41 protein-coding genes and 1 riboswitch (2 of these 42 cut by a window edge) are annotated in these 57671 nt (G+C 70.3%); of the genes, 26 read left to right on the top strand and 15 right to left on the bottom strand.

Annotated elements, in window-relative coordinates; genetic code table 11:
• The 4 genes from ACQEVY_RS17580 to ACQEVY_RS17565 form a co-directional block, all read left to right on the top strand.
• A protein-coding gene (locus ACQEVY_RS17580; RefSeq protein WP_003948568.1) for a response regulator transcription factor crosses the window boundary here: on the top strand, positions 1 to 211 show its 3' portion. The gene continues 401 nt to the left of window position 1, outside the view; the window shows 211 of its 612 coding nt (coding positions 402–612); its start codon lies beyond the left edge, outside the window; its stop codon occupies positions 209 to 211.
• A 256-nt stretch (positions 212 to 467) separates the two neighbouring features.
• Positions 468 to 1055 (top strand): sigma-70 family RNA polymerase sigma factor, encoded by a 588-nt coding sequence (locus ACQEVY_RS17575; protein ID WP_432949512.1) that lies wholly within the window; start codon positions 468 to 470, stop codon positions 1053 to 1055.
• Between the two features lie 175 nt (positions 1056 to 1230).
• A complete protein-coding gene (gene guaB, locus ACQEVY_RS17570) occupies positions 1231 to 2736 on the top strand; it encodes an IMP dehydrogenase (RefSeq protein WP_432949510.1) in 1506 nt (501 codons plus the stop codon).
• A 250-nt stretch (positions 2737 to 2986) separates the two neighbouring features.
• Positions 2987 to 4111, top strand: coding sequence for a GuaB3 family IMP dehydrogenase-related protein (locus ACQEVY_RS17565; protein ID WP_432949508.1), 1125 nt, complete (start codon positions 2987 to 2989; stop codon positions 4109 to 4111).
• 726 nt (positions 4112 to 4837) lie between these two features.
• Here the strand turns inward: ACQEVY_RS17565 and ACQEVY_RS17560 are convergent.
• Positions 4838 to 6043 carry a nucleotide sugar dehydrogenase gene (locus ACQEVY_RS17560; protein WP_432949506.1) on the bottom strand — a complete coding sequence of 402 codons (1206 nt, stop codon included), beginning with the start codon at positions 6041 to 6043 and terminating at the stop codon, positions 4838 to 4840.
• 272 nt (positions 6044 to 6315) lie between these two features.
• Here ACQEVY_RS17560 and ACQEVY_RS17555 point away from each other — a divergent pair, with 272 nt between their 5' ends.
• The 9 genes from ACQEVY_RS17555 (at position 6316) to ACQEVY_RS17515 (ending at position 23742) form a co-directional block, all read left to right on the top strand.
• Entirely contained in the window at positions 6316 to 8022 is a 1707-nt protein-coding gene (locus ACQEVY_RS17555; protein WP_432949504.1) for a glycerol-3-phosphate dehydrogenase/oxidase, read from the top strand.
• A 120-nt stretch (positions 8023 to 8142) separates the two neighbouring features.
• Entirely contained in the window at positions 8143 to 10461 is a 2319-nt protein-coding gene (locus ACQEVY_RS17550) for a protein kinase domain-containing protein (RefSeq protein WP_432949502.1), read from the top strand.
• A 165-nt stretch (positions 10462 to 10626) separates the two neighbouring features.
• Positions 10627 to 13410 (top strand): protein kinase, encoded by a 2784-nt coding sequence (locus ACQEVY_RS17545; RefSeq protein WP_432949500.1) that lies wholly within the window; start codon positions 10627 to 10629, stop codon positions 13408 to 13410.
• Positions 13411 to 13623: 213 nt separating this feature from the next.
• Positions 13624 to 15321 carry a serine/threonine-protein kinase gene (locus ACQEVY_RS17540; protein WP_432955271.1) on the top strand — a complete coding sequence of 566 codons (1698 nt, stop codon included), beginning with the start codon at positions 13624 to 13626 and terminating at the stop codon, positions 15319 to 15321.
• Positions 15322 to 15458: 137 nt separating this feature from the next.
• Positions 15459 to 16667 (top strand): serine/threonine-protein kinase, encoded by a 1209-nt coding sequence (locus ACQEVY_RS17535; protein ID WP_432949498.1) that lies wholly within the window; start codon positions 15459 to 15461, stop codon positions 16665 to 16667.
• 92 nt (positions 16668 to 16759) lie between these two features.
• Positions 16760 to 18451 (top strand): serine/threonine-protein kinase, encoded by a 1692-nt coding sequence (locus ACQEVY_RS17530; RefSeq protein ID WP_432949496.1) that lies wholly within the window; start codon positions 16760 to 16762, stop codon positions 18449 to 18451.
• Positions 18452 to 18473: 22 nt separating this feature from the next.
• The gene (locus tag ACQEVY_RS17525) at positions 18474 to 20117 is read left to right on the top strand and encodes a serine/threonine-protein kinase (protein ID WP_432949494.1); all 1644 of its coding nucleotides are present in this window, start codon (positions 18474 to 18476) and stop codon (positions 20115 to 20117) included.
• 111 nt (positions 20118 to 20228) lie between these two features.
• The gene (locus tag ACQEVY_RS17520; RefSeq protein WP_432949492.1) at positions 20229 to 21842 is read left to right on the top strand and encodes a succinic semialdehyde dehydrogenase; all 1614 of its coding nucleotides are present in this window, start codon (positions 20229 to 20231) and stop codon (positions 21840 to 21842) included.
• Between the two features lie 121 nt (positions 21843 to 21963).
• Complete coding sequence (locus ACQEVY_RS17515; RefSeq protein WP_432949490.1) at positions 21964 to 23742, top strand: GMC family oxidoreductase N-terminal domain-containing protein; 1779 nt, start codon at positions 21964 to 21966, stop codon at positions 23740 to 23742.
• A gap of 160 nt (positions 23743 to 23902) precedes the next feature.
• Here the strand turns inward: ACQEVY_RS17515 and ACQEVY_RS17510 are convergent, their stop codons facing one another.
• Positions 23903 to 24916 (bottom strand): LAETG motif-containing sortase-dependent surface protein, encoded by a 1014-nt coding sequence (locus ACQEVY_RS17510; protein ID WP_432949488.1) that lies wholly within the window; start codon positions 24914 to 24916, stop codon positions 23903 to 23905.
• A 270-nt stretch (positions 24917 to 25186) separates the two neighbouring features.
• Between ACQEVY_RS17510 and ACQEVY_RS17505 the strand changes: the two genes are divergently transcribed.
• Positions 25187 to 26353, top strand: coding sequence for a hypothetical protein (locus tag ACQEVY_RS17505; protein ID WP_432949486.1), 1167 nt, complete (start codon positions 25187 to 25189; stop codon positions 26351 to 26353).
• Between the two features lie 629 nt (positions 26354 to 26982).
• Here ACQEVY_RS17505 and ACQEVY_RS17500 read toward each other — a convergent pair.
• Entirely contained in the window at positions 26983 to 27267 is a 285-nt protein-coding gene (locus ACQEVY_RS17500; RefSeq protein WP_432949484.1) for a chorismate mutase, read from the bottom strand.
• Positions 27268 to 27561: 294 nt separating this feature from the next.
• Here ACQEVY_RS17500 and guaA point away from each other — a divergent pair, with 294 nt between their 5' ends.
• A complete protein-coding gene (gene guaA / locus ACQEVY_RS17495; protein WP_432949482.1) occupies positions 27562 to 29136 on the top strand; it encodes a glutamine-hydrolyzing GMP synthase in 1575 nt (524 codons plus the stop codon).
• Between the two features lie 34 nt (positions 29137 to 29170).
• On the opposite strand, the gene ACQEVY_RS17490 is transcribed toward guaA, so the two are convergent.
• Together ACQEVY_RS17490 and ACQEVY_RS17485 are read right to left on the bottom strand one after the other, a co-directional pair.
• Positions 29171 to 29674: a pyridoxamine 5'-phosphate oxidase family protein gene (locus ACQEVY_RS17490; RefSeq protein WP_432949480.1), complete on the bottom strand. Its 504-nt coding sequence runs from the start codon at positions 29672 to 29674 to the stop codon at positions 29171 to 29173.
• Positions 29675 to 29798: 124 nt separating this feature from the next.
• On the bottom strand, positions 29799 to 30347 hold the full coding sequence (locus tag ACQEVY_RS17485) for a hypothetical protein (RefSeq protein WP_432949478.1): 549 nt from the start codon (positions 30345 to 30347) through the stop codon (positions 29799 to 29801).
• 219 nt (positions 30348 to 30566) lie between these two features.
• Between ACQEVY_RS17485 and ACQEVY_RS17480 the strand changes: the two genes are divergently transcribed.
• Positions 30567 to 31361, top strand: coding sequence for a class II aldolase/adducin family protein (locus ACQEVY_RS17480; RefSeq protein ID WP_432949476.1), 795 nt, complete (start codon positions 30567 to 30569; stop codon positions 31359 to 31361).
• Between the two features lie 18 nt (positions 31362 to 31379).
• Here ACQEVY_RS17480 and ACQEVY_RS17475 read toward each other — a convergent pair whose 3' ends face one another.
• On the bottom strand, positions 31380 to 32285 hold the full coding sequence (locus tag ACQEVY_RS17475) for a DUF4429 domain-containing protein (RefSeq protein WP_432949474.1): 906 nt from the start codon (positions 32283 to 32285) through the stop codon (positions 31380 to 31382).
• A gap of 220 nt (positions 32286 to 32505) precedes the next feature.
• On the opposite strand from ACQEVY_RS17475, the gene ACQEVY_RS17470 reads away from it, so the two are divergent.
• Both ACQEVY_RS17470 and ACQEVY_RS17465 read left to right on the top strand, forming a co-directional pair.
• A complete protein-coding gene (locus tag ACQEVY_RS17470) occupies positions 32506 to 33771 on the top strand; it encodes a hypothetical protein (protein WP_432955270.1) in 1266 nt (421 codons plus the stop codon).
• 474 nt (positions 33772 to 34245) lie between these two features.
• The gene (locus ACQEVY_RS17465; RefSeq protein ID WP_432949472.1) at positions 34246 to 34776 is read left to right on the top strand and encodes a DoxX family protein; all 531 of its coding nucleotides are present in this window, start codon (positions 34246 to 34248) and stop codon (positions 34774 to 34776) included.
• Positions 34777 to 34833: 57 nt separating this feature from the next.
• Here ACQEVY_RS17465 and ACQEVY_RS17460 read toward each other — a convergent pair whose 3' ends face one another.
• Positions 34834 to 35073, bottom strand: coding sequence for a hypothetical protein (locus tag ACQEVY_RS17460; RefSeq protein WP_432949470.1), 240 nt, complete (start codon positions 35071 to 35073; stop codon positions 34834 to 34836).
• Positions 35060 to 36493 (bottom strand): PspC domain-containing protein, encoded by a 1434-nt coding sequence (locus tag ACQEVY_RS17455; protein ID WP_432949468.1) that lies wholly within the window; start codon positions 36491 to 36493, stop codon positions 35060 to 35062. Before ACQEVY_RS17455 ends, ACQEVY_RS17460 begins: the two co-directional genes overlap by 14 nt.
• Positions 36494 to 36673: 180 nt before the next feature.
• Between ACQEVY_RS17455 and ACQEVY_RS17450 the strand changes: the two genes are divergently transcribed.
• Positions 36674 to 37957 carry an ATP-binding protein gene (locus ACQEVY_RS17450; protein ID WP_432949466.1) on the top strand — a complete coding sequence of 428 codons (1284 nt, stop codon included), beginning with the start codon at positions 36674 to 36676 and terminating at the stop codon, positions 37955 to 37957.
• Positions 37954 to 38790, top strand: a complete 837-nt coding sequence (locus tag ACQEVY_RS17445; RefSeq protein ID WP_432949464.1) for a LuxR C-terminal-related transcriptional regulator — start codon at positions 37954 to 37956, stop codon at positions 38788 to 38790. Before ACQEVY_RS17450 ends, ACQEVY_RS17445 begins: the two co-directional genes overlap by 4 nt.
• 254 nt (positions 38791 to 39044) lie before the next feature.
• Here the strand turns inward: ACQEVY_RS17445 and ACQEVY_RS17440 are convergent, their stop codons facing one another.
• Positions 39045 to 40097, bottom strand: a complete 1053-nt coding sequence (locus ACQEVY_RS17440; protein ID WP_432949462.1) for an NlpC/P60 family protein — start codon at positions 40095 to 40097, stop codon at positions 39045 to 39047.
• 434 nt (positions 40098 to 40531) lie between these two features.
• Here ACQEVY_RS17440 and ACQEVY_RS17435 point away from each other — a divergent pair, with 434 nt between their 5' ends.
• Positions 40532 to 40885 carry a hypothetical protein gene (locus tag ACQEVY_RS17435; protein WP_432949460.1) on the top strand — a complete coding sequence of 118 codons (354 nt, stop codon included), beginning with the start codon at positions 40532 to 40534 and terminating at the stop codon, positions 40883 to 40885.
• A gap of 126 nt (positions 40886 to 41011) precedes the next feature.
• Here the strand turns inward: ACQEVY_RS17435 and ACQEVY_RS17430 are convergent, their stop codons facing one another.
• On the bottom strand, positions 41012 to 42163 hold the full coding sequence (locus ACQEVY_RS17430; protein ID WP_432949459.1) for an NlpC/P60 family protein: 1152 nt from the start codon (positions 42161 to 42163) through the stop codon (positions 41012 to 41014).
• Positions 42164 to 42170: 7 nt separating this feature from the next.
• A riboswitch (cyclic di-AMP (ydaO/yuaA leader) is annotated at positions 42171 to 42342 on the bottom strand.
• Between the two features lie 284 nt (positions 42343 to 42626).
• On the opposite strand from ACQEVY_RS17430, the gene pcrA reads away from it, so the two are divergent.
• Complete coding sequence (gene pcrA, locus ACQEVY_RS17425; protein ID WP_432949457.1) at positions 42627 to 45113, top strand: DNA helicase PcrA; 2487 nt, start codon at positions 42627 to 42629, stop codon at positions 45111 to 45113.
• A 51-nt stretch (positions 45114 to 45164) separates the two neighbouring features.
• Here pcrA and ACQEVY_RS17420 read toward each other — a convergent pair whose 3' ends face one another.
• From ACQEVY_RS17420 to ACQEVY_RS17410, 3 genes are all read right to left on the bottom strand, one after another.
• A complete protein-coding gene (locus ACQEVY_RS17420; RefSeq protein WP_432949455.1) occupies positions 45165 to 46745 on the bottom strand; it encodes a M23 family metallopeptidase in 1581 nt (526 codons plus the stop codon).
• A gap of 230 nt (positions 46746 to 46975) precedes the next feature.
• Positions 46976 to 47941 carry an alpha/beta fold hydrolase gene (locus ACQEVY_RS17415; RefSeq protein ID WP_432949453.1) on the bottom strand — a complete coding sequence of 322 codons (966 nt, stop codon included), beginning with the start codon at positions 47939 to 47941 and terminating at the stop codon, positions 46976 to 46978.
• Between the two features lie 100 nt (positions 47942 to 48041).
• A complete protein-coding gene (locus ACQEVY_RS17410) occupies positions 48042 to 48179 on the bottom strand; it encodes a hypothetical protein (RefSeq protein WP_432949451.1) in 138 nt (45 codons plus the stop codon).
• A 360-nt stretch (positions 48180 to 48539) separates the two neighbouring features.
• On the opposite strand from ACQEVY_RS17410, the gene ACQEVY_RS17405 reads away from it, so the two are divergent.
• Positions 48540 to 48962, top strand: coding sequence for a cobalamin B12-binding domain-containing protein (locus ACQEVY_RS17405; protein WP_432949449.1), 423 nt, complete (start codon positions 48540 to 48542; stop codon positions 48960 to 48962).
• 479 nt (positions 48963 to 49441) lie between these two features.
• On the opposite strand, the gene ACQEVY_RS17400 is transcribed toward ACQEVY_RS17405, so the two are convergent.
• Together ACQEVY_RS17400 and ACQEVY_RS17395 are read right to left on the bottom strand one after the other, a co-directional pair.
• On the bottom strand, positions 49442 to 51061 hold the full coding sequence (locus ACQEVY_RS17400; RefSeq protein ID WP_432949447.1) for a DUF5691 domain-containing protein: 1620 nt from the start codon (positions 51059 to 51061) through the stop codon (positions 49442 to 49444).
• Positions 51062 to 51170: 109 nt separating this feature from the next.
• Positions 51171 to 52532 (bottom strand): SWIM zinc finger family protein, encoded by a 1362-nt coding sequence (locus ACQEVY_RS17395; protein ID WP_432949445.1) that lies wholly within the window; start codon positions 52530 to 52532, stop codon positions 51171 to 51173.
• A 143-nt stretch (positions 52533 to 52675) separates the two neighbouring features.
• On the opposite strand from ACQEVY_RS17395, the gene ACQEVY_RS17390 reads away from it, so the two are divergent.
• The 3 genes in view from ACQEVY_RS17390 to ACQEVY_RS17380 are tightly spaced (each overlapping or abutting the next) and all read left to right on the top strand, a layout consistent with a single transcriptional unit that may run on beyond the window.
• Entirely contained in the window at positions 52676 to 53866 is a 1191-nt protein-coding gene (locus tag ACQEVY_RS17390) for an ATP-binding protein (protein WP_432955268.1), read from the top strand.
• Positions 53863 to 56679, top strand: a complete 2817-nt coding sequence (locus tag ACQEVY_RS17385) for a DUF5682 family protein (RefSeq protein WP_432949443.1) — start codon at positions 53863 to 53865, stop codon at positions 56677 to 56679. Before ACQEVY_RS17390 ends, ACQEVY_RS17385 begins: the two co-directional genes overlap by 4 nt.
• Positions 56676 to 57671: the 5' portion of a VWA domain-containing protein gene (locus ACQEVY_RS17380; protein WP_432949441.1), read on the top strand. It continues 213 nt past the right edge of the window; the window shows 996 of its 1209 coding nt (coding positions 1–996); the start codon lies at positions 56676 to 56678; the stop codon falls past the right edge of the window. The genes ACQEVY_RS17385 and ACQEVY_RS17380 overlap by 4 nt, the downstream gene beginning before the upstream one ends.

The following is a 57671-nucleotide window of genomic DNA, read 5'->3' as shown; positions in this document are numbered from 1 at the left end:
CGAGATGGGTGCCGCGCCGACGCTCACCGCACGTGAGATCCAGGTGCTCGAGGGCATGAGCCACGGCCGGTCGAACGCGGAGATCGGCCGTGAGTTGTTTCTCTCGGAGGACACCGTCAAGACCCACGCGCGGCGTCTGTTCAAGAAGCTCGGCGCCTCGGACCGCGCCCATGCGGTGGCGCTCGGATTCCGGTGGGGCCTGGTTCGTTAGGTGAAGTGCAGCGGGGGTAGGAAAACCCCCGCCTGCCGTGTGGTGGGCGGGGGTGGAGAGAGGGCCCGACAGGTGCCCGCTGCTCGTTTCGGCGAGGATGCCGCATCCTTGAGGTGTGGAGTTCCTCGGGGACGAGTCGATCGAGCGGGAGGGGAGGGCGCAGGAGATGAGTTCCGGCGCACCTGCTCATAACGCTTCGGTGCACAACAACGGACGCGGTGCCACGGAACAGACGACGCCAAGGCACCATGGACCGATGCGCGAAGACGAGGCGGCCACTGCCCAAGGGGCAATCGGTTCGCTCGTGCATCGTGCCGTCGACGGTGACGAGCAGGCCACGCACGATCTGCTCGCCCATGTCCATCCCCTCGCGCTGCGCTACTGCCGCACCCGGCTGTCCCGGCTGCCGGGTGACGCACGGCACTTCGTCGAGGATCTGGCGCAAGAGGTCTGCGTGGCGGTGCTGCTCGCACTGCCGCGCTACAAGGACACCGGACGCCCCTTCGAGGCGTTCGTCTTCGCCATCGCCGCGCACAAGGTCGCCGATCTGCAGCGCGCCGCGATGCGCCATCCCGGCTCGACGGCCGTGCCCTCGGACGAGATGCCCGAGCGGCCCGACGACTCCCTCGGCCCCGAGGAGCGCGCTCTCCTCAGCAGCGACGCCGAGTGGGCCAAGAAGCTCCTGGCGAACCTTCCGGAGAACCAGCGTGAGCTGCTGCTCCTGAGGATCGCGGTGGGCCTCACGGCCGAGGAGACGGGGCAGATGCTGGGGATGTCTCCGGGAGCGGTCCGGGTCGCCCAGCACCGGGCGCTGAGCCGCTTGAGGGCGCTGGCCGAGCAGTAGGACCGGCTTCCGGGATCCCTGGATTCACGGGAGTCGGCGCAGGTGGTGAACGACGAAGCCACCAGGCCCGTACGAACCGACGAAGCGGCGGAGCAGCCATGGTGTGGAATCAGACCCCCCAGTTCGCCGTTAGCATGGACATCCGCACCGATCAAGGCCATTTGGGGAAGGTGTCATGACTGCCAACGTCGACGGAGTGCCCGAGAAATTCGCGACACTCGGGCTGACCTACGACGATGTGCTGCTGCTGCCGGGCGCGTCGGAAGTGCTTCCGAGCGCGGTCGACACCTCGTCCCGCATCTCCCGCAACGTGCGCGTGAACATCCCGCTGCTCTCGGCGGCGATGGACAAGGTGACCGAGTCCCGTATGGCGATCGCCATGGCGCGACAGGGCGGCGTCGGCGTACTCCACCGCAATCTGTCCATCGAGGACCAGGTCAACCAGGTCGACCTGGTGAAGCGCTCCGAGTCCGGGATGGTCACCGACCCGATCACGGTGCACCCGGACGCGACGCTCGCGGAGGCGGACGCGCTGTGCGGCAAGTTCCGTATCAGCGGTGTCCCGGTGACCGACGGCGGCGGCAAGCTGCTGGGTATCGTCACCAACCGCGACATGGCCTTCGAGACCGATCGCTCCCGTCAGGTGCGCGAGGTCATGACCCCGATGCCGCTGGTCACCGGCAAGGTCGGCATCTCTGGCCCGGACGCCATGCAGCTGCTGCGCCGCCACAAGATCGAGAAGCTTCCCCTGGTCGACGACGCGGGCGTGCTCAAGGGCCTCATCACGGTCAAGGACTTCGTCAAGGCCGAGCAGTACCCCAACGCCGCGAAGGACGCCGAGGGCCGCCTGATCGTCGGTGCCGCCGTGGGCGCCAGCCCCGAGGCGCTCGAGCGGGCGCAGGCGCTGGCCGAGGCCGGCGTGGACTTCCTGGTCGTCGACACCTCGCACGGCCACAACAGCAACGCCCTGAGCTGGATGTCGAAGATCAAGTCGAGCGTCCGCGTCGATGTGATCGGCGGCAACGTCGCCACCCGTGACGGCGCCCAGGCCCTGATCGACGCCGGCGTCGACGGCATCAAGGTGGGCGTGGGCCCCGGCTCGATCTGCACGACCCGCGTGGTCGCCGGCATCGGCGTCCCCCAGGTCACCGCGATCTACGAAGCGTCCCTCGCGGCCCGTCCGGCGGGCGTCCCGCTGATCGGTGACGGCGGCCTGCAGTACTCCGGCGACATCGGCAAGGCGCTCGCCGCCGGCGCCGACACGGTGATGCTGGGCAGCCTCCTCGCCGGCTGCGAGGAGTCGCCCGGCGAGCTGCAGTTCATCAACGGCAAGCAGTTCAAGTCCTACCGCGGAATGGGATCGCTCGGTGCGATGCAGTCCCGCGGCCAGGGCCGGTCGTACTCGAAGGACCGCTACTTCCAGGCCGAGGTGGCCGCCGACGACAAGCTCGTGCCCGAGGGCATCGAGGGCCAAGTGCCCTACCGCGGCCCGCTGGCCAACGTGCTGCACCAGCTCGTCGGCGGTCTGCGCCAGACCATGGGCTACGTGGGCGCGGCCGCCATCGACGAGATGGAGACCAAGGGCCGCTTCGTACGGATCACCTCCGCGGGCCTCAAGGAGAGCCACCCGCACGACATCCAGATGACGGTCGAGGCGCCGAACTACAGCCGCAACAAGTAGTCGTACGACGTCGGAATCGGCATCCACGCGCGCGTGCAGCACGATGAGGGCGGCTCCGGAGGTTCCGGAGCCGCCCCTGCCGCCTGTCGGTTCGCCTCCGGGGCGCTCTAAGCCGGTGTCGAGAGGCCGACCGTGCTCAACCCTTCGGGCCTCCGCGCGCTCGGCCTCTCGACACCGGCCGCGCCCCTGCGGCTCACGGGCGTCGGTGATACTGGAAGACGCTGCAACGAAGAGGGAAAGGCCACAGAACGTGACTGAGATCGAGATCGGGCGCGGCAAGCGCGGCCGCCGGGCGTACGCCTTCGACGACATCGCCGTCGTCCCCAGCCGCCGTACGCGAGACCCGAAGGAGGTCTCGATCGCCTGGCAGATCGACGCCTACCGCTTCGAGCTGCCCTTCCTGGCCGCCCCCATGGACTCGGTCGTCTCCCCGGCCACCGCGATCCGCATCGGCGAGCTGGGAGGCCTCGGCGTACTGAATCTCGAAGGCCTGTGGACGCGGCACGAGGACCCGCAGCCGCTCCTCGACGAGATCGCCGAACTGGACGTCGACAACGCGACGCGTCGCCTCCAGGACATCTACGCGGCTCCCATCAAGGAGGAGCTGATCGGGCAGCGCATCAAGGAGGTGCGCGACTCGGGCGTGGTCACCGCCGCCGCGCTCTCGCCGCAGCGCACGGCCCAGTTCTCCAAGGCCGTCGTGGACGCGGGCGTCGACATCTTCGTGATCCGCGGTACGACGGTGTCGGCCGAGCATGTCTCGGGCGCCTCCGAGCCGCTGAACCTGAAGCAGTTCATCTACGAGCTGGACGTCCCCGTCATCGTCGGCGGCTGCGCCACGTACACGGCTGCGCTGCACCTGATGCGTACGGGCGCGGCCGGTGTCCTGGTCGGCTTCGGCGGCGGCGCCGCACACACCACGCGCAACGTCCTGGGCATCCAGGTGCCCATGGCCACGGCGGTCGCGGACGTGGCGGCGGCCCGTCGGGACTACATGGACGAGTCCGGGGGACGGTACGTCCACGTCATCGCCGACGGCGGCGTCGGCTGGTCCGGCGACCTCCCGAAGGCCATCGCCTGCGGCGCCGACGCCGTCATGATGGGCTCCCCGCTGGCCCGCGCCACGGACGGCCCCGGCAAGGGCCACCACTGGGGCATGGAGGCCGTCAACGAAGAGCTGCCACGCGGCAAGAAGGTCGACCTCGGCACGGTCGGCACGATCGAGGAGATCCTCGCGGGGCCGTCCCATACGCCGGACGGCTCCATGAACTTCTTCGGGGCGCTGCGGCGGGCGATGGCGACCACCGGGTACAGCGAGCTGAAGGAGTTCCAGCGGGTCGAGGTCACGGTGGCGGACTCGCAGCACAAGCGGTGACGTGACGCTGCGCTCGGCTTGAGCGGAGGGAGGGGCTCGGTTGCCTGTGTGGGCGACCGGGCCCCTTTGCTGTGCCCAAGTGGACTGGTGGGAGCGCCAGTTGTGAGAGGGGGGCGCGTGGTTGCGTTTGGGGCGAATGTGGGCTGAACGGGCGTAGTGGGGCGATAGTGTCCGTGATCGGCGCCCCAGTTCTCGGGGGCGCCCCCTTCCAAGGAGAACGTTTCCGGACCCCGGCCCTCGGGGCCCGGCCCGAGCTCCAAATGGACCGTCCACCGGGTTATTGGGCGGCGTCATGGAAGGGGGCGCACCCATGGGTCGTCACCGCAAGCCCACCCGCTGGGACCGTATCCGTCTTCGGATGGTGAAGTTCCGGAGGAGGTGCATCTTGTGGATTTACGGAAGGTGAGCGGCCACCCCCAAGAGGACTAGGGGTGGACACTCCGTTCACTTTTCAGGAGCCTGCCGCAGTGACCCCTGCGGTGGGCTCCACCCTTTTGTACGGTACCGGATCCGTCGTCGGGCGGCTTGGCTGCCGGACGTGGTGACCTTGCGGATCTTCGGTTGGAGAGCGGCCGCCCCCACGAGAACTAGGGGCGGACACTCCGTTCACCATCCAGGAGCCTGCCGCAGCAGCCACTGCGGTGGCTCCACCTGCCCTCACGCTAGCCGCGGACCCGCCCCACCCGCCACCAGCCCCAGAAGCACACCCCCCGCACGCGCCCCCCTTCACAACCGATGCGCCGCCCCCGTAGGCGTAGCCCCCCGCGTATCCAGCAGCAACTGCGCCTTCACCGAAAGCCCCTGGAGGTCGTACGTGCGGTGGTGCTGGAGGAGGATCGTCAGGTCGGCGTCGGCGGTGGCCTCGTAGAGGGAGTCCGCGCGGGGGATGGGGTGGTCCAGGACGCTCCAGGAGGGGACGTACGGGTCGTCGTAGGTGATGGCGGCGCCCAGTTCCATCAGTCGGAGTGCGATCTCGCGGGCGGGGGAGCCCTGTTGGTCGGCGTGGTCGGGTTTGTACGTCACGCCGAGGAGGAGTACGCGTGCGCCTCGGGCCGACTTGCCGTGTTCGTTGAGGAGTGTGGCCGCGCGCTGGATGACGTACTGGGGCATGTGGTCGTTGACCTGCTGGGCCAGTTCGACCATGCGCAGGGCGCGGGTTCTGGGGCCCGCGAGGTCCCGGGGGACGGCGTGGCCGCCGACTCCGGGGCCGGGGCGGAAGGACTGGAAGCCGAAGGGTTTGGTCTCGGCGCAGCGGATGACGTCCCACAGGTCGACGCCCAACTCGTGGCAGAGGACGGCCATTTCGTTGACCAAGGCGATGTTGACGTGCCGGTAGTTGGTCTCCAGGAGCTGCACTGTTTCCGCTTCGCGGGGGCCACGCGCGCGTACCACCTTGTCGGTGAGCCGGCCGTAGAAGGCGGCGGCCGACTCGGTGCAGGCGGGGGTGAGGCCGCCGATGACCTTCGGGGTGTTCGCCGGGGTGTGGTCGCGGTTGCCCGGGTCGACCCGGCTGGGTGAGTAGGCGAGGTGGAAGTCGCGGCCCGCGCGCAGTCCGGAACCCTCTTCCAGCAGAGGCCGCAGGAATTCCTCCGTGGTCCCCGGGTACACGGGGGATTCCAGGATCACCGTGGTGTGCGGACGCAGCCATGTGGCCAGGGTGCTCGCGGCGGCGGTCACCTGGGACAGGTCCAGGCCGCCGTCCGTGCCGCGGGGGGTGGGTGCGCAGATGACGGCGGTGCGTACGCGGCCGAGTTCGGCGGGGTCGGTGGCCGGGCGGAAGCCCGCCGCGAGCATCCGGCGCAGTTCGGCGGCGGACAGCGGTGCGGGGGCGCCGCTCTGGTAGCCGAGCGTGGGGATGCCGGCGGTGGCGGCGGCCTGGGCCAGGGGCAGGCCGAGCTGGCCGAGGCCGATGACGGCGAGATCTGCGGGCATGGCGGTGGGCCGTCCTTCCCAATAGCCGAGGCGGGACAACGGCGCAAGCCCTGTGGACAGAACGGGCGAGCGCAATGTCAGACTAGGAGTAAATATGACCGATTTGCGGGATTGGCTGGTGGTGATTCCCTGCGAGTCGCCGAGGGTTGTCCACAGGCTGGCGGTGGGTGGTGGCCGAAGTCGGGGAAGGCCGTCAGACTTTGAGCGTGGGCGATGTGGACCGAGCCTCGCCGAACAGATGAGGCCAGCTCGACGAACAGCGGGAGGCAGCGGTGAGGACAGCGGCACTGGGACCGGCGGAGCGCGCCGAGTCACTCGCATCGATGGCCGAGCACGAGCTGGATCTGCTGGTCGTGGGCGGTGGTGTGGTCGGCGCGGGCACCGCGCTGGACGCCGCGACCCGCGGGCTGTCCACCGGCCTGGTCGAGGCGCGTGACTGGGCGTCGGGCACATCGAGCCGGTCGAGCAAGCTCATACACGGCGGACTGCGCTATCTGGAGATGCTCGACTTCGCGCTCGTACGTGAGGCGTTGAAGGAGCGCGGACTGCTGCTGGAGCGGCTGGCGCCGCACCTCGTCAAGCCCGTGCCGTTCCTCTATCCACTGCAGAACAAGGGCTGGGAGCGGTTGTACGCCGGATCGGGCGTCGCGCTCTACGACGGCATGTCGATGGCGCGTGGCCATGGACGCGGGCTGCCGATGCATCGTCACCTGACCCGCCGTAGTGCTCTGCGTGTGGCTCCCTGCTTGAAGAAGGACGCGCTGGTCGGGGCACTGCAGTACTACGACGCGCAGATGGACGACGCCCGCTACGTGGCAACCCTGGTGCGCACGGCGGCGGCGTACGGCGCGAACGTCGCCAACCGGGCGCGGGTGACCGGCTTCCTGCGTGAGGGCGAACGGGTTGTCGGTGCCAGGGTGCAGGATGTGGAAGCGGGCGGGGAGTACGAAATCCACGCCAAGCAGGTCGTCAACGCCACGGGGGTGTGGACCGACGACACCCAGGCGCTGGTGGGGGAGAGGGGGCAGTTCCACGTAAGGGCGTCCAAGGGCATCCATCTCGTCGTGCCGAAGGACCGGATCCACTCGACTACGGGGCTGATACTGCGGACCGAGAAGTCCGTGCTGTTCGTGATCCCGTGGGGGCGGCACTGGATCGTGGGCACGACGGACACCGGCTGGGACCTGGACAAGGCGCATCCCGCGGCGTCCAGCGCGGACATCGACTATCTCCTGGAGCACGTCAACTCCGTGCTGGCGGTGCCGCTTTCACGTGACGACGTGCAGGGGGTGTATGCGGGGCTGCGGCCGCTGCTGGCCGGGGAGTCGGACGCCACCAGCAAGCTGTCGCGCGAGCACACCGTGGCGCATCCGGTGCCGGGGCTCGTGGTCGTGGCGGGCGGCAAGTACACGACGTACCGCGTAATGGCCAAGGACGCGGTGGACGAGGCGGTGCACGGCCTCGACCAGCGCGTCGCCGACTGCGTCACCGAGGACATCCCGCTCATCGGCGCCGAGGGATACCGGGCGCTGTGGAACGCGCGGGCGCGCATAGCCGCGCGGACCGGGCTCCATGTGGTGCGCGTGGAGCACCTGTTGAACCGGTACGGGGCGCTCGCCGAGGAGGTGCTCGACCTCATCGCCAAGGACACCTCACTGGGTGAGGCCTTGCCGGCCGCCGAGGACTATCTGCGCGCCGAGATCGTGTACGCCGCCTCGCACGAGGGGGCGCGACACCTGGACGATGTACTGACCCGGCGTACGCGCATCTCGATAGAGACGTTCGACCGCGGGACGCGCAGCGCGCGGGAGGCGGCGGAGCTGATGGCGCCGGTGCTCGGCTGGGACAAGGACCAGATCGAGCGTGAGGTGCAGCACTACGAGAAGCGGGTGGAGGCCGAGCGGGAGTCGCAGCGGCAGCCGGACGACCTGACGGCCGACGCGGCACGGCTGGGGGCGCCGGACATCGTGCCGCTGTAGCGCGGCGTTCTCGCGGGGGTTGCGGATGGCGCATTCCGCTTGTGGGCACCCTGGGCGCTGACTGGTCGTCGGGTGAGGGACAATGGAGGCTCTGTCGGGGCGGGTTGCATGAGGGGACGCATGTCGGAGCCGGAGCGGGACGGGACATCTCGTCAGGACAAGGATGAACGTCTCCTCGCCGGTCGGTACCGGCTGGGGGAAGTCCTCGGCCGCGGCGGCATGGGCACCGTGTGGAGAGCCAAGGACGAGACGCTGGGCCGGACGGTCGCCGTCAAGGAGCTGCGGTTCCCGTCGAGCATCGATGAGGACGAGAAGCGGCGGCTGATCACGCGCACCCTGCGCGAGGCCAAGGCGATCGCGCGGATCCGGAACACCGGCGCGGTGACGGTCTTCGACGTGGTCGACGAGGACAACCGGCCGTGGATCGTGATGGAGCTCATCGAAGGCAAGTCGCTCGCCGAGGCGATCCGTGAGGACGGGCTGCTCACCCCCAAGCGCGCCGCGGAAGTCGGTCTCGCCGTCCTCGACGTACTGCGTGCCGCGCACCGCGAGGGCATCCTGCACCGTGACGTGAAGCCGTCGAACGTGCTCATCTCCGAGGACGGCCGGGTCGTGCTCACCGACTTCGGTATCGCGCAGGTCGAGGGCGACCCGTCCATCACCTCGACCGGCATGCTCGTCGGAGCGCCCTCCTACATCTCGCCCGAGCGGGCGCGCGGCCACAAGCCGGGCCCCGCCGCCGACCTCTGGTCGCTCGGCGGCCTGCTGTACGCCTCGGTGGAGGGTGTGCCCCCGTACGACAAGGGTTCCGCCATCGCGACGCTCACCGCCGTGATGACCGAGCCGCTCGAACAGCCCAAGAACGCCGGGCCGTTGGAGAAGGTCATCTACGGGCTGCTCGTGAAGGACCCCGAGCAGCGGCTCGACGAGGCGGGTGCACGGGCGATGCTCACCGAGGTGATCCACGCGCCCGAGCCCAAGGAGACCGAGCCCGAGCCGGAGCCGGAGCCGATGGAGGCGACCAAGGTCGTGCCTCTGCCGGACGTGCCGGAGGCCCCCTCGAAGAACTCGAAGAAGCGGAGTTCGGGAGGTGGTGCCGGGAGCAGGCCGGGCAAGGCGAGTAAGAAGGGCGAGGAGGCGGCCGAGCGGCTGCTCGGGGCGTTTCGTTCCGTACGGAAGAGTGCTGCCGCTTCGGCGGGGGCGGCCTCGGCGGCGGTGGCCGGGGTGCGCGGGAAGCCTGACGGTTCGGCCGAGGACTCCGCCGGCTCCAACGGCTCCGTAGGCTCCACTGAGTCCGCTGACTCCACCGAGTCCGCCGGCTCGGATCAGGCCGCCGAGTCCGCGAGCTCCGTTGAGTCCGCAACCTCGGACGAGCGTGCCGACTCTGCCGAGTCCGCCGCATCCAAGGGTTCGTCGGGTTCCTCCGCGGAGGGCGCGGCTGCTGCGAGCGAGAAGGCGTCCGGCGGAGAGAAGGCCGTAGGCGAGAAGCCAGCCGGGGAGAAGCCTGCCGGAGAGAAGGCCGAAGCCAAGGCCGGAGTATCCGCGAAGGACGATGAGAAAGTCGCCGTCGGACTGAGCTCCGCCGAAACGAATTCCCCCGGAGCGAACTCCCCTGCGGCAAGCGCGACTTCGGGGGCAGGGGGCGGGACGACGTCGCCCACCACCCCCAGGGCGCCGCTCAGCGATGTGGTGTCGCGGCGGACGTTGGCGATCGTCGCGGTGGTCGTGGCGCTCGCCGTACTCGGCACGATTCTCGCGGTTGTGCTGGACGGCGATGGCAATGCCGGAGCCCAGGGGAACAAGGGCGGAGGCGACAAATCCGCGTCCAGCGGGGCGAACGCCGGGAGCGACACCAAGCAGGATGAGAAGGACGGTACGGGCACGGACGGCGGCGAAAAGCCGGAGTCCGCTGCCGGAGCCTCCGGAAACCCGAGTACGGGAAGCACACCGAGCCCGACGCCGAGCGGGTCCGGTGGGGCGAACGAAGGCGGCGAGGGCTCGAAGGACATCGCCGCGTCGACGCACAAGGGGAGCCAGGGGTACTCGATCGGGCTGCCGAAGGGGTGGAAGTACCAGTCCACGAGCGCGAGCGGGGACAGGTTCGCCGGTCCTGACGGGCAGGAGCTGCTGGTCGCCTGGACGTCCACGCCCAAGGACGACCCCGTGGCGGACTGGAAGAACCAAGAGCAGTTCATGGGGCGGTCGCAGTACCAGCGGATCCGTATCGAGAAGGTCGGCTATCGCGGCTGGAACGCGGCGGACTGGGAGTTCACGTTTACGGAGGGCGGGACCAAGTACCGCTCGATCGACCGCGGGTTCGTCGTCAACAACCGGCTCGGTCACGCGCTGATGTACACCGCGAAGGCCTCGACGTGGGACAGCGAGCTTCGCCGGGACACCTGGCAGACACTCACGCGGACGTTCCAACCGAAGGCCTGAGGGATACAAGAGGGATACGGGAGTCTTGAGATCTCGCATCCCCTCACTGCGAGTTGCCTCCGGCACGTATCGTGAGTGGTTGCGGACCGTACGCAGCCGGATATGCGGCCACAACGGGACGCATGACGAGCGGAATTGACCGACCGGGTGGCCGGGGGAGGCATCGTGGACGACTATGCGGGACGGGTACTCGCCGACCGCTACCGCCTTCCGCTGCCGCCTTCGGACGAGTACGAATTCGCCGAGAGCCGGGCCTTCGACACCTACAGCGGGCAGGAAGTGCTGGTCAGGCAGGTGCCGTTGCCCGAGGTCGTCGAGGCGGAGGTGATCGACGCCGACGGTCTGCCCGACGGGTTCGTGGCGCGGGACGGCGGGGCACGGAGGTCGGCCGCGCGGCCCACGCGGCGGCCCACCGAGCCTGCCGTGCGGCGGGCGATCGAGGCTGCGCAGGCGGCGGCGCAGATACCCGACCATCCCCGGCTTGACCAGGTCTTCGACGTGTTCGCCGAGGGCGGGTCGCTGTGGATAGTGAGCGAGTTGGTGCCCGCCCGGCCGCTGGCGGCGCTGCTCGCGGAGCGCCCGCTGAGTCCGTACCGGGCCGCCGAGGTCGCCGCCGATGTGCTGACCGCGTTGCGGGTGCTGCATGCGCACGGCTGGGTGCACCGGAACATCACGGTGCGTACGGTGCTGGTCTGCGACGACGGCCGGGTGATGCTCACGGGGCTCGCGGCCGGGGCGGCCGAGGAGGCGCTGTGCGGCTACGACCCGGTGCCGGTTGCGGAGGGTGAGCGCGACGGGGGCCCTGAGGGGGCCGATTCCGGTTCCGCTTCCGGTGCGGCCGCGGGTTCGACGGGGACGGGTTCGCAGGGCCCGTACGGACCATCCGGTCAGCCCGGACAGCATGGGCCCGGTCAGTCGGGTCCGCCCGGACATCCCGGTCAACCCGGTCAGTCGGGCAGCCCCGGTCACTACGGCTCGCCCGCTGTTCCCCACACCCGCGTCCCCGGTGGCGACCGGTCCGCCGTAGAGGCGGCGCCCGGCGGTCATGGAGCCGTGGCGCCCGTGGCGCAGCCCCCGGTCGCGGGGCGGCGGGCCTTGGAGCCGACCAATGACGTGCGGGCGGCCCGGGCCGGAGCCATCGCGGCCTACCGCGCCGGTGCGCGGGCCGCGGCGCGCGTGCACGAGGAGCAGCGGGACGGACAGCAAGGGCAGCACGGACGGCACGGAGAGAACGCAGCGTTGCCCGGCCCGCGGCCCCGGCCCTCCGCCGACGGTGACGCCGAGGCCGGGCAGACCTCCGCGTACGGCGTGGAGCACTCGGCGCCGCCCGGCCAGATCGCCGACCCGTACGGAGTGGGCGGGCCGAACCCCTGGCACGGCGCCGTCCCGCGCGCCGGCGCCCCCGCGCTGCCCGGCAACGGCCAGGGCCAAGGCCAGGGCCGCCCCGCGCTCCCGGGCCAGGCGAACGGCGGCGGAACAGGCATACCGGGCAACGGATTTGGCGCATCGGGCGCAGGAACCGACGTACCGGGGAGCGGTGCCGCCCCCGAGACGACCGGCATACCCACCCAGCCCACCGACCACCGCACCGATCCCCAGGCCCCTGACCAGCACACCTCCTCCGAGCCCACCCGCTGGACCCACCTCGTCCCCGAACGCGCCCCTCACCGAGGCCCCACCACCGCCCTTGCCGCCGAGCGGGCCCGTCAGGCTCGTATGGCTGTCGTGGGACCGGTCACCGAGCGATGGGCGCCCGAGCAGGCCGGGCCGGTGCACGAGAACTGGCAGTTGGCGGCGCCGATCGGCCCCTCGACCGACCTGTGGGCGCTGGGCGCGCTGCTCTTCCGGGCCGTGCAGGGGCATGCGCCGTATCCGGAGGAGAACACCGCCGAGCTCGTGCAGCTGGTCTGCGCGGAGCCGCCCGCCTTCGCGGAGGAGTGCGGGCCGCTGAGGCCGGTCGTGGAGTCGCTGCTGCGTCAGGACCCCACCGAGCGGCTGGACTTCGAGGAGCTGCGCGGCTGGCTGCGTTCGCTCGTACGGTCGGCGCCCGAGCCGGAGGCGGGGACGCATGTCGTGGCGGCGCCGCCGTTGGATGCGACGCGTCTGCCCGTCGTACGCCGCCGGGGCGAGATCGTCCGCAAGCGTCGCGCGGGCTTGCCCGAGCGGCAGGCCCGTCACAAGCGGCAGGAGAAGGCGCCGAAGCCGCGCCGCCTGGGCCGCACCCTGCTGTTACTGATCCTGCTGGCGCTGGCCGCGGCCGTGGCGTACGCCATGGTCTTCATGCCCAAGGCCGAGCCCGACGCGAGCAGCAGTGTGCAGCCAGGCGCCGCCGGGCCCGGACCCGCGGCCTCGTCCGACACCGACCCGAACCCCGGCACGGACGGGAACGCGGGCACGGATCCCGGGTCCGACGAGACCCCGAGCAGCACGCCGAGCAAGGAGAACAGCCCCAGCCAGTCGTCCAGTTCCGGCACGCAGACCACCGGCCCCGAGCTGCCGCAGGGCTTCACCCTGCGTAAGGACTCCGAGGGCTTCAGCGTCGCGGTCGCGCGCGGCTGGGATCGCACACCCAAGAACGGGAGTGGTCAAGTCATCTACTCCCAGGGCAAATTCGAGCTGCTGATCGTGCCTGGGCGCGACACCGCCAGTGAATACGGCGACGATCCGATGACGTACCAGCGCGAGGAGGAGCGCGAGTTGCAGCCGTTCCGCGACTCGACCTGGGCCACGTCCAGCGGGATGCGGCGGATCGACGTGGGCGGACGGGCCATGGCCGAGGGCCAGTTCACCTGGCAGGACGCCGAGGGCCGCGAGATCTACGTACGCAATCTCGCGATCCTCGCCGACGGCCGTTACCACGTGGTGCAGTTGCGGGGTCCGGAGGCCGAGCGGGACGAGGTGTCGCGGCTGTTCGAGCAGGCGTCGACCACGTATCAGATCACCGGCTGACGGTACGGAGGACAGGTCACCTGTTGAGGGCACGGGGCCCCCGCCGGATCGCCCCACCAGCCCGGCGGTTACTGCCAGTTCCTGCGGCCCCGTCCTTTACGTACAAGGCTCAACCGTCACAGTGCGGTACCGAGTGGCCGTGCCGGTTCCCCTGTTCGAGGACCGGTCCCTAGTCTGGGCCTGTCAAGAACATTGCGGGGAAACGTGAATCAGATGCAGGGCGCGCTCCTCTCGGATCGCTACCGGCTCGTCGACTCCATCGGGAGCGGCGGCATGGGCCGGGTGTGGCGCGCGCATGACGAGGTGCTGCACCGGGCCGTCGCGATCAAGGAGTTGACGGCCGCGCTGTACGTGTCCGAGGGCGATCGGGCCGTACTGCTCGCCCGTACCCGGGCGGAGGCGCGCGCGGCCGCGCGGATCAACCACTCGGCCGTCGTCACGGTGCACGACGTGCTGGAGCACGACGGTCGGCCATGGATCGTGATGGAGCTGGTCGAGGGCCACTCGCTGGCCGACGCGGTCAAGGACGCGCAGCGCGTCGAGCCCCGGGAGGCGGCACGGATCGGGCTGTGGGTGCTGCGTGCGCTGCGGGCCGCGCACTCGGCGGGCGTACTGCATCGCGACATCAAGCCCGGCAACGTACTCCTCTCCCGGGACGGCCGTGTCCTGCTCACCGACTTCGGCATCGCGCAGGTGGAGGGGGACACGACGATCACGCGGACCGGCGAGATCGTCGGCTCGGTCGACTATCTCGCGCCCGAGCGCATTCGCGGCCATGACCCCGGTCCCGCCTCCGACTTGTGGTCGCTCGGCGCCACGCTCTACACGGCGGTCGAGGGCAGGTCGCCGTTCCGGCGGACGACACCGCTGACCACCATGCAGGCGGTGGTCGACGAGGAGCCGGGCGAGCCGCAGAACGCGGGCCCGCTCGCCCACGTGATCAACGCCCTGCTGCAGAAGGATCCGGCCGATCGGCCCGACGCGGCGCAGGCCGAGCAGATGCTCGCCGAGGCCGCCGAGGGGCGCAGGCCGAGTGCGGCCGAGGACCATGTGCCGACGGTGCACATGTCGAACGCGCCGACCATCAGCGGCACTTACGGCATCGATGGCCGGCCGGCGCCCGATCCGGCCGCCGCCACCTCGCACCACCCGACGAGCCACACCCCGAACCACCTGTCGAGCCATCCGGCGAGCCACGCCCCGAACCACCAGCCGCACCATCCGACGTACCAACCGCCGCCGGGACAGGCCCGCACGCGAGGCCGCCGCCGTGGCCGCACCCTCGCCCTCGTCGTGGTCCTGGCCGCGCTCGTCGGCGGAGGCGGTGCCGCGGTGATGCGGTACGCGGACGAGTGGAGGTCCGGCGCGTCGTCCTCGTCTTCCGAACCCGTGAAGCCCTCGCCGGAGAGCGGGGACAAGGCGCCCTCGGATGGGATCCCGGACAGCTGGGTGCGGGTCGACGACCCGAAGGGGTTCAGCCTCGCTCTGCCGAGCAAGGCCTGGAAGCGGAAGACGGTGGACGACTTTCAGGTCGACTACACGCCCGACGGCGGCAAACACTTCGTCCGTATCGCCGTCGACGAGTCCCCGGACTTCCCCACGCCGTACGAGCACGTGATCGACCTGGAGCAGCAGTTGCAGGAGCGGCTGCTCAACTACCGGCAGGTCAGCCTGGAGGAGAACGTGTTCCGCGACCGTCCGGGCGCCCTGTGGGACTTCACCTGGACGGCGGTGGCGAAGGACACCCCGTTCCCCGGTCCGCGGCGGGCCATCGAGGAGATGTATCTCAGCCGTGACGGTATCGAGTACGCGATCTACATGTCGGCGCCCGCGGCGGACTGGGAGCAGGCCCGCCGTCAGTTCGACAACATCCTGAGGGGCTGGCGGCCCACGGCGGACACGGCCGGCTGAGCCCGCGCGACGCGAGGCCCGCTCGAGCACCCCGCCTCCGACCTCGGCGCCCACCGGGCTTTGTCAACCGTCGCGCTTCGGCCACCCGGCCTCCGGGCCCCCTAGCAGGCGCTCACCTGTGGGGCATGATGGGGCGCATGGGGACCGAGGGGGAGAACCTCCGTGTCATCGCGGGTCGTTACCGGCTTGAGAACTCGGTCGGCCGGGGCGGCATGGGCGTCGTATGGCGGGCCACGGACCTGTTGCTCGGCCGGCAGGTCGCGGTCAAGGAACTCGCCGTCGACCCGTCGCTCCCGGCGGAGGAGTCCCGCTCGCAGCGCGAGCGCACGCTGCGGGAGGCGCGGGCCGTCGCGCAGCTCGAGCATCCGAACATCATCGTGGTGCACGATGTGGTCGAGGACGACGAACGCCCGTACATGGTCATGGAGTTGATCGAGGGCAGCTCCCTCGCCGACCGGATCGCCGCACACGGGCCCATCGACGCGACCGAGGCCGCGCGGCTGGGCATCGCCCTGCTCAGCGCGCTGCGCAGGGCGCACGGCGCGGGCGTACTGCACCGTGATCTCAAGCCCGCAAACGTCCTCGTCTCCGATGACGGCCGTGTCGTGCTCACCGATTTCGGGATCGCCCGGGTCGCGGGCGCGCCGACGCTCACCGAGAACGGAGCGTTCGTCGGCTCGCCCGAGTACACCGCGCCCGAGCGCATGTCCGGGGCCAGAACAGGACCCGAGTCCGACCTGTGGTCGCTCGGCGCGCTGCTGTGCACGGCGCTGAGCGGCGAATCGCCGTTCCACCGCGACTCGTTGGGCGGCATTCTGCACGCGGTGGTCGCCGCCGAGATCCATCCGCCGGACGAGGCCGGGCCGATCCTGCCCGTCGTACGAGGGCTCCTGGAGCGGGATCCCGACCGGCGCCTCGGTTCCGCGGAGGCGGAGCAGATGCTGCGGGCGTTTCTCGACACGGGCCGTACGCCACCGGTGCCTCCCAGCCCCACGCCGGCGCGGCGGGACGTATCGAAGCGGCAGCCGGTGACCGCGCCGCCCCGGATCCCCTCGCCCTCGCGGCCGTTGCCGTCGAGGCTGCCGGCCCGGAGCGCGCTGATCGCGGCCGCGTTGGTCGCCGCGATGGCGGGGGCGGGGGTGTCGGCCGCCGCGTTGCTGATGAGAGGGGGCGGGGACGGTGACCGTACGCCGTTGCCCACGAGCTCGGCGCCCGAGACGAGCGCCGGTACGAGTCCGGGTACGAGTGCGCCGGTGAGCCCTACGCCCTCGGTGACCGGCACGCGCTCGCCGACGTCCACCGTGGACACGACTCGGTCGCCGGACCGGCCGCCCAGAATCCCGTAAAGGGGATATAAGGAACGTCCTGGGTCACGGGTCTGTGACCGGTGGGCATCAGGGGTGGAAGCTCGCCATCTGGCGCGATAGAGATGGGTCCTATGAGCAACAGCGGGGGAGCCCCTTACGGGTCGAATGAGCCAACCAGTTTTGGTCTGCAACCGCCGCAGCCGGGTGTGCCCGGACATCAGCCCGGTGCGCAGCAGCCCGCCGGCGTCCCGTATCCGGGCAACCCGTACGCGACTCCGCACGCGGCGCCCACCCAGGTCGTGCCCGAGCAGCAGGTGCCGCAGGAGCCCGGCACCGGTCGTCTGATCGCCGGCCGTTACCGGCTGCTCGGCAAGCTCGGCCATGGCGGCATGGGCACCGTATGGCGGGCCAAGGACGAGACGGTGGACCGCGAGGTCGCCGTCAAGGAGCCCCGCGTACCGGATCATCTTCCCGAACGCGAACGTGCCAACGCCTTCGAGCGCATGCGCCGCGAGGCGCGTGCCGCCGCCCGGCTCGACCACCCGGCTGTCGTAAACGTGCATGACGTCGCGGTGGTGGACGGCCAGCCGTGGATCGTGATGGAGCTGGTGCATGGACGTTCGCTGGGCGCCGCGCTGCAGGAGGGCACGCTCGGCGTGCGCGAGGCGGCGAAGATCGGCCTCGACGTCCTCGGCGCGCTGGAGGCCGCGCACGCCGCGGGCATCCTGCACCGCGACGTCAAGCCCGACAACGTGCTGCTCGGCCCGCACGGCCGCGTCGTCCTCACCGACTTCGGCATCGCCCAGATCGAGGGCGAGACCAACCTGACGGACACCGGCGGCTTCGTCGGCTCGCCCGAATTCATCGCGCCCGAGCGGGTGTTGGGGCAGCGGCCGGGCCCCGCCTCCGACCTGTGGTCGCTGGGCGTCGTCCTGTACGCGGCCACCGAGGGCGTCTCGCCCTTCCGCCGCAACAACACCCCCGCCACCCTCCAGTCCGTCCTCAACGCCACGCCGGCCGCCCCGAACGCGGCCAAGGGCCCGCTCGCCGACGCCATCAACACCCTGCTGAACAAAGACCCGGCCCGCCGCCCGAACGCCGCCCAGGTCCGCCAGCTCCTGGAAAAGGCCGCCCAGCCGCCCCAGGAGACCAAGGTCGTCCAACACGCGTCCCCCGGCGGCAAGTCGATACGCATCGGCCGCAAGGGGTGGATCGGAATCGCCGCCGGGCTCGTCCTGGCGACGGCGGTCACCGCGTTCCTGCAGATGGGCAACCCGTTCGCGGGGCCCGTGCCGGACGGCTGGAAGACGCACAAGGAGAAGGACGTGGCGGCGACGCTGGCCGCGCCCCCGGATTACGTACGGGGCGTGCCCGACCGCGCCACGGACAAGACCCACTGGGTGACGTACACGGACCCGAGCTACTCCGTCTCGATCGGCCTGTACCTGTACAAGAAGTCCGAGGACAGCCTCAACGAGATTGCGGGCACCGCCAGTTCGGAGGCGTACCAGGACGCCGACGCCATGGAGAAGGTGGACGACAGCGCGTTCAGCAACATGGCGGAGTCGCCCGCGCCCAAGGCCGAGACCACCGAGACGTCGTACAAGGAAGGCAAGGCGGCGGAGAACGTCGTCACCTACGTCGACGACCAGACGGACTCCGACACGCCCCGCCCGCGGGAGGCCCGCATCTTCTACTACAAGACCAAGTCGGGCGACCTCTACAAGCTGTGGATCGACTATCCCGGCAAGGGGGATTTCACCGAGCGTGGTCGCGAAGTTGCCGAAACCGCCATCGCGAAACTCGACGTCGACAAGCCCTGAGGCCGCACGATACTGATGGTGCATGACAACTGAGGAGGGGCGGCTGATCGGCGGCCGCTACCGGTTGGCCGAGCGCATCGGCTCCGGCGGTATGGGCACCGTATGGCGCGCCGTGGACCAGCTCGTGGGGCGCGAAGTCGCCGTCAAGCAGCCGCGGTTGCCCGGGGATCCCCGGGACGGCGCCCACCAGCGCGCTGCCAATCGCCTCTACCGCGAGGCGCGGGCCGCCGCGCGTGTCGACCATCCTGCGGCCGTAGCCATCCATGACGTCGTCGTCGAGGACGGACTGCCGTGGATCGTCATGGAGCTGATCCGGGGCGACTCGCTGGAGGACGTACTGCGGCGCGGCCCCCTCAAGCCGGCCGACACCGCGCGCATCGGGTTCGCGGTCGTCGGCGCACTGCACGCCGCGCACTCCGTCGGGATCGTGCACCGGGATGTGAAGCCCGCCAACGTGCTGCTCGGCTCCCATGGCCGCGTCGTCCTCACCGACTTCGGCATCGCGCATATCCAGGGCGAGGAATCCCTCACCGCCAGCGGCGAGTTCGTCGGCTCGCTCGAGTTCATCGCGCCCGAACGCATGGCGGGCCAGGGCGCCGGACCCGCCTCCGACCTCTGGTCCCTGGGCGTTCTGCTGTACGCCGCCGTCGAGGGCTGGTCCCCCTTCCGCCGTACAGCCGTGGAGTCCACGCTCGCCGCGATCCTGTCCGACGAGCCGCCGGAACCGCGGCAGGCCGGGGACCTCGGACCCCTGATCACCCAACTGCTGGCCAAGGACCCCGGGCAGCGACCGGACGCCGTGAAGAGCGCGGCGGTGCTGGAGGCGGTCGCCGAGGGCTGGACCGTTCCCGTCCTCACCGACCCACCCCGGCAGCCGCAACCCCCTTACGCCTCACCGCAGTTCGCGGGCTACACCGAGACCGTACGAACCGGACTCCCATCGCCGGACATGGCACGAACCGAGACGGCCGGAGCCCCGCCCGCCGGATCCCTGCCGTCCCCGACGGCGCCCGACCATCACTCCTTACGCCGACGACGCCCCAGCCTTCGTCTCCTCGCCGCCTCCGTCGCCGGTGCCGTTCTCCTCAGCGGCGGCATCTGGCTCGGGATCTCCTTCCGGGGCGGCGACCCGAGGGCGGAGGCGCAGAACCGCGGGGCCACCCCCTCGGCGTCCGCCTCCCCCTCGGCCAGGACCGTGAACGGCTGGACCATCCACCCGGAGAAGGACCTGGACGCCATCGTGTCCGTACCGGTCGGCACTCCGCTGGCCGACCGCGACGACACCGGCGCGGACCGCCGCAACCCCTCCCGCTCGGTGACCTACGGCGACAACGCTGTCCAACTCCGGCTGACCCGCGAGGACGCTGCGCCGACGCCCATGGACTCCTGGGCGGAAGAGGCCACGCTCTCCTACGCCGACGACTTCGCCAAAACGCTGTCCGAACCCACCACGTTCCACGGCTACGAGGCGAGGCTCCTCGACACCGAGTACGAGGTGAAGGAGGAGAAGTACCGCGTGATGCAGCTGCTGATCGCCACGGACGCCAAGGAGTACTACGAACTGCGCGTGGACATGCCGAAGGGCACGAAGGACGAGAAACGCGGCGCCTCGTTGTTCGAGGGCGCGCGTGATCGCCTCAAGGTCGGCAAGTCGATGGTGGGCTGACGTCCTGATCAGGGTGTTCTCCGCCAGCGGCCACTGGCGCGATGTGTGCAGTCCGTGAAGTGGGTTACCACCGGGTACCAAAAGTCTTCGGGCCGGAATACGCTGCGCCTCATGACGGACTCGCAGGCCCCGGTACAGACCGGCACGAACCCCCTTGCCCCCGCCCCCGAGGGCGCCCGCACGGCCGCCGACGTGGTCACGCCGGAGCTCATCGCCCAGCTCACCAAGGGCGTGCCCGGCTCGGGTCGCACCGCCAACCACACGCCGTTCACCGGCGAGAAGCTGGCCGATCTGCCCGAGTCCACCCCCGAGGACGTACAGAAGGCGTTCGAGCAGGCCCGTGCGGCGCAGTCGGTCTGGGCGCAGGTGCCCGTACGGCAGCGGGCCGCCGTACTCCTGAGCTTCCACGACCTGGTGCTGGAGCGTCAGGCCGAAGTCCTCGACCTCATCCAGCTGGAGACCGGCAAGGCCCGGCTGCACGCGCACGAAGAGGTGCAGGCGGTGGCGGTGGCCGCCCGTCACTACGGCAGGAAGGCGTCCTCGTACCTCAGGCCCAAGCGGCACACCGGCGCCGTGCCGACCCTCACCAAGGTCACCGAACTGCGCCAGCCGCGCGGCGTCGTCGGGCAGATCGCGCCCTGGAACTACCCTCTGGAGCTCTCGGTCGGCGACGCGCTGCCCGCCCTCGTCGCGGGCAACGCCGTCGTGATGAAGCCCGACACGGAGACCTGCCTGACGGCACTGTGGGCCCGTGACCTGCTGATCGAGGCAGGGTTGCCGATCGAGGTGTTCCAGGTCGTCATCGGCGACGGCCCGGTCATCGGCCCGGAGATCGTCCGGCACGCCGACTACGTCTCCTTCACCGGCTCCACCCGCACCGGCCGCGAGGTCGCCCAGAGCGCGGCAGGCCGCCTGGTCGGGGTCTCCCTCGAACTCGGCGGCAAGAACGCCATGTTGGTCCTCGAGGACGCCGACATCGAGAAGGCCGCGGCGGGCGCCGTGCGGGCCTGCTTCTCCTCCGCGGGTCAACTGTGCGTCTCCATCGAGCGGTTGTACGTCCACGAGTCCGTCGCCGACGCCTTCCTGGAACGGTTCGCCACCCGTACCAAGGCGATGCGGCTCGGTACGTCCCTGTCGTACGGCGCCGAGATGGGCTCGCTGGCCGGCGAGCGCCAGCTCGAGGCCGTGACCCGGCACGTCGACGAGGCCGTGGCCAAGGGCGCCAAGGTGATCGCGGGCGGAGTGGCCCGCCCGGACATAGGCCCGTACTTCTTCGAGCCCACGATCCTCGACGGCGTAGAGGCGCCGATGGCCGTCTGCAATGAAGAGACCTTCGGCCCGGTCGTCTCCATCTACCGCTTCAAGGACGAGGACGAGGCGATCGAGCAGGCCAACTCCACGCCGTACGGCCTCAATGCCTCGGTCTGGACGAGGAACGGCCGCCGCGGCGCCGATGTCGCCGCCCGCCTCCGCACCGGCACGGTCAACATCAACGAGGGCTACGCCTCCGCATACGGCAGCGTCCAGTCCCCGATGGGTGGCATGAAGGACTCCGGCCTGGGCCGCCGCCACGGCTCGGAGGGCATCCTCAAGTACACCGAGGCCCAGACGATCGCGCATCAGCGACTGCTGCCGATGGCGCCGTCGTTGGGGATGGACGACGAGAAGTACGCGCAGTTCATGAGCCGGAGTCTGCGGGTGATGAAGGCACTCGGGTTCCGGTAGGAACTCCGGCTCAGGGGGCGCCCCTTTTAGGGGCGCGGGGCTCTATCGATATGCGGCTCCGCCGCGTGAGCGCGAGCAACCACACACGGCCCGCACTGCACACTCAAAGAGGAGAACGCAGGTGCCAGAGGATGCGTACGACTACGACGTCATCGTCGTGGGCTCCGGCTTCGGCGGCTCTGTCACCGCCCTGCGCCTGACCGAAAAGGGCTACCGCGTCGGCGTCCTCGAAGCCGGCCGCCGCTTCACCCCCGAGTCGCTGCCCAAGAACTCCTGGGACCTCAAGAACTACCTCTGGGCGCCGAAACTCGGCATGTACGGCATTCAGCGCATCCATCTCCTGGGCAACGTCATGGTGCTGGCGGGCGCGGGCGTAGGCGGCGGTTCGCTGAACTACGCCAACACCCTCTACGTACCGCCGAAGCCCTTCTTCGAGGACCCGCAGTGGAAGGACATCACCGACTGGCAGGAGGAGTTGAAGCCGTACTACGACCAGGCGCGGCGCGTGCTCGGCGTGCGGCTCAACCCGACGATGACGCCGTCCGACGTCCACCTGAAGGCCGCGGCCGAGCGGATGGGCGTGGGCGACACCTTCCATCTGGCGCCGGTCGGCGTGTTTTTCGGTGACGGCGAGGACGCCGACGGGACCGCGAAGGCCGGGCCCGGACAGCAGGTCGACGACCCGTACTTCGGCGGCGTGGGCCCGGCCCGCAAGGCGTGTACCGAGTGCGGGGAGTGCATGACCGGCTGCCGGCACGGCGCGAAGAACTCCCTCGTCGAGAACTATCTGTACCTCGCCGAGAAGGCGGGCGCCGTCGTCCACCCGATGACGACGGTCGTGTCCGTCACCGACGACTCGCAGGGCGGGTACGCCGTCGCCACTCTCCCGACCGACCAGAAACGCAAGGGCGAGGGACGGGTCTTCAGGGCCCGCCGGGTCGTCCTCGCGGCCGGTACGTACGGCACGCAGACCCTGCTGCACCGGATGAAGGCGGGCGGCCAACTCCCGTACCTCTCCAGCAGGCTGGGCGATCTGACCCGTACCAACTCCGAGGCCCTGGTCGGCGCGCAGACCGACAACCGGCGCTATCGCAAGGTCACCGGCGCGGCGAAGGTCGACTTCACGCGCGGCGTCGCGATCACCTCCTCGATCCACCCCGACGCGAACACGCACATCGAGCCGGTCCGCTACGGCAAGGGCTCGAACTCGATGGGCGGCCTGTCCATCGTCCAAGTCCCGTACGCGGACGGGTCGTCGAGGGTGCTCGGCTTTCTGTCCCACGCGGCCCGGCATCCACTGCTCGTGCTGCGCTCGCTGTCCAACCGCCGCTGGTCGGAGCGAACGATCATCGGCCTCGTCATGCAGTCCCTCGACAACTCCCTGACGACCTACCTGAAGCCGAAGGGCGCGGGAAAGGGCTTGTTGACGGCTCGTCAGGGACACGGGGCGCCCAACCCCAAGCAGATCCGGGCGGCTTCGGAGGCGGCGTCGGCGATCGCCGCGGAGATCAACGGCTTCGCGGGCAGCAATGTGGGCGAGCTGATGGGTACGCCGCTGACGGCCCACTTCCTGGGCGGCTGCCCGATCGGGGCGTCCGCCGACGAAGGCGTCATCGACCCGTACCACCGGCTGTACGGGCATCCGGGCATCTCGGTCGTCGACGGCGCCGCGATCTCCGCGAACCTCGGCGTCAACCCGTCGCTGACCATCACTGCCCAGGCCGAGCGCGCGATGTCGTACTGGCCCAACAAGGGCGACGCGGATCCGCGTCCGGCACCGGGAGCCACGTACGAACGCCTGAAGCCGGTCGAACCCCGCTCGCCGGTCGTCCCGCCGGACGCCTTCGGTGCACTGCGACTGCCGTTCCTGGGGATGCCGACGGTGCCGCCGAAGCAGTAGGCCTATGGCCTGTGGGAAAGACGAAGGACCTGCGCCCCCCTCCGAGCGCAGGTCCTTCGTCTCTTGCGTGCAGCGTGTCGCGCCCCTTTAGGGGCGCGGGGAACTGCGCGACCAGCCCCCACCGGCCCGCAGTTTCATCACCCTGCTTCCAGCGGAGCGTTTACGCGTCAGCACCGGTCTTGCGGCGGCGCACGACGAACACCGCGCCCGCTCCGGCGACGACGGCGACACCGCCGACGAGGCCGATCATCGGCAGGGCCGAGCTGGAACCGGTCTCGGCGAGGCTGCCACTCACCTTCGCGGTCTCGTTCTTGTTGGGCTTCTCGTTCGCGACCGGAACCTTGCCGCCAACCTGCGGCTTGGTGCCGTCCGTGTTGGTGCCCGCGGCCACGATCTGGAACTTGTAGGAGATCTGACCGAAGCCCGTGCACTCGGCGTCCGCGTCGCCGTAGATGCTCGCGCCGAGCGAGAAGCCCGCGCCGACCGGGGCGGTGGACTTCACGTTGATGCGCAGCGGGATGTTGACCTCGTAGTCGGGCTTGAGCTCGTCGGTGTAGCCGACGTATCCGACCGCGTAGCCGCCTTCGTTGAGGTTCTCCCAGGTCTTGTCCTGGGGGTTGTAGGCCTGGAGCTGGACCTGCTTGCTCTTGAACAGGTTGTCGCCGTTCTTGTCGGCGGAGGCCCCGGCGAAGAAGTCGAGGTCGTTGAGGGTGGAGGCGGAGTTGTTGGCCACGTTCAGCGAGAACTTGTGCCAACCGCTGCCCGCGGCGATCTTGCCGGGGATACCAGTGATGGTCACGTCGACCTTGGAGTCCGCGCACACGGAGGGCTCCGGCTCGGGCTCCTCGGTGGGCTCCGCGGGGTCGGTCTCGTCCTCGGTGGGCTTGTCCGTGGGCTTGCCCGAGGGCTTGTCGGTGGGGCCCGTCGTCGGGTTGGCCGGCGTCGTCGTCGGGGCGGTCGTCGGAGCCGTCGGGTCCGTCGTCGTAGCCGTGGGGGCGGTCGTCGGCGTCGCCGTCGGCTCGGTCGCCGGCGTCGCCGTCGGCGTCGCGGACTCCGTGGTGGTCTTCGTGCTCGGATCGCCCGTGGTAGCGAACGCGGCGGGCGCAGACAGCAGCGCGAGCGGAGCTATGACGGCCGTCGCGGCCGCAGCGGCCATGGCACGGCGAAGCTTCATCAAGACCTCGGTGAGTCCGGCGTACCGCGACGTCGCGGTACGAGATGTAGGTGGACGCCCTCCGCGTACGAGCCGCGGTGGGGCTGTGGTTCCGCAAGTGAGACCCGGGAATCCTGTGAATGGTTGTCCTCGATTTCACGGGATTCTTATGTGGGCTGAGTCACATCCATGAACTCCGTACTCGACTTGTGAACTCCCTCGGCCACGGCTTAGAAAGGCTCGTCTGCCCATCGGGGGTGGGCAGTTGACAGGGGGAGAGGCGCGAGCGCCGTGGCCGAAAAGCCGTCCGAGGACCCGCGGGGCTCCGAGGACCCCAAGAGTCCCACTGACGATGAGTGGGAGAAGTTCCTACGGGACAGCGAGCTGGGCATCAGCGCCTCCAACGCGCCCAAGGAGCCCTCCGCACGAGCCCGCATGGTGACGGAGCGGCTGCGTCAGCAGGACGCGCGGGGCGAGAGGCCGCCGGGGTGGCGCACCGGTCCCCCCGTGCAGGGGATGAACGTGCGGCCCGCCCGCCGCAGCAAGCTCTGGGCGATCATCGGCGTACCCCTCGTGCTCGCCATCGCCCTGGTCGCCATGAAGCCGTCGCTGCTGCCCGGCGACCTGTTCGGCACGGGCGGTTGGGGCGGTACGGGCACGGAATCCGCGGCTCCGCTGCCTGAGGAGACCGCGCCCCCGTCCACAGCCCCCTCCGCCGCTCCCGGAACGCCCACCCTGGACCGGCCGTTCGCCGGATCTCCGGCCGAGCGGTACGCCGACGGGGAAGCCGGAATCGTGCTGCCGGAGGCGAAGCCGGTCGGCTCGTTCAGCAAGGACCAGGTGGGCCGGGCCCTGAAGCAGACCAAGGCCCTGCTCGTCGACGCGAACATCGACCGTACGACCCTGCTCGGCGGCACCCCCGAGACCGTGCTCGGCACCCTCGACCCCAAGCAGCCCGGGATGCTCTCCGACGTGCGGTCCTGGCTGCGCAAGCCGGACAAGCAGAACGATCCGCTGCTGATGTTCAGCCGGTTCGACAAGGACGAGGTGCGGCTCGTCGGCGATGTGGTCAAGACCCGTGGCCGTATGAGCTTCGAACGGGACGAGAAGGGGTCGGTCGTCATCCGCGCCGACTACACCTTCGTCTACGCGCTGGCCCCGGCCGACCCGGACTCCACAGAGGTGGCCCGCGTCATCGCGCGCCGCGTCCTCGAGACGGAGCTGGCCGATCCGACGCGCTTCCGGCTCACCCCGGGCAAACTGGTGATCGCCCGCTACGACCAGGATCTCGCCAACACCGGCTGCGGCATCTACGACGGCTACATGCACCCGCGGTTCGACTCGGTCCCCACCAAGGGGACGACGAAGCCGACCGGGCCCAAGGTCGACCCGTACGACCGCAGCCGAGACATCCAGAACTCCGGTACGGAGACATGCGGCACCGCCTCGCGGACCTGACGGGGAAGCGCAGGGCTTCGGGCATGCGAAGGGCCCCGCGGCGGGGGATCCGCGGGGCCCTTCCCGGTCAGCACCGACGTCAGGGCAGCGCCGGTGCCTGAGGAGCGGCGCCGGGGGGAGCGCCGCTGGTTCGGTGGTGGTGCGGTTGTCTGCCGGTCTTGCGCCCCGGAGCACATGGGTAGCGCCAGTGGTGTAGACCTTTGGCAGTCGGGCGATGCAATGCGGTTGTCTGCGCTGGGACTCGGGTGGGTTGTTCGATTTGGGACTGCTCTACGCATCGTGCTCGATGGGCGGAGGCCTTCGCAACCGTTTCGACCGCTCTCACACAGATTCGGCCGGTCGGCTCCGGGCGTCCCCGGAGCCGGCCTTCTCTGGTCCGTGACCGGGCTGCTGTCCCCTGCAGTCCGGTCACATCTGCTGGAGCGAGGTCCCACGACGCACGTCCGTACGCCTCATCGCTCCAGCGGAGCCACGCGTGGTTTCTTCGGGCCGCCCCTGGCTGGCACGGACACCGACACCAACGAAGCGCGCCGCGACGCGGTCACGCGATTTCCGGGGAACCGGCCATGGGTACGTGCGTACGCGGAACTCACATACGGGGATTGGGGATACGCGGAATCGTCGGGGCCTCAGATGCGGCCCCGGCACAGCTCCAGCAAGGTCATCGCCAGCGACGTACCGGGCTTGCCCAGCGCCTCCCTGTAGTGGCCGAGGACCTCCATCTCCCGCGACAGGTTCACGCGTCGGCCGCCGGACGCGATCCGCTCCTCCTGGATCACGGCAGACACGGCCATGCGTTCCTGTACGAGACCGATGATCCGGTCGTCGAGCGCGTCGATCCGCTCCCGCGCACCGCTGATCACGTCGGCCGCCGCATCGGTACGGGCACCGGTCTTGTCGAGTACGTCACCCATGTCGGGCTCCTCTTCTTCGGCGACGCCCTGGACCGGCAAGCCCCGGAAACGTCAGGCGCCCCGGACCTTGTCGGCCCGGGGCGCCTGGTAAGTCGCTTGTCAGTAGCTCAAGCAGCACGACCATGGCAGCCGGTGGGCCGGTTGCCATAGGTAAAGACGAAGGTCGGGTGCGTGAGCATGGGAGCAGTATGCACGCTTGCCGGACGCGGTCCAAGCCGGAGACGGGACGTCGTCCCCGCACACCCCGTTAGACTCGGCAGCACAGCCCCTCAGCGAACCGCCGGAAGGCAACCCGTGTCATCAGCGACCCCAGCCGCCCCCGACACCGTCCTGGTCGTCGACTTCGGTGCGCAGTACGCCCAGCTCATCGCCCGACGGGTCCGCGAGGCCCGGGTCTACAGCGAGATCGTGCCGAGCACCATGCCGGTCCAGGACATGCTCGCCAAGAACCCGGCGGCGATCATCCTCTCCGGCGGCCCCTCGTCGGTGTACGCGGAGGGCGCCCCCCGCCTGGACCGCGAGCTCTTCGAAGCCGGCGTCCCCGTCTTCGGCATGTGCTACGGATTCCAGCTGATGGCGACGACCCTCGGCGGCACGGTCGACAACACGGGTGCCCGCGAGTACGGCCGTACGCCCCTGCATGTCTCCAAGTCCGGCTCCACTCTCTTCGAGGGCACCCCCGACGAGCAGTCGGTGTGGATGTCCCACGGCGACGCGTGCAGCGGGGCCCCGGAGGGCTTCGCCGTCACCGCCTCCACGGACGTCGTCCCGGTCGCCGCCTTCGAGAACGACGAGAAGAAGCTGTATGGGGTCCAGTACCACCCGGAGGTCATGCACACCACGCACGGCCAGCAGGTGCTCGAGCACTTCCTGTACCGGGGCGCGGGGCTGAGCCCGAACTGGACCACCGGGAACGTCATCGACGAACAGGTCGCCGCCATTCGCGAGCAGGTCGGCGACAAGCGCGCGATCTGCGGTCTCTCCGGCGGCGTGGACTCCGCCGTCGCCGCCGCCCTCGTACAGAAGGCCATCGGCTCGCAGCTGACCTGCGTGTACGTCGACCACGGTCTGATGCGCAAGGGCGAGACCGAGCAGGTCGAGAAGGACTTCGTCGCGGCCACCGGTGTGCAGCTGAAGGTCGTCGACGCCGAGGAACGCTTCCTCAAGGCGCTCGCCGGGGTCAGCGACCCCGAGGAGAAGCGGAAGATCATCGGGCGCGAGTTCATCCGGGTCTTCGAGCAGGCGCAGGCCGAGATCATCGCGGACGCGGGCCCCGAGGTCGCCTTCCTCGTGCAGGGCACCCTCTACCCGGACGTGGTCGAGTCCGGCGGCGGCACCGGCACGGCCAACATCAAGTCCCACCACAACGTGGGCGGGCTCCCGGAAGACCTCGAGTTCCAGCTGATCGAGCCGCTGCGCAAGCTCTTCAAGGACGAGGTCAGGATGGTGGGCCAGGAGCTGGGCCTGCCGGACGAGATCGTCCAGCGGCAGCCGTTCCCGGGCCCCGGCCTCGGCATCCGCATCGTCGGCGAGGTCACCAAGGAACGCCTCGACCTGCTCCGCGAGGCCGACGCCATCGCCCGCGAGGAGCTGACCGCTGCCGGCCTCGACCGCGACATCTGGCAGTGCCCGGTCGTGCTGCTCGCGGACGTGCGCAGCGTCGGCGTCCAGGGCGACGGCCGGACGTACGGCCACCCGATCGTGCTCCGCCCGGTGTCGAGCGAGGACGCCATGACCGCCGACTGGTCGCGACTGCCGTACGAGGTCCTCGCGAAGATCTCGACCCGGATCACGAACGAGGTCGCGGACGTCAACCGCGTCGTCCTCGACGTGACGAGCAAGCCGCCGGGCACGATCGAGTGGGAGTGACGCTCCGGAGCCGGTGACTCACTCGGGCTGTGGCTCACTCGCGCTTGACGGAGCGCACGGGTTGGCCGGGCTTCCAGATCTGCACGACCAGGTACGCGTTGTTCTCGACGTAGGTCCGTACGACCTCTGTCAGCTCGGTGCGGAAGAGGTGGAACCCCGGCGGTTCTGCCTCTTCCGGCTTTTCCGTGTACAGCGCGATCGTCTCGGGATCGGTGACCTCGACGGCCCGTCCAGAGATTCGTATGTCGCCGCCCCCCATCTCTGTCCCGGGCCCCGAGTTCGCCTGGAGCGCGAAGCGGGGATCGCGGCGCAGGTCCAGTGCCTTTTGCGAGCCGGGCATCATGCCGAACCACAACTCGCCGTTCTTGAACTGGACTTCGAGCCCTGAGGTGCGTGGCGACCCGTCCTTACGGAGGGTCGCGAGGACGTGGTGCGTGAAGGCACCGAAGCGTTCCTCGGTCAGCTTGGCGAGGTCGGGTTCGGCTGCGGTGAAGGCCGCCCAGTTCGGTGCCTGGCTCGGGTTCGGTTTCGGCGTCATACGACCAGTCTGACGCCGAAACCAGACATCTTCTGTCGCTGTTTAAGTGCGGCCTGTCCGCTATTGAAGGGTGGTGAAGAACGGCGATGGGGCGGTGCGCGCAGCGGTTGAGGCGTGGTGTGTGTCAGAGCAGCCCATGTGCCCTGAGGCGCCGCTCGAGCCGGTCCTTGCGTCCGAGTTCCAGGCGCAGGAAGACCGCGAAGACCAGGCCCATCGCGGCGCCGGCGCAGAGCGATGCTCGCCAGCCCACGGGGATCAGCAGCAGCGTCATCAGGGCCGCGCTGGCGGTCATGAAGCCGGCCTTCCGGTGCCAGTCGAGGTCGTCGTCCATGGCATCGAACTCGATCCGGGCCCTGATCAGCCCGACCGCGGGCGCCGCGTCCGGAAGGGGCCTGAGGGTGCCGGGGCGCATGCCGGGCGTGCGGCCGGCCGCCAGCTTGCTGAGCGCGGCGGTGCTCCGCTCGCGTGCCTCGGGGCGGTTGTCGCGGATCAGGCGGACCTGGAGCGTCTGGCCGTGCCTGTGCGTCTCCCCGTACCGGAATCCGTACTGGACGGCGATATAGGTGAGCGCGGCAAGTCTGCGCGGGGAGCCGCCGAGGTCGTTCAGTACGACGACGTCCCGGGTCGCGATCTGCCGGAGCATGTCGGCGATCCGGCGTTCGGTTCTGTTCATGCCTCCCCTCATCTTGTTCGCCTTTCCTGATGGCCCGGCCGGATTGTGCCTAAGCGGACCGTGCCCGACTGAGCAGTCGGTCCCACTCTCGCAGACACGCAGACCCGCGACTCGGCACAACGGTTGTGCACTCTCTTCACGAACATCTCTGTTCTCCTGCGCTGACTGACGGTAACTTCCGGGCTGCAAACAAGTCCGTACCTCTGGGCTGGAGGACATATGCACGGCCCCACGCCGCCCCTGCCCCGCCCCACCGAGCAACTGCGCTTCGCCATGCCGCCGATGCACGAGTCGCTCGACGACGAACGGCGGCATCGCAAGGAACGACTCGCCGGGGCGTTGCGGATCTTCGGGCGGCTCGGTTTCGAGGACGGGGTCTCCGGCCATATCACCGCGCGCGACCCGGAGTTCAGCGACTGCTTCTGGGTAAACCCGTTCGGGATGCCCTTCAAACACGTCACGGTCGGCGATCTTGTCATGGCCAACGGGGAGGGGCAGGTGATCGAGGGGCGCTATCACGTGAACCAGGCGGCGTTCACGGTGCACGCCCAGGTGCACGCCGCCCGCCCGGACGTCGTCGCGGTCGCACACTGTCACTCGGTGCACGGGCGCGCCCTGGCCGCACTCGGCGAACTCCTCGACCCGATCACCCAGGAAAGCTGCGCCTTCTACGAAGATCACGCACTGTACGACGCGTACACCGGTGTCGCCGTGGACGCCGAGGAAGGGCGGCGGATCGCCACCGCGCTCGGTTCCCGCAAGGCGCTGGTGCTGCGCAACCACGGACTGCTGACCGTCGGCGACTCGGTCGACGCGGCGGCCTGGTGGTTCCTGTCCATGGAACGCTCCGCCCAGGTCCAGCTCATCGCCCGCGCGGCGGGCCGGCCCGTGCTCATCGACCACCGGCAGGCGGTGGCGACACGTGAGCAACTCGGCGGGGACCTGGTGGCATGGATCAACTATCAGCCGCTGTGGCAGGACATCAGCCGAAGTGAGCCGGATCTGCTGTCGTGACCTTCGGGTTTCCTGCGTTCAGAAGTCGCGGAGCACGGCGGCCTTCGTCGCCGCGAACTCCTCGTCCGTCAGCACGCCTTCGCGGTGCAGCTCGCCCAACTCCCGCAGTCGGCGCAGAAGTACGTCGTGATTCTCGGCCTGCGGCTCGGCTGGTACCGCGTCCCTGGCCGTCAACGGGAGGCGGGGCGCGTCGGCGGGCAGATACTCGCCGGTGCGGCTGGACGGATGCGGAAGCCGGGCCGTGACCGCGGTGGCGACCAGCGCCGTGAGCAGATCGCGGCGGGCGCTGCCCCACAGGTCGAGGGCGAACGGGTCCTTCTCCGGCGGGAGTTTGGAGAACGCCGTCTCGCGCGTCACAAAGCGCAGAAACCCGTCCTCGTAACCGGAGTTGGGCAACCACTCCACCTGAACAAGATCCGGTACGTCGATGATGCGCGGGCCCGTCGCCCGCTTCACCCGGTCCGAGGTGTCGCTCCAGTCGATCCGGACCTGGTTCCCGTCGAACGACACCGTGCCGTCGCTGGACCGGACGGACACTGGCACGGGTGGGCCTGGCAGCAGGTACTCCTTCGCCGGCTCCTTCGGGATCTGCTCGAGGAGCAGCCCCCGGCGTATCTCCTCGGCGACGTACTCGGCGACGCCCGAGCGGTCGAGATCCACCGTCAGCCGGTACGGGTCCGCCGCGTCGGGAAGCCGGCCACCGGTCGCCTGGAGCAGCGGGTCGGCGCCCTCGCGAAGTCTCAGGCGCAGCCGGCCACGCTTGCGTTCGGGCTCGTAGACGACGCTCGCGACCGCTTCGAGCGGCACGGCGATCTCTCCGTACGTCTGCCGGAACAGCGGTACGGAGCGGTGGAGTCCCGGCGTGATCCGGACCGTGTTGCCGTCGAAGGCCCAGGTCCCGTCGCGCTGGATGATCTCGGCCATAGGGAAATTCTCGCAGCCGGGTCAACACGGGGGCGGGGGTTCGATGCCGGTTGGGGCGACGGGCCCGCCGGTGGGGGTTGCGGGGTTCGCCGCCGCTGAGCGGACCTGCCGGGTGAGGCCGCAGTGGCGTACGGCACAATCCCGGTGCTTGGTACTTGCGGTTATGGGCTGGTTCTACGAGTTGGTTCTACGGAGCGGTGCGGGAAGGCGGCAGCGGGCGGTGGCGGTGCAGGAGGCTGAACAGGGCGCGCACGAAGGGGGCTGCACCTGCGGGGACTGTCCGCAGGGGGCGCGCGAAGGACATCGACGAGCCGTTGCCGCATTCCTTTCCAAGCGGGACGAGTTGGCCTCCGGCCGGGGACTGCCCGCCGCGGTCGCGTACTCGGCGGGGGCCTCGCGGCAGTGGGTGTCGGACGAGCTGACCCAGTCCGCCGACCTCGTCGCCGAGCGGAGCCGGGCCGAGGGCGAGGCATGGCTGGCGCTGCTGTGGCGGCGTACGGCCCTTGCGGTGGCGGGAGCCGTCGGAGCCCTGCTTCTGGCGCAGGCCCTCACCGCGATCGGGGCGGGCTGGACCGCCGCGCGGACCGCCGGCTTCCTCGCCGCGGTCGTCGTGGGCGGGCTGCTGGTCGGGGCGTCGTGGTTCCACCGGGCGCGCGGGGGCGCGCTGGCGCCCGTCATCGGCGAGGACAACCGGCTGTCCACTTCCCGTGTGGTGGCTGCGAGTTGGGTGGTGTTCGTCGTCTACGCCGTGCTGGTACTGGCCGGCCGCCTCGCGGGCGCCTCCTCACCGGGCGAACGTGACGCGCTGATCTCCGGGCTCGAACTCGCCCGGGGCGCGGGCATCGTCACCGTCCTCGCCGTGGTGTGCGGGATCGCTGTGCTGGTGCGGCGGGTGGTGGGCCTGCGCGTACTCGGTCAGCGCCTGCAGAAGATACGCGCCGACCGTCCGCGTGCCGCCGACCTGCTGACCGACGACTCGGGCCGGGGCAACTTCGCGGACACGCAGTACGTCGTGATCGCCGGCGCCGCGCTGGTGTTCGCGGCGGTACGGCTCGCCCGGCGGCCCGAACAGTTGCCGGACCTGCCGTGGGGGCTGGCGCTCGTCGTGCTGGTCTCGGCCGCGACCTACGTCGCCGCCAAGTACGCGGAGGGTGGGCGCCCGGTGATCCACTCGGTCGTCCGGTCCCGCGAGGCCGGCGACCTGGACGCGCCGATCCGCACCGGGGACGACATCGAGATCCGTGGAGCCGGTTTCGTGCCACCGGGTGCGCACACGGCCGACCGCCTGTCGCGGATGGTGGTCCGGATCGGTTCCGTCCACGTCCACGTACCGCTCGTGCCCGTGGCCGGGGGTTTCCGGAATCCGTCCGACGCGGTTCTCACGGTGCCGGTGCCCGCGGATGTGGAGCCGGGGCGTGTGGAGGTGCAGGTGGTCACTGCGGCGGGGGCCGAGACGAACCGGTACGCGATCGATGTGACGGATTGACTCCGTTTGACTCCGTCGGTTGGGTTCGTTTTCGGGTGCGGCGCCGTCGTGGCTGGTCGCGCAGTTCCCCGCGCCCCTAGGTGGTCGGTGGGTGCGGGGCCGCGGTCCGGTGCGTCAGCCCGTCGCCAACAGGGCATACGACCCCGTGCTGACACAGGGCGCAACTGTGCCCAGACCGAAGCTAAGCGACGGGCATAGGACGCACCGGCCCACGTCCCCTCCCACCGGCGGGAGGGAGCCGGGTCCGTTGTGGCTTTGGCTGAATGGAGCCGCAGGCTTTTTAGGGGCGCGGGGAACTGCGCGACAAGCCACGACGAACCCGCACGTGCCAACGAACCCAACCGCCCCTCCGCCGGAGGCATCCCGCTCGACCGCCGGAGGTAAAAAGTTACGTCCGCGGTTGAGCCGCCCGCTCAAGGGCTACGTATGGTCTGTTGAGGGGCGAACTGTCTCGGTGAGAGGTGGCGGAGTGCGATGGCTCACGGTATGCGGATGGATACGCACTCCGGTTACCTCGACGGCGGAGGCAGAGACTGGCGGGACGCAGCCACCCGTTACGCCCTGCTACCGCTGCGCGTCTTCCTAGGCGTCACCTTCATCTACGCGGGGATCGACAAGCTCACCGACAGCGCGTTCATGTCGGAGGCCGGTTCCGGTTCGATCGGCGACATGATGCGCACGGTGCGCGACTCCTCGGCCATCCCGGAACTCGTCGACCTCTCCCTCAAGAACCCGGTCGGCTTCGCCTACGCCATCGCCCTCGGTGAACTCGCCGTCGGTATCGGCACGCTGATCGGGCTGTTCGCCCGCCTCGCCGCATTCGGTGGTGCCATGATCTCCCTCAGCCTCTGGCTGACCGTGAGCTGGCCCTCGGACCCGTACTACTACGGCAACGACCTCCCCTACTTGATGGCCTGGCTCCCCCTCGTACTCGCCGGCGCGTCGGTGTTCTCGATCGACTCGATGCTGCGCGCACGCCGAAGGCAGCGAGCCGGCGCGTACTAGGACTGGCTAGGTCCAGGGCCTCCAGCGATCAGGCCCAGCTCCCGCAGCTCCCGGCCTTCAGCTCTGCGTCGGCGCCTCCCGTGGCTCCCGGGAAGCGAGGCTCTTGCGGCGGTGGCGTATCGCGAGGGTCACCGTGCCCGCCGCTGCCGCCAGGAACAGGCCGCCGGTGACGAGAGGGATCACCGCGAACCAAGGGGTCTCCCAGAGTCCGCCCGCGTCGCCGGCGTAGATGATGCCGGTGAGTGTGAGGAACCCGCCCGCTATCAGTCGGCCGGGCTGGAAGTCATGACGTAGCACGGGCCACCTCCGCCTGTCCGACGCCGACCTCGAGGGTGAGGTCGAGCGTGCCGCCGTTCTTGGTGTTGCTCGCGGGCTTGAGGGTCCGTTCCTCGTACTTGCCGGGGGCCACGTCCACGTCCTGCTTTCCGTCGCCGGGGAACTGGATGTCGCCGACGCCCACTTCGACGTTCAGCTTCACGGTCGCGTCCTTGGGCACGACGACCTTGAGCCGGCCCACGCCCACCTCGACGCTTGTCGTCACGGTCTGGCCCTTGGCGAGGGGTATCCGGGTCAGATCGAGTGTGCCGACGCCTGTGCCGAGTTCGTAGGCCGGACTTACGTCCGCCACCGCGGCCGGTGTCCAGTTCGTGCGCACCCAGTGGGTGCTGATGTCCTTCGGAAGCGCCGCCGAGCAGGCCAGCAGGGCCGAGGTGATGATCGCGAGGAAGACGGACCCCGCCCCTGTACGCCCCAGGAACGCGCTGACCGCTATGCCTGCGCCAAGGACGATGAGGGCGCCCGCCAGGCCGGCCTGGAGGCTGGTGCCCAGCGCGTGTTCCTCCCAGGTCGCGCCGGTGCCGATGGCGCCCGCCAGCAAGGCGAGCAGGAACACCCAGCCGCCGATCCAGCGAGGGCCGCGCGGCTTCGGCTCGCGGGCGCGTATGTCTGGGCGGTAGTTGCCCTGCGCGATGTTCACCGCCGCTGCGATGTCCCGGTCCCGGGTGTCACTCGGGCCCCACAGATAGCCCGTGCCTCCTACATATGTGCCGTCCTTGACGATGGGGTCGCGCCACCAGGAGGAGAAGGAGGCGGGGACGGGCGGTGCCTGGGCTTCGGGTGGCGCGTCGGCGACCGCCTGCGCGGCGAGCGGGTCGGGGCCGGGGGCGCCGCGCTGCCGCGACCAGTAACCGGCGCCCGCGAGTACCAGCGCGAGCGTGGTGGCGAAGGTGAGCACCCCGCCGTTGCCCAGCATGGACAGGAACACTCCGCAGCCGACCAGCGCGAAGAGCACGGCCGTCAGCGCCTGGCCGTCCACGCGGCCGGTGAGCAGCTTGCGCAGCTCGTTCTCCTCCTCGTCGTCGTAGGCCACGAACAGCCAGGCGAAGCCGTAGAAGATGAGGCCGATGCCGCCGCTCGCCGAGAGCACCGCGAGCCCGATGCGGAAGATCACCGGGTCCATGTCGCACTGCCGCCCGAGCCCCGCGCACACGCCGCCCAGCATCTTGTGCCGCCGGTCGCGCCGGAACTTCTGCGGAACCTCGGGCACAACCGGATCCCCGGGCGCGGGCGGGCCCCCGCGCGCGCGCGGTTCCTCACCCGCGGCGGCCGGGGCGCCGGCGGCGGGCACCGTGTCCCGCGGCCCGGTGGGCGAAGCCTCGCCGGGGCCCGGGCCGGAGCCGGGCACTGGACCCGTCGCGGCGTGCGTGTGATCTGTCATGGGTCCATGGTGACGGGCGCGACGGCCCGGCGGCAGTCGGGACAACCCTGGCCGAACCCTGAAATCGTCCCCGAGGCATCGGGCCCTTGATCCCCGAGATGCCCTGGGCTTCGAAGATCAGGGGAGTCTCGGGGGTCGACCCTGATGTCCTGGCTCGCCTCGCGTGTGAATATCGATGGCATGCCGGAAGCCGCAGCTGTGCCCGTCGAGGACCCGCGGCCGCCGCGCAAGCTCTACCGCAGCAGCGACGGACGCTGGCTCGGTGGTGTGGCGCGGGGGCTCGCCGGGCATCTCGGGCTGCCGGTGGTCTGGGTGCGGCTGGTCTTCGTCGGACTGTTCATGGCCGAGGGCCTCGGGGCCCTGTTGTATGCCGCGTTCTGGTTCTTCGTGCCGCTCGGCGTCGGAGGCGTGGACACCGGGCGGCCTCCGGCTCTCGTCACCGAGACCTCCACCGACGGGCGCCGCAGACTCGTCGCCCGCAAGCCCGACAAGGGCCAGATCGTCGCGCTGCTCGCGATGGTCGTCATCGCCATGATCTTCGTCGGCAATGTGGACCTGAGCGGCGGGGCCAAGCTGTATCTCTGGCCCGTCGTCCTCGTCGGCGCGGGCGTGGCCCTGGTCTGGCGCCAGGCGGACAATGCGCGGCGGGCCCGCTGGGTGGAGGTCGGCCGCCACCGGCGCACGCTGACGCTGGCCCGTTCCGCGGCCGGAGTCCTGCTGGTCACCGTGGGCGTCTCCGGGATATTCGTTCTCCAGGGCTCCGCGGCCCACCTCGGTTCGGTGTTGCAGGCGGCGCTCGCTGTCCTCGTCGGCATAGCGCTGCTCGCCGGCCCCTATCTCGTACGCATGACCCAGGACCTCTCCGAGGAGCGGCTGATGCGTATCCGTGCCCAGGAGCGGGCGGAGGTGGCCGCCCATGTCCACGACTCGGTGCTGCACACCCTGACGCTGATACAGCGGAACGCGGAGAACGCGGGCGAGGTCCGCCGCCTCGCCCGCGCCCAGGAGCGCGACCTGCGCAACTGGCTCTACAAACCGGAGGGCACTGGCAAGGACGAGGCCGACGAGCCGGACACCCTCGCCGAGGCGGTCCGGCGCAGTGCGGCGGAGGTGGAGGACAAGCACGGTGTCCCCATAGAGGTCGTGGTCGTCGGCGACTGCCCGCTCGACGAAAGAATCGGGGCCCAGATGCAGGCCGCGAGGGAAGCGATGGTGAACGCGGCCAAGTACGGTGGCGAGGGCGGCGCGGTGCAGGTCTACGCCGAGGTCGAGGGCAGGACGGTTTTTGTGTCCGTCAGGGACCGCGGCCCCGGCTTCGACCTGGATGCGATACCCGCCGACCGCATGGGCGTCAGAGAATCGATCATCGGCCGCATGGAGCGCAACGGCGGCACGGCCCGGCTGCGCGCCGTACCGGACGGCGGCACGGAGGTCGAGCTGGAGATGGAGAGGGCGGAGACATGAGCGACGCGAACGAGCCGGCCGGAACGGTCGAGCCGGGCGGTGGCGCGACCGGCGCGGGCGCGGCCGACGGCCCTGCCATGGGCACCGGCGCGGCCGCAGCCGACGCGCCGCAGGCCGCCGCCGAGCCCAACGACCCGACGGCCACGCCCGATTCGGCGGACGCTGGGCCCGGTCGGCGAGTCCGAGTGGTTCTCGTCGACGATCACCGCATGTTCCGTACGGGGGTCCAGGCGGAGATCGGGCAGACCGAGCGGACGGGTGTCGAGGTGGTTGGGGAGGCAGCCGACGTCGACCAGGCCGTCTCGGTCATCACGTCGACCCGGCCCGAGGTCGTCCTCCTCGACGTGCACCTTCCGGGCGGCGGCGGGGTCGAAGTCCTGCGCCGCTGCGCCCCGTTGATGGCGGATGCCGAGCAGCCCGTACGGTTCCTCGCGCTGTCCGTCTCCGACGCCGCCGAGGACGTCATCGGCGTCATCCGGGGCGGCGCGCGAGGCTATGTGACGAAGACGATCACCGGCACGGACCTCGTCAACTCCGTCTTCCGCGTCCAGGACGGCGACGCGGTGTTCTCCCCGCGCCTGGCCGGATTCGTCCTCGACGCCTTCGCCTCCACCGACGCCCCGCCCGTCGACGAGGACCTCGACCGCCTCACCCAACGCGAGCGCGAGGTCCTCCGCCTCATCGCTCGCGGGTACGCGTACAAGGAGATCGCCAAGCAACTGTTCATCTCGGTGAAGACGGTGGAGTCCCACGTCTCGGCAGTCCTCAGAAAGCTCCAACTGTCCAACCGCCACGAGCTGACCCGATGGGCGACGGCACGACGACTGGTCTGACCCGCCCGGTCGATGGCGGTTGCGACTAGTACTTGCGGGCCGTCACGAGGCTGAAGGAGAGGTATTCGCCGGCGTCTGCCGTGAGCATGCAGAAGACAGATTAGAAGCGCCCCGTTAGGGGCGCGGGGAACTGCGCGACAAGCCACAACGAGCCCGCGGCCGCGACACGACATTCACCCACCACCCCCTGGCGGGGGCTGGGGCGCAGCCCCAGGGATGGGACGGGAAGGGGCGGCGGGGGCGACGAAACAACCTCACACCACCCGCGCGGCCCCCGCAAACGGCATCTCATCCAGCGAAGCGACCCGCACCGGCGCCGAAGGATTAGGCGCATGGATCATCTGCCCATTGCCCACATAAAGCCCGACATGACTGATGCTCGAGTAGAAGAACACCAGGTCCCCAGGCCGGAGATCGCCACGCGAAACCCGCTCCCCAGCCTCGATCTGGCCATATGTCGTCCGAGGCAGCGAAATCCCCGCAGAGCGATACGCGGCCTGCATGAGCCCCGAGCAGTCAAAGGCATCGGGCCCGGTGGCCCCCCACACATACGGGCTGCCGAGCTTCTCGTACGCGTACGAAATGGCGGCCGCAGCCCGCGAGTTGGGTGCTCCGACAGCCGATCCTGGTTCCGGCGAGGCGGAGGAGCGCGAGGCGCGAGCCGTGGCGGCGTCATCCGCGCCGATCCGCGCGCGCTGTTCATCCGTCAGCCGGGACAGAAGCCGCCGAGCCTCGCCCAGCTTCCCGGTGACCGTCTTCTTGTGCCGGTTCAGCGCCGCCTGCTGGGACTTGAGCGAAGCCAGCTCGACATGGGCGGCCCCACGCAATTGCTCGATCTCCCGCAGCTGGCCCCGTACGCGCGAAACGGTCGAGGCCTGCCGACTGCCGGCGCGTTCGGCGAACGCGGCCTCGTCCAGGTACTGATCGGGCTCCGAGGAGAGGAAGAGCCGCAGCGCGGGGTCGAGGCCACCGTCCCGGTACTGCGCGGCAGCCACCGAACCCAGCGCGTCCCGCTCGGAGTTGAGCCGCTCCGTCCGGCGGGCGGCCTCGTCCTGGAGGGAGTCCACCCGGGCCTCCGCCTTGTCGGCCTTCTCCTTCGCCCCGTTGTACTTCTCGGTGGCGACCTCCGCCTCCTGGTACAACTTGTCGACCTTCGCCCGCACCTGCTCCGGCGTCAGCCGCGGCTCGGCGTAACCCGCCCCGTCGAATGAGGTCGCGCTCGCCGCGCCCGCCAGGGCGATCGTGAAGGCGGTACGGGCCGTATTGCCACCGAGCGAGCGCTGTCTTGGCTTGCGGTGCGCTGCCACCTGGACACACTTCCTTCCCGAACGGGCCGGTCACGCGTCCGGCGGCGGCCCGCACAGGGGGAGCGGGACGCCGCCGGATCTTCTCGGCGGTGATGTCCGGCTGCCGCCCCTGGTCCGGACGGCGGGTGGGAGCCGGTCACCTGGGGAAGGACGCTAAACCTGAGCGTGCGCGCCTGGTAACGGCATGTACGGAACTGTCGTCAGTGCGCCGCGTGGTGACCGTATGCGATCGTGATCCTGGCCTGGAGCCGCCAAGTTGACGCGGGGCGTTGACCGATGCCGGGGTCGTAGAGGTCCGAGCGGCGCGGCGGTGCTATGGGGCCGTCAGCGGCCGTCGGCGTCCGTCAGGGCCCCGTCAGGGCCCGTACGGGGCGCCCCCAGGCGCCCGGGGCGGTGTGAGGCCGTATGCGAGCCCCCGGTTAGGCTCCGGCTTCATGGACGTACTCATCCATCTCTTCGTCGCGCTGCACATCATCGGTATCGCCGCACTCCTTGGCGGCTTCTTCACCCAGATGAAGGCGATGGGCGGGGGCACGGCCCGCTTCGGCCCCGCGATGCTGCACGGCGCGTTCACGATGCTCGTCACGGGCGTGATCCTGGTCGGCCTCAACCAGGCCGACGACCAGACGGTCAACAACATCAAGATCGGCGTCAAGCTGGCGCTGCTGATCGTGATCCTGGGCCTCGTGTACGTGAAGCGGGACGAGGAGAAGGTGGACAAGGGCTCGTTCGGTCTGGTCGGCGGGCTGACCACCGCCAACGTCTTCATCGCGGTGCTCTGGACCTGACGGCCCGAAGGTCCGCGAAAACGGCCTCATGGGGAGCCTCGAAACACGGCCTCATGAAGAGCCCCAAAAACCCAAAAACGGCTCACGCGCGCGTGCACCCCGAAATGGGGTCCACGCGCGCGTGCCTCACGCCGGACGGACCACGCTGTGGACCGGCATGTAGTAGATCGACTCCTCGCGGACGTACGCACCGGGCTTCGGGGCGTGGATCATCATGCCGTCGCCGAGGTAGAGGCCGACGTGGCTGATGTCGTCGTAGAAGAAGACGAGGTCTCCGGGCTGGGCGCTGGCGACCGAGACCTGGGTGCCGGTCTTGACCTGGTCCCAGGTGGTGCGCGGGAGGGTGACGCCGGCGGCCTTCCAGGCGGCCTGGGTGAGGCCGGAGCAGTCGTAGGAGTCCGGTCCTGAGGCGCCCCAGACGTACGGCTTGCCGGTCTGGGAACGGGCGAAGGCGAGTGCCTTCTCGCCCTTGGCCGTCGAGGCGCCCGCGGAAGTGCCCGTGCCGGTCGAGGTCCCCGCGCCGGTGGAGGGCGCGGGAGCCGGCTGGGCCTGCTGCTGTTGGCGGCGCTGCTCCTCCGCGGCCTGCTGCCGCGCCAGTTCCTCCGCCTTGCGCTGGGCCTCCTCGCGCTGCTCCCGCTCGATCGCCGCGAGCCGCGCCTTCTCCTCGGCGGTCAGCTGCGAGAGCAACTGGCGGGCCTCGGCGAGCTTCCGCTGAACGGTCGCCTTGGACGACTTCAGCGTGTTCTCGGTCTGGGTGAGCGACTGAAGGCTCTCGGAGGCCTCCTGACGCATCTGCGTCATCTCGGACTGCTGCGTCGCGTAGTCGTCGACGGCCTGCTGCTGGCGGCTGGTCAGCCGGTCCATCAGCTGGTTCTGGTCGAAGTAGTCCTGCGGGTTGTCCGCGAGCAGCATGGCCGCGGTGTCCGGGGCGGCGGTGCCCGTGCGGTACTGCGCGGTGGCGAACGTACCGAGTTCCTCGCGTGCTTCGTTGAGCTTCTGCGTGCGGGAGGCGACGTCGTCAAGGAGGTTGTCGACCTTCTTGCGCTGCTTGCTGGTCTTCTCCTTGGCACCGTTGTACTTCTCGGTCGCCGTCTCCGCCTGCGCGTAGAGGTCGTCGACCTTCTTCTGGACTTCGTCGAGACTGGGCTTCGGCTCCGCGGAGGGCGAGGCGTTCGCGGTCTGCGACAGGAGGGCCACCGAGGTGAGAGCGGCGGTGGCGAGGGCAGGGGTCCGTATGCCCTTGGGATTGGACGACCGCGCTTTGCGGTGTGGCGCCACGAAGGCGACTCCTTCCGTGCTCCGCCTACCGAGTTAGCTGTCGGGTTCGGGCGTGTGCTTCGGAAGGTTTGCCCTACGGTCCTTGTCCCCTAAGGGAGTTGGACCGATTCACCCCAAGGTCGGTGGGTCCCCGGCTCCGGGTTGCCACAAAGGCGTACCGGACTCGGCGGGAGCCGCACGGCCCGGCGACGTTCGCCGGTGGGGGTCGAGCGGCCCACTGCGAAAGCTAACCAACTCGTGTGGCTCCTGTGAAGGTTGATGAGCGAATTGTCCGATACGTTTTCGTGACCTTAGCCTCAGTCTCCATGATCCGTCGCCGACCGTGACGGGACGGTCCTGGAGGGTGAGAGAAATCCGGGCGGGCCCTCGGCAGTCTCGTACGAGCGGAGTTCTCAGGGTTTTCCCGGACAGCTTTTCAGGGCGGCGGCGAGCTGTCAGTGGGGGAGCCTAGACTCGGAGAGCGATGAGCAGCCTCTTTGATGACAGCTTCCTGGCGGACCTCAAACCCTCGCGGGACCACGAGGAAGAGCCCCCGCCACCGCCCGAGGACGAGCACGTACCGGAGCAGGTTCCGGACGATCTGTTCGGCGGGAAGTTCGACGTGCCGCCGGACCGGGAGGCGTACTACCGCGATGGTGCCCCCCGTCCGCATGTGGACGCGGCCGCGCTCCTGGAGGGGCTGAACGACAACCAGCGCGCGGCGGTCGTGCACTCCGGCTCCCCCCTGCTCATCGTGGCCGGTGCCGGTTCCGGCAAGACCCGTGTGCTCACACACCGGATCGCGTACCTGCTCGGCGAGCGCAAGGTGCATCCCGGCCAGATTCTCGCCATCACGTTCACCAACAAGGCCGCGGGCGAGATGAAGGAGCGCGTCGAGCACCTCGTCGGCCCGCGTGCGAACGCGATGTGGGTGATGACCTTCCACAGCGCGTGCGTACGGATCCTGCGGCGCGAGTCGAAGAAGCTCGGCTTCACCTCCTCGTTCTCGATCTACGACGCCGCCGACAGCAAGCGCCTCATGGCCCTGGTCTGCCGCGACCTGGACCTCGACCCGAAGCGGTTCCCGCCCAAGTCGTTCAGCGCCAAGATCTCGAACCTCAAGAACGAGCTGATCGACGAGGAGGACTTCGCCGCCCAGGCGAGTGACGGCTTCGAGAAGACCCTCGCCCAGGCCTACGCGATGTACCAGTCGCGGCTGCGCGAGGCGAATGCCCTCGACTTCGACGACCTGATCATGACCACGGTCAACCTCCTGCGCGCCTTCCCGGACGTCGCCGAGCACTACCGCCGCCGCTTCCGTCACGTGCTGGTGGACGAGTACCAGGACACCAACCACGCCCAGTACGCCCTCGTACGTGAACTCGTCGGCACCTCCGAGCACCCCGTGGACGTACCCCCGAGCGAGTACGACGTGCCGCCCGCCGAGTTGTGTGTCGTCGGTGACGCCGACCAGTCCATCTACGCCTTCCGCGGCGCGACCATCCGCAACATCCTCCAGTTCGAGGAGGACTACCCGGACGCGACGACGATCCTCCTGGAGCAGAACTACCGCTCCACACAGACGATCCTGAGCGCCGCGAACGCGGTCATCGAGCGCAACGAAAGCCGCCGCCCCAAGAACCTGTGGACCAACGCGGGCGCAGGCGCGCGCATCACCGGCTACGTCGCCGACACGGAGCACGACGAGGCGCAGTTCGTCGCCGACGAGATCGACCGGCTGACGGACGCCGGTGAGGCGAAGGCGGGCGACGTCGCCGTCTTCTACCGTACGAACGCCCAGTCCCGTGTCTTCGAAGAGGTCTTCATCCGCGTCGGCCTGCCCTACAAGGTCGTCGGCGGCGTGCGCTTCTACGAGCGCAAGGAAGTCCGGGACGTCCTCGCGTACTTGAGGGTTCTCGCCAACCCGGAGGACTCCGTACCGATGAGGCGGATTCTCAATGTCCCCAAGCGGGGCATCGGCGACCGGGCCGAGGCGATGATCGACGCACTCGCCTCGCGGGAGAAGATCAGCTTCTCGCAGGCGCTGCGCCGCGTCGACGAGGCGTACGGCATGGCGGCCCGCTCCACGAACGCCGTCAAGCGGTTCAACACGCTGATGGAGGACCTGCGGACCATCGTCGAATCGGGCGCGGGCCCGGCCACGGTCCTGGAGGCCGTGCTCGAACGCACCGGCTATCTGGCCGAGTTGCAGGCCTCCACGGACCCGCAGGACGAGACCCGTATCGAGAACCTTCAGGAACTCGCCGCCGTGGCCCTGGAGTTCGAGCAGGAGGCCGGCGAGGGCGAGGCGTCAGGTGGGCTTTCCGACTTCCTGGAGCGTGTCGCGCTCGTCGCCGACTCCGACCAGATCCCCGACGAGGAAGAGGACGGCTCCGGCGTCATCACGCTCATGACTCTCCACACCGCCAAGGGCCTTGAGTTCCCCGTGGTGTTTCTGACCGGCATGGAGGACGGCGTCTTCCCGCATATGCGCGCCCTCGGCCAGACCAAGGAGCTGGAGGAGGAGCGGCGGCTCGCGTACGTCGGCATCACGCGCGCGCGGGAGCGGCTGTATCTGACGCGGTCCTCGATGCGGAGCGCCTGGGGGCAGCCCTCATACAACCCGCCGTCCCGTTTCCTGGAGGAGATCCCGGACACCCATCTGGAGTGGAAGCGGAAGGGGTCCATGGGAGCGGTGGCCTCCGGCCCCGCGGCGGGTGTGGCGGCTTCCCTGTCCTCCTCGCGCTCGGCGGCCTCGGGCGCGTCCGGTTTCGCCACGCGGCGGGGCGGTGCCACGGAGAAGCCGGTGGTGTCGCTGGCGGTGGGGGACCGGGTCACCCACGACCAGTTCGGGCTCGGCACGGTGGTCGGCGTGAAGGGCACGGGGTCGAACGCGGAGGCGACGATCGACTTCGGGGACACCAAGCCGAAGCGGCTGCTGCTGCGGTACGCGCCGGTGGAGAAGCTGTAGCCCTACGGGCTTGGTGGCCGAGCGACAGGGCGGGGCGGTTCTTTTACGCCGTCACGTCGGGTTGAGGCCGTGGCTGCGGAGCCACGGCAGGGGGTCGATCGCGTCGCCGCCGCCAGGGCGTACCTCGAAGTGGAGGTGCGGGCCCGTCGAGTTGCCGGAGTTGCCGGAGTACGCGATCGGGTCGCCGGCCTTCACCTCGGTCCCGGAAGCGACCTTGTAGGTGGAGAGGTGGCAGTACCACGTCTCCGTACCGTCCTTCGCGGTCACGATCGCCATGTTTCCGTACGCGCTGTTCCACTCCGTACGGACGACGCCGTCCGTCGCGGCCATCACCGTCGTGCCGTACGAGACGGGGAAGTCGATGCCCGTGTGCACGGACATCCAGTTGATGCCGGCCTGGCCGTAGTAGGCGCTGAGCCCCTTCTGCTCGACCGGCACCGCGAACTTCGGACGCAACCGCTCCTTGCGCGCCGCCTCCGCCGCCGCCCGCTTCTTCTCGGCCTCCTGCTGGGCCTTGAGATCGATCCGCTCCTGCGTACGGCTCGCCCGGTCGGCGAAGTCGTCCGCGTCCGCGGTCAGGCTCTCGAGCTGGGTGTCCAGCTTGTTGTTGGCGGTCGCCGGCTGCACAGCCGTCGTGCCGGTCGCGGCCGTCGTCTCGTTGCTCTCGTTCCCGCCCCCACTGCCCACGGACGCCGCCGCGATCCCGGCCACGCCCATCACACACGCGGACGGCACGGCGACCGTCAGCAGGGCGGAACGCTTGGGTGGGGTACGGCGGCGGGAGCGGGATGCGGCACGGGCCGCGGTGCGGGAGCCCGGGCGGGGGGCCGGGAGGACGGCGGTGGCGTCCGGGGCGGGCGCTTCGGGGCCGTCGAGGAGAGGGAGTTCGTCGTGGCTGCCGGTGCTGATACCGGCGCCGGTGTCCGAGTCCAGGTGGTCGTCGGAGGGGGCGAATTCGTCCCCTATGGCGGCCTGTTGGTCGTATGTGACCTGCTCGAAAATCGCTGTGGCCTGCTGGTCGTACGACTCGTGCGGCGCGCGTTGGTCGTACGACTCGTGCTGCTCGCCCCCGTCGGAGTTCCAAGCCGTGGCGTCGTACGCACCCGAGTCGAAGGTCTGCGTGTTCCACTGCTGGGCCTGGTCGAGCGGTTCGGCCTGCAGCCAGGCGTTCGCGTCCCACTGACCGCTGATGTCGGGGCCTGTGGACTGCGCCGGGATCCCGATGAGCGGCTGCTGAACGGAGGTGTCCGTCCACAGGCCGGTCGCGTCATGGCCGCCGGTGTCGTACGCGGCGTGGTGCTGGGCCGCGTACGCGTCGTAGTTCAGCGTCTGATGGCTGCCGGTGAACGTGTACGAACCCGTGCCGCCGCTGCCCGGCAGATCGCCGAAGAGGGGATCGGTCTCGAAACTCGTCGTGGCCTCGAAGGGCGGCGCCGCGCAGGCGCCCGGTGTGCCATAGGTGTCGTAGATGCCGGTGGGTGCCGCGTCAAAACCGGTGGCGGCGTAGGCGTCGTACGTGGTGAAGTCGCCGTGCTGGACCCCATGCTCGCCAAACGACGCAAAGTGCGTCGAGGCGGCTTCGGGAGCCGCGGCCGGGGGCGGCACGGTCCCCGACGGGTGACGGTCGTTCACCAACTTCTCTTTCGCCTCGACAACAGGGGCGCTGGCAGAGCAGTGCGGTGACTGTACCCGGGGGTAGGCGGGCGCGACAATCTTCGGCCGTCATCACCCGCTGGGGAAACGGGCATTCGGCCGCCTTTCGGCGGACTGTGGGCGCGACTTTGGCCTTTCGTTCGATGAACGTTCGAGGGCATGCGGGTGTTCCCCGGGGGCTCGGCCGGGGCCTCGGGGCGCGTTGTGCTTTACGCCACGGTCAGTCCGCCGGTGCGGGCGGCGGCAGCGGTCCCCGCGGTCTCGTCCATATCGAGCGCCTGCCGTATGCCGGCTGCGACCGCCGGGTGCACGGGCAGGGCGAGGTGACCTATGCCACTCACCCGCACGTTCTGTGCGAGCAGATCGGGGTGCTCGACGCAGGCCGTCTCCAACGGGTCCATCAACTGGTCGAGATCGCTCCAGAAGCTCACAAACTGCGTCCGGCAGCCCAGTGCGGGCTCGCACAGCTCCTCGAGCACGTCGGAGCCGGGCCGCATCTGCCGCACGATCGGATGCGCGTTCATCAGCGGTGCCACGCTCGTGCCCGAGTGCGGTGTGCCCAAGGTCACAAGCGTCCGTACCCGGGCATCGCCGCCCAGCCGCTGTACGTAGTAACGCGCGATCAGTCCGCCGAGGCTGTGGCCGACGATGTCCACCTCCTGCTGACCGGTGCGCTCGCAGATCTCCTCGATGTGCCGGCCGAGCAGCTCGGCGGCGGTACGGATGTCGCAGGTGAGGGGCGAGTAGTTGAGCGACTCGATCTGCTGCCTGCCGTGCTGGGCCAGGGAGCGGCGCAGCAGCACGAACACCGAGCGGTTGTCTATGAATCCGTGGAGGAGGACGACCGGGGGCTTGGGCCGGGTGGGCAGGCGGTGGGCCTCGGCGTCACGGTCGGTGTCGGCCGCGGTCCCGGAATCGAGGTCGTCGGGGGCGCGGCGGGGCCTCGGAAGCGCGGCGGAGGGAAGGTTGGGAGCCGGGGAGGGCGAGGCGGCGCCCGGGCGGCGCTCCTGGACGATGCCCGTGGGGTAGAGGATCAGATGCCCCGCGAGGATCGCGACCTCAAGGGCCGTGGCCTTCAAGAGAGTCAGCGAGAGTCCGGCCAGTCTGTTGGGCAACAGCCTTTGACAGAGCGGCAAAAGCGGATAAAAGGGCAGTACTGCCCTGGTGACCTTCATGGCCGACCTCCCGTCGGCACACGAAAGGACGGCTCTGTCCCCCGTGTGCCCTCATGGAAAGCCGCCGACGAGGAGAACGGCGGTGCGCACGTGGCGAGCATCACGCCCGCGGAACGACGGATCCTCCCGTCGTCGTGCGATCGCCGATACGCCGCACCATCCGGCCGCCGGGCTGGCGGCGCGGAGGTGCGGCGACCTCGTGGCGGCTCCCCTTGCGCCCGGCCCGGCTGTGGCCCATGTGCCCCAGGGTGCGGGATCGGTGCGCGGCGAACTTGTCCCATCGTGTGATTTCCCCCTCGGTCTACACCGCGAAACTGCCGGTTGCGGGATGGTGGCGATAACGTTCGTTCACTTCCCCGGCCGGCGCGGTGCGGGGCGGCTGTGCCGCTGGGTACACCTGACGTGAGGTGACATGTCGCTCACATAAAGCGGTTGCGACGAGTCGCCGTCAGCGTCTTGAGGTGTTATCAGTCGATACAAGCCGGTGCGGGACGGTAACAGGTCGATTTAGGTTTTTGCTAGATACGGATTTCTGTAGTCCGGTTCGCTGGAGATCGTTTCTCGGCGGGGCGGAAGTCGGCACATGGAGGCAACAGTGATGGGTGTGGCAGCCGGCCCGATCCGCGTGGTGGTGGCCAAGCCAGGGCTCGACGGTCACGATCGTGGGGCCAAGGTGATCGCGCGGGCCCTGCGTGACGCGGGCATGGAGGTCATTTACACCGGCCTCCACCAGACGCCGGAGCAGATCGTCGACACCGCGATCCAGGAGGACGCGGACGCGATCGGGCTCTCCATTCTTTCCGGCGCCCACAACACGCTTTTCGCCGCCGTCATCGAACTCCTCAAGGAGCGCGAGGCGTCGGACATCAAGGTGTTTGGCGGCGGAATCATTCCTGAGGCGGACATTCCGCCCCTCAAGGAGAAGGGTGTCGCCGAGATCTTCACGCCGGGGGCGACGACGGCGTCGATCGTGGACTGGGTCCGAGCCAACGTTCGACAGCCGGCTGCCTCCGGCGGTTGAGCAGGGGCGCCTACCGGGAGGGTGGGTTCGGTTGCGAGGGCGACTGCGGGTGCGTTGTGGCTGGTCGCGCAGTTCCCCGCGCCCCTGAAAGGCCTGCGACTGCCCGCACCCCCGAAGAGCAAGGGCCCCGAAAAGCCCGCACCCCCTACTACCCGCAGCTTTCCGCCGGTGGGAGGGGACGTGGGCCGGTGCGTCGTATGTCCGTCGCTTAGCTTCGGTCTGGGCGCAGCTGCGCCCTGTGTCAGCAAGGGGTCGTATGCCCTGTTGGCGACGGGCTGACGCAGCGGACCGCGGCCCCGCACCACCGACCACCTAGGGGCGCGGGGAACTGCGCGACCAGCCACAACGAACCGTCAGTCGACAACGAACCCAACCCGCCCAACCGCCGGAGGCACCCCGCGGGGCTGGCGCGACCAGCCACGACGGACCCTCAGTCGCCAACGAACTGAACCCACCCCCACCCGGTAGGCGCCCCCTTCTCAACCGCGGAGCTCAGCTCGCATGGCCGCGCGCAAGCGCAACGTGCCTACCAGGCGTTGGAACGACTCCGCCCAGTAGCCCCCGGCACCGGGCGACGCGTTCTCCGGCTCGTCAGGCACAGCCGTCAGCGCATCGAGACGGTCCGCTTCCGAAGGGTCAAGGCACCGCTCGGCGAGCCCCATGACGCCGCTGAAACTCCACGGATAACTCCCCGCGTCCCGCGCGATGTTGAGCGCGTCCACGACGGCCCTGCCCAGGCCCCCCGCCCAGGGGGTCGCGCAGACGCCGAGCAACTGAAACGCCTCGGACAACCCGTGCACCGCTATGAACCCCGCCACCCACTCCGCCCGCTCGGCGGAGCCCAACGTGCTGAGCAGCTTGGCCCGCTCGGCCAGCGACACCGCCCCCGGCCCTCCGGCCTCCGGCGCGGAAGGTGGCCCCAACAGCGCCCTGGACCAGGACGGATCGCGTTGCCGCACCGCCGCCCGGCACCACGCGGCATGTAGTTCGCCCTGCCAGTCGTCCGCCACGGGCAAGGCCACGATCTCTTCCGGCGTACGCCCGCCGAGTCGCTCGGACCACGTGGCGAGCGGGGCTGCCTCGACCAACTGGCCGAGCCACCAGGACCGTTCACCCCGTCCGGTCGGCGCCTTGGCCACCACCCCGTCGCGCTCCATGCCCGCATCGCACTCATGTGGCGCCTCGACCACGATCGTGGGCTCGCCGCCCGTATGGTCGACGGCCACGCACGAGCCGGCGCGGTCCGCCATCCGCCCGGCGAGCGCTGAACCCGGCAGCGCGGACAGCAACTCCGCTGCCGTGGCCCGCACATTGCGGCTCCGGTCGGCCAACGCCTGTTCCAGGAACGGCTCGTCCGCCGCGCACAGCCCCGTGCGCAGCGAGTCGAGGAACATCAGCCGGTCCTCGGCCCGCTCCGTCGCCCAGGTCGTGGCGAGCAGTTCGCGCGCGGCTGCCGCGTCCCGTGCCCGTATCGCCGCAAGAAGTGCCACCCGCTCGGCGAACAGGCCCTCTTGCCACAACTGCTTTGCCCGTTCCGGTTCTTCGGCCCCGGGCAGCGCTGCACCGCCGCCCGGTGTCGCACGCAGCGCGAACCTCCAGTCAGGGTTCAGCCGTGCCAGCCACAGCGCACGCGGACCCGCGAAAGTCAGGGCCGCCGGCCGCAGATCCGTACGCCCCCTGGCCGCGTCCAGGAGCGCGGGCAGCAACTCCGGGGGTGCCGCGAACCCGCGCTCGTTCGCCAGGGCGAGCCACTGCGGTAGCAGCTCCATGAGGTCGGGCGCCGTTCCTCTGCGGCCGCCGCCTCCCGTGCCGGGCCGGTCGGCGAGCAGCATCGCCAGCCTGCGCGCGGCGGGGCGGGGGAGCGCCGGGCGCGGGTCCTGTGCCGCTGGCTCCGGCCGCGCCGTCGCCCGCCCCGGGCGCAGTCCGGCCCGCCGCCGAACCGTCTGTATAGCCGCCGCGTCAAGCAGGGCTCCGGGCGCCTCTCGTCCGGGCGCGATCCCCGGCAACGTACGCCGCTCGGTTCCGAGCAGCGCCACGGTCACGAGCTCCTCCCAGGAGTTCCCGGTGGATGCGTCCGTGGGAGTGAGAGGGCTGTTCATGTGCGTCCCTTTCCGCATGGAGTAGAGGGAGGGGTGCCCGGCCGCGCAGGACGGCGACAGCCGAGGGGGTCGGGTGAGCTGGTCGGCGGGGCGAGACCTGGCCGTGGCGTCAGCACAGCGGCACCGCCTCTCCCGGTCCCTCAGGCCATGCCGTGAGCGGTGTGAAGCCGCGGTGGCCGCATTCCCCGAAGACCGTGACCGGGGCCCCGCCCGACAGGGCGACCAGCCGCCACAGGCCGGAGCGGGACTGGGCGGCCGGGGTGAGGGGGAGCGCCAGGTCGCTTTCGGCGTCCGCCAGTTGCCAGGAGTCGGCATCTGGTGTCGGTATGACGCGGGCCAGCGTCACCGGGTGCGAGTCCAGCCATGGGTCGTCCCGGAGCGCCTCGCCGTACCGGGCCGCCGCCTGCGCCACGCTCACCCCCGGCGGGCGGAGCGTCACGGGAGCAGGCGGCGTGAACTGCTCGCCCAGGGACACCCGCAGCTGCCCCGCGCCCGGGTACGCCGACACCTCCGCGTCTAGGGCCAGCCCGACGGGCAGTGCCAGTTCGGGGGCGCGCCCGGCAGCTCCGTAGGACAGGAGCAGGACCGTGCGTCCCGACTGCGCTCCGTGCAACCAGATGCGGCGGGTCGTGAGGCGGCTGTCCGCCGTGTCGTACTGGGCGAGGACCAGCCAGTGGTCGCGCTCGGGTGGCCCGTCCGCCGAGCCGGACAGCCCGATTCGGGAACGGACCGTCGCCGCCAGTCCCTCCGGCAGTCTCTCGCGGCGCAGCCAGCCCTGGTCGAGCAGGTGAAGCAGGGCGCACTCCTCCAGCAGCCGGACCGGCCAGCCCGGACCTGAGGACGGAATGGCCCCCAACTCCCGTACACGCGCGGCCAGTCCCGGTGCCTGCGCGTCGACCATCCGGGCCGCTGTCTCCTCCCACAGCCCGTACCCCGCCTGCTCCGCCGCGGCCAGGCCGCCGCGCAGCAGATCCGTCAGCCGCTGCTCCAGCTCCGTCGCGCCCGCCGTGATCCGCTCGGCACGCCGCTCCGCCCGGCGTCGCGCCGCCTCGGGATCACCCGCCGGAGCGCCGGACGGCCCGCTCGTCGTCCGCTTCTCCTCCGCGCGCTGCCTTCTCCCCTTTATCCACTGCTCGGCCCAGTCCGGCGCCTGCCCGCGCGGCACCGAGCTGTCCGTCCCGCTCTCGCCCGCCCAGAGCAGCAGCAGTCCCAGCGCGTGCTTGCACGGGAACTTGCGGCTCGGACAACTGCACTTGTACGCGGGCCCCGTGGAATCCGTGAGGTCGATGACCGTCTGATACGGCTTGCTTCCGCTGCCCCTGCACAGTCCCCATACCGTCCCCTCGTCAGAACTGCCCGCCTCCGACCACGGTCCTGCCGCGCCGAGTTTGCTTCCCGCTTTGCGTGATGCGGAGTCAGGTGCCAGTGCCAGCACCTGATCCGCAGTCCAGCGCACCCCCTGCTGAGTCATGACATCGAAGGTAGATCCCACCACTGACAATCGGCCCTCGCCAGGGCATTTGCGCAGGTCAGAGCGCGTTGTCAGTGGTGTGGTGCAAGGTGGACACCAGATCCGAAGCGGCCGACCCGGCCGAGCTGGAGGGGGACCTAGCCATGCCTGTTTCCGTCGAACCGACGTCCGTCGACCCGAGCCGCGACCAGTCCGCGCCCGCGAACACGAGCGCCGGCGTGCGTACGTCCGCGCAGGCGCCCACAGGAGGGAACGGCGAGGCGCTGCGGCCGCATGCCGAGGACGCGTTCGCCGCCGAACTCGCCGCGCTGGCCGCGCAGGACGACCGCCCGCGCCCGACCCGCTGGCGGATGTCGCCCTGGGCCGTCGCGATGTATCTGCTCGGCGGCACCCTGCCGGACGGCACGGTGATCACACCGAAGTACGTGGGCCCACGCCGCATCGTTGAGGTCGCCGTCACCACACTCGCCACCGACCGGGCACTGCTCCTGCTCGGCGTGCCCGGCACGGCGAAGACATGGGTGTCCGAGCACCTGGCTGCGGCCGTCAGCGGCGACTCGACGCTGCTCGTGCAGGGCACGTCCGGCACGCCGGAGGAGGCGATCCGATACGGCTGGAACTATGCGCAGTTGCTCGCCAACGGCCCGAGCCGCGACGCGCTGGTGCCGAGCCCCGTCATGCGCGCCATGGCGGAGGGGATGACGGCGCGCGTCGAGGAGCTGACCCGTATCCCCGCCGACGTACAGGACTCGCTCATCACGATCCTGTCGGAAAAGACATTGCCGATACCGGAGTTGGGTTCGGAGGTGCAGGCCGTACGCGGCTTCAACCTGATCGCGACCGCCAACGACCGCGACCGCGGCGTCAATGACCTGTCCAGCGCCCTGCGCCGCCGCTTCAACACGGTGGTGCTGCCGCTGCCGGAGAGCGCCGACGCCGAGGTCGACATCGTCTCGCGACGGGTCGACCAGATCGGCCGCTCCCTCGATCTGCCGACCGCGCCCGACGGCATCGACGAGATCCGCCGCGTCGTCACCGTCTTCCGCGAGCTGCGCGACGGCATCACCGCCGACGGCCGTACGAAGCTGAAGTCGCCCAGCGGCACACTGTCGACCGCGGAGGCCATCTCCGTCGTCACCAACGGGCTCGCCCTGTCCGCCCACTTCGGCGACGGCGTCCTGCGCGCGAGTGACGTCGCCGCCGGCATCCTCGGCGCCGTCGTCCGCGATCCGGCGGCCGACCGCGTCATCTGGCAGGAGTACCTGGAGGCGGTCGTCCGCGAACGCGACGGCTGGAAGGACTTCTACCGCGCCTGCCGGGAGGTGAGCGCGTGAACGGATCCCTTCCCCAGGCCGCGCGGGCAGAAGGTGACGGGCGCGGTACGGGTCCCTTGCTGCTCGGGGTGCGGCACCACGGGCCCGGTTCGGCGCGGGCCGTGCGGGCGGCCCTGGAAGCGGCGAGCCCTCGGACGGTACTGATCGAGGGCCCACCGGAGGCTGACGCGTTGATCGTGCTGGCCGCCGAGGAGGGCATGCGGCCGCCCGTCGCGCTCCTCGCGCATGTAGTGGACGAGCCGGGACGGTCGGCGTTCTGGCCGCTGGCCGAGTTCTCCCCGGAGTGGGTGGCGATCCGCTGGGCGTTGGAGAACGGGGTTCCGGCCCGCTTCATCGACCTCCCCGCCACGCACACGCTGGCTTGGGGGCAGGAGGAGGCGCCCGACGCCTCCGCGACACCGGACGAGTCAGACGCGTCCGCGGTGCCGGACGGGCCAGGCGCGTCCGGGGCACCGGAAGGGCCCGAGGCGCCGGAGACGTCAGCACCGGATACGTCGGCGACACCAGGCAGCGATGCGTCCGAGGAGGCCCTCCGGATCGATCCGCTCGCCGTACTCGCCGAGGCCGCCGGGTACGACGATCCCGAGCGGTGGTGGGAGGACGTGATCGAGCACCGAGGGGTCCGCGGCTCGGACGCGTTCGGGCCCTTCGAGGTGCTGGGGGAGGCCATGGGTGCCTTGCGGGAGGTGTACGGGACCGGCGGGCACGAGCGGGATCTCGTACGGGAGGCGTATATGCGGCTCCAAGTGCGGGCGGCGCAGCGGGAGTTCGGGGACGAGGTGGCCGTGGTGTGCGGGGCCTGGCATGTACCCGCGCTGCGGCACAAGGCCACCGTCGCCGCTGACAAGGCACTGCTCAAGGGCCTGCCCAAGGCGAAGGTGGACATGACGTGGGTGCCGTGGACGCACCGGCGGCTCGCGCGGGTGAGTGGTTACGGCGCGGGGATCGACTCGCCCGGCTGGTACGGGCACCTGTTCAGGGCCCCCGACCGGCCGATCGAGCGCTGGATGACCAAGGTGGCCGGGCTGCTCCGCGACGAGGACCGGATCGTGTCGTCGGCGCATGTCATCGAGGCGGTGCGGCTCGCCGACACGCTCGCCGCGATGCGGGGCCGCCCGCTGCCGGGGCTGACCGAGACCACCGATGCCGTACGGGCTGTGATGTGCGAGGGCTCGGATGTTCCGCTCGCGCTCGTGCACGACCGGCTCGTCGTCGGCGACGTACTGGGCGAGGTGCCCGAGTCGGCGCCCGCGGTGCCGTTGCAGCGGGACCTGGCCCGGATCCAGCGGCGGTTGCGGCTCAAACCGGAGGCGCTGGAGCGGGAGTTGGAGCTCGACCTGCGCAAGGAGAACGACGCCGAGCGCAGCAGGCTCCTGCACCGGCTGCGCCTCCTCGGCATCGCGTGGGGGACGCCGGCGGAGTCGCGGGGGAGTACGGGTACGTTCCGGGAGACCTGGCGGCTGCGCTGGGAGCCGGAGTTGGCGGTGCGGGTTGCCGAGGCCGGGGTGTGGGGCACCACGGTGCTGGCTGCGGCGACCGCGAAGGCCGAGGCGGACGCCGTCGCGGCCGGTGCCCTGGTCGATGTCACGACCCTCGCTGAGCGCTGCCTCCTCGCCGAACTCCCGGACGCCCTCCCCGTGGTGATGCGGATCCTCGCCGACCGTGCGGCCCTCGATGCGGACGTCGGCCACCTCGCGCAGGCTCTCCCCGCCCTGGTCCGGTCCCTGCGCTACGGCGACGTACGCGGCACGGGCACCCACGCCTTGGCCGAGGTCGCCGCGGGCCTCGCCGAGCGCGTCTTCGTCGGTCTTCCTCCGGCCTGCGCGGCCCTCGACACGGACGCCGCGGAGGAGATGCGCCGGCATGTCGATGCGGTGCATGGGGCGGTGGGGTTGCTGGGGGAGGTCCATACGGAGACGTCTGCGGGAGCCGACTCGGACTCGCGTCCGGGAGCAGTGGCGGCGGCGGTCGGCGCGGAACCATCCGGCCCGAGGCCGCGCCCAGCGGCTGGGGATGCCTCCCCGGCAGAGGACACCGGGACCGGTCCAGGCCCCCGTCCGGAAGCCGACGCGAGGCCTGGCTGCGAGGCAGACGCTGAGGTCGCTACTGAGGCCGAGGCCGAGGCCGAGGCCGACGCCGAGCCAGAGACCAAGATCGACGTCGGCGCCGATGCCCACCCCGATTCCGACGCCGGCCCTCGCTCCGGCATACGCCACCGCTGGCACACCGTGCTGCGTACGCTCTCCGTTCGCGACACGATCCCGGGAGTCATTCGGGGGCGGGCCGTTCGACTGCTGCTGGACGATGGGGAGTTGGCGGAGGGGGAGGCCGCGCGGCTGATGGGGCTTGTGCTGTCGCCGGGGACTGCGCCGGGAGATGCGGCGGCGTGGATTGAGGGGTTCGTCGGTGGAGGCTCCGGGGGCGGGATGCTGCTGGTGCACGACGAGCGGCTGCTCGGGCTGGTCGACGCGTGGCTGACCGGGGTGCCGGGGGACGCGTTCACGGACGTACTGCCTCTGCTGCGGCGGACCTTCTCGGCGTACGAACCCGGGGTGCGGCGCACGCTCGGCGAGTTGGTGCGACGCGGGCCGGGGACGCGGGAGCGAGCCGCGGCCACCGGTTCCGCCATACCCGGCTTCGCCCCCGACCTCGACACCGAGCGCGCGGACGCCGTCCTCCCGATGCTGCGCCTGCTCCTTGGCCTGGACGAGCAGGACGCGGACGTGGACGACGCACCTGACAACGACGCACACGACGACACCGCACACAACAACGACCGGAACGACAACGACCTTGCGGGGGTGGGCCGATGAGCACGGAAGCGACGGGCCGGGCCGGTGCGGCCGTCGAGGCCGGTGCCTCCGACGAGCGGCTTCGGCGGTGGCGGCTGGTGCTGGGCGGGGCGGAGGCGGACGGTACCGGGTGTGAGCTGACCGGGCAGGACGTCGGGATGGACGGGGCGTTGGGGGCGCTGTACGGGGGCGGGGGCGCCGGCAAGGGGCGGACAGGGAAGGACCGGTCGGCGGGGCTGGGGGCCTCCGCGCCGTCGGTCGCCCGGTGGTTGGGGGACATACGGACGTACTTTCCGTCCTCCGTGGTGCAGGTCATGCAGCGGGACGCCATCGACCGGCTCGGGCTGTCCACGCTGCTGCTGGAGCCGGAGATGCTGGAGGCGGTGGAGGCCGATGTCCACCTGGTCGGCACGTTGCTTTCGCTGAACAAGGCGATGCCTGAGACGACCAAGGAGACGGCACGTGCCGTCGTACGCAAGGTGGTCGAGGATCTGGAGAAGCGGCTCGCGACCCGTACCCGGGCCACGCTCACCGGCGCCCTGGACCGCAGTGCCCGTATCAGCCGACCGCGCCACCACGACATCGACTGGAACCGCACGATCTCGGCCAACCTCAAGCACTATCTGCCCGAGTACCGCACGATCGTGCCGGAGCGGCTGATCGGTTACGGGCGCGCGTCCCAGTCCGTGAAGAAGGAGGTCATCCTCTGCATCGACCAGTCGGGTTCGATGGCGGCGTCCGTCGTCTACGCCTCGGTCTTCGGCGCCGTACTGGCCTCGATGCGGTCCATCAACACCCGGCTCGTCGTCTTCGACACGGCGGTCGTCGACCTCACCGACCAGCTCGACGACCCGGTCGACGTCCTCTTCGGCACCCAGCTCGGTGGCGGTACGGACATCAACAGGGCGCTCGCGTACTGCCAGTCGCAGATCACCCGCCCCGCCGACACCGTGGTCGTGCTCATCAGCGACCTCTACGAAGGAGGCATACGGAACGAGATGTTGAAGCGGGTA

The sequence above is a fragment of the Streptomyces sp. CA-288835 genome (genome assembly GCF_050936385.1).
Lineage (GTDB): Bacteria > Actinomycetota > Actinomycetes > Streptomycetales > Streptomycetaceae > Streptomyces.
Note: the sequence above shows the minus strand (reverse complement) of the source record. Positions and strands in the feature narration are given on the sequence as shown.

Excerpts from the sequence above, each read along its gene's own strand:
- ACQEVY_RS17575 (WP_432949512.1), top strand. The coding sequence starts at position 468 with ATGCGCGAAGACGAGGCGGCCACTGCCCAAGGGGCAATCGGTTCGCTC.
- guaB (WP_432949510.1), top strand. The coding sequence starts at position 1,231 with ATGACTGCCAACGTCGACGGAGTGCCCGAGAAATTCGCGACACTCGGG.
- ACQEVY_RS17560 (WP_432949506.1), bottom strand. The coding sequence starts at position 6,043 with ATGCCCGCAGATCTCGCCGTCATCGGCCTCGGCCAGCTCGGCCTGCCC.
- ACQEVY_RS17550 (WP_432949502.1), top strand. The coding sequence starts at position 8,143 with ATGTCGGAGCCGGAGCGGGACGGGACATCTCGTCAGGACAAGGATGAA.
- ACQEVY_RS17540 (WP_432955271.1), top strand. The coding sequence starts at position 13,624 with ATGCAGGGCGCGCTCCTCTCGGATCGCTACCGGCTCGTCGACTCCATC.
- ACQEVY_RS17535 (WP_432949498.1), top strand. The coding sequence starts at position 15,459 with ATGGGGACCGAGGGGGAGAACCTCCGTGTCATCGCGGGTCGTTACCGG.
- ACQEVY_RS17530 (WP_432949496.1), top strand. The coding sequence starts at position 16,760 with ATGAGCAACAGCGGGGGAGCCCCTTACGGGTCGAATGAGCCAACCAGT.
- ACQEVY_RS17525 (WP_432949494.1), top strand. The coding sequence starts at position 18,474 with ATGACAACTGAGGAGGGGCGGCTGATCGGCGGCCGCTACCGGTTGGCC.
- ACQEVY_RS17520 (WP_432949492.1), top strand. The coding sequence starts at position 20,229 with ATGACGGACTCGCAGGCCCCGGTACAGACCGGCACGAACCCCCTTGCC.
- ACQEVY_RS17510 (WP_432949488.1), bottom strand. The coding sequence starts at position 24,916 with ATGAAGCTTCGCCGTGCCATGGCCGCTGCGGCCGCGACGGCCGTCATA.
- ACQEVY_RS17500 (WP_432949484.1), bottom strand. The coding sequence starts at position 27,267 with ATGGGTGACGTACTCGACAAGACCGGTGCCCGTACCGATGCGGCGGCC.
- ACQEVY_RS17490 (WP_432949480.1), bottom strand. The coding sequence starts at position 29,674 with ATGACGCCGAAACCGAACCCGAGCCAGGCACCGAACTGGGCGGCCTTC.
- ACQEVY_RS17485 (WP_432949478.1), bottom strand. The coding sequence starts at position 30,347 with ATGAACAGAACCGAACGCCGGATCGCCGACATGCTCCGGCAGATCGCG.
- ACQEVY_RS17480 (WP_432949476.1), top strand. The coding sequence starts at position 30,567 with ATGCACGGCCCCACGCCGCCCCTGCCCCGCCCCACCGAGCAACTGCGC.
- ACQEVY_RS17475 (WP_432949474.1), bottom strand. The coding sequence starts at position 32,285 with ATGGCCGAGATCATCCAGCGCGACGGGACCTGGGCCTTCGACGGCAAC.
- ACQEVY_RS17465 (WP_432949472.1), top strand. The coding sequence starts at position 34,246 with ATGGCTCACGGTATGCGGATGGATACGCACTCCGGTTACCTCGACGGC.
- ACQEVY_RS17455 (WP_432949468.1), bottom strand. The coding sequence starts at position 36,493 with ATGACAGATCACACGCACGCCGCGACGGGTCCAGTGCCCGGCTCCGGC.
- ACQEVY_RS17450 (WP_432949466.1), top strand. The coding sequence starts at position 36,674 with ATGCCGGAAGCCGCAGCTGTGCCCGTCGAGGACCCGCGGCCGCCGCGC.
- ACQEVY_RS17445 (WP_432949464.1), top strand. The coding sequence starts at position 37,954 with ATGAGCGACGCGAACGAGCCGGCCGGAACGGTCGAGCCGGGCGGTGGC.
- ACQEVY_RS17435 (WP_432949460.1), top strand. The coding sequence starts at position 40,532 with ATGGACGTACTCATCCATCTCTTCGTCGCGCTGCACATCATCGGTATC.
- pcrA (WP_432949457.1), top strand. The coding sequence starts at position 42,627 with ATGAGCAGCCTCTTTGATGACAGCTTCCTGGCGGACCTCAAACCCTCG.
- ACQEVY_RS17415 (WP_432949453.1), bottom strand. The coding sequence starts at position 47,941 with ATGAAGGTCACCAGGGCAGTACTGCCCTTTTATCCGCTTTTGCCGCTC.
- ACQEVY_RS17410 (WP_432949451.1), bottom strand. The coding sequence starts at position 48,179 with ATGGGCCACAGCCGGGCCGGGCGCAAGGGGAGCCGCCACGAGGTCGCC.
- ACQEVY_RS17405 (WP_432949449.1), top strand. The coding sequence starts at position 48,540 with ATGGGTGTGGCAGCCGGCCCGATCCGCGTGGTGGTGGCCAAGCCAGGG.
- ACQEVY_RS17400 (WP_432949447.1), bottom strand. The coding sequence starts at position 51,061 with ATGAACAGCCCTCTCACTCCCACGGACGCATCCACCGGGAACTCCTGG.
- ACQEVY_RS17395 (WP_432949445.1), bottom strand. The coding sequence starts at position 52,532 with ATGACTCAGCAGGGGGTGCGCTGGACTGCGGATCAGGTGCTGGCACTG.
- ACQEVY_RS17390 (WP_432955268.1), top strand. The coding sequence starts at position 52,676 with ATGCCTGTTTCCGTCGAACCGACGTCCGTCGACCCGAGCCGCGACCAG.